The organism is Pararhodospirillum photometricum DSM 122 (genome assembly GCF_000284415.1).
GTDB lineage: Bacteria > Pseudomonadota > Alphaproteobacteria > Rhodospirillales > Rhodospirillaceae > Pararhodospirillum > Pararhodospirillum photometricum.
This window is the reverse complement of record NC_017059.1, coordinates 2,923,547-2,981,217: the sequence shown is the minus strand read 5'-3', so window position 1 is coordinate 2,981,217 and position 57,671 is coordinate 2,923,547. Positions and strand designations below refer to the sequence as shown.

45 protein-coding genes and 10 pseudogenes (1 of these 55 cut by a window edge) are annotated in these 57,671 nt (G+C 60.6%); 34 read left to right on the top strand and 21 right to left on the bottom strand.

Annotated elements, in window-relative coordinates; all coding sequences use genetic code 11:
* The first annotated feature begins 239 nt into the window (after positions 1-239).
* Together RSPPHO_RS20585 and RSPPHO_RS21760 are read left to right on the top strand one after the other, a co-directional pair.
* Positions 240-632 carry a helix-turn-helix domain-containing protein gene (locus tag RSPPHO_RS20585; RefSeq protein ID WP_069187532.1) on the top strand — a complete coding sequence of 131 codons (393 nt, stop codon included), beginning with the start codon at positions 240-242 and terminating at the stop codon, positions 630-632.
* A gap of 59 nt (positions 633-691) precedes the next feature.
* On the top strand, positions 692-820 hold the full coding sequence (locus RSPPHO_RS21760) for an ISL3 family transposase (protein ID WP_014415736.1): 129 nt from the start codon (positions 692-694) through the stop codon (positions 818-820).
* Positions 821-896: 76 nt separating this feature from the next.
* On the opposite strand, the gene RSPPHO_RS19310 is transcribed toward RSPPHO_RS21760, so the two are convergent.
* The 3 genes and pseudogenes from RSPPHO_RS19310 to RSPPHO_RS13320 form a co-directional block, all read right to left on the bottom strand.
* Entirely contained in the window at positions 897-2,783 is a 1,887-nt protein-coding gene (locus RSPPHO_RS19310) for a tetratricopeptide repeat protein (protein ID WP_081581783.1), read from the bottom strand.
* Positions 2,784-3,033: 250 nt separating this feature from the next.
* Positions 3,034-3,363, bottom strand: a pseudogene (locus RSPPHO_RS19305) (transposase); the annotation flags it as partial.
* Between the two features lie 285 nt (positions 3,364-3,648).
* Positions 3,649-4,188, bottom strand: a pseudogene (locus RSPPHO_RS13320) (transposase); the annotation flags it as partial.
* A 115-nt stretch (positions 4,189-4,303) separates the two neighbouring features.
* Between RSPPHO_RS13320 and RSPPHO_RS13315 the strand changes: the two are divergent.
* Positions 4,304-4,891 (top strand): recombinase family protein, encoded by a 588-nt coding sequence (locus RSPPHO_RS13315; protein ID WP_041795553.1) that lies wholly within the window; start codon positions 4,304-4,306, stop codon positions 4,889-4,891.
* Between the two features lie 40 nt (positions 4,892-4,931).
* Here RSPPHO_RS13315 and RSPPHO_RS19300 read toward each other — a convergent pair.
* Positions 4,932-5,306: pseudogene (locus RSPPHO_RS19300) on the bottom strand (transposase); the annotation flags it as partial.
* A 305-nt stretch (positions 5,307-5,611) separates the two neighbouring features.
* On the opposite strand from RSPPHO_RS19300, the gene parA reads away from it, so the two are divergent.
* The 5 genes and pseudogenes from parA to RSPPHO_RS13290 all read left to right on the top strand — a co-directional run.
* Positions 5,612-6,241 (top strand): ParA family partition ATPase, encoded by a 630-nt coding sequence (gene parA, locus RSPPHO_RS13310; RefSeq protein ID WP_014415733.1) that lies wholly within the window; start codon positions 5,612-5,614, stop codon positions 6,239-6,241.
* Positions 6,238-6,468 carry a hypothetical protein gene (locus RSPPHO_RS13305; RefSeq protein WP_014415732.1) on the top strand — a complete coding sequence of 77 codons (231 nt, stop codon included), beginning with the start codon at positions 6,238-6,240 and terminating at the stop codon, positions 6,466-6,468. The genes parA and RSPPHO_RS13305 overlap by 4 nt, the downstream gene beginning before the upstream one ends.
* Before the next feature lie 214 nt (positions 6,469-6,682).
* Positions 6,683-7,684: pseudogene (locus RSPPHO_RS13300) on the top strand (IS256 family transposase); the annotation flags it as partial.
* A gap of 72 nt (positions 7,685-7,756) precedes the next feature.
* The gene (locus tag RSPPHO_RS13295; RefSeq protein ID WP_041795552.1) at positions 7,757-8,836 is read left to right on the top strand and encodes an IS5 family transposase; all 1,080 of its coding nucleotides are present in this window, start codon (positions 7,757-7,759) and stop codon (positions 8,834-8,836) included.
* 131 nt (positions 8,837-8,967) lie between these two features.
* A pseudogene (locus RSPPHO_RS13290) lies at positions 8,968-9,177 on the top strand (transposase); the annotation flags it as partial.
* Positions 9,178-9,524: 347 nt separating this feature from the next.
* Here RSPPHO_RS13290 and RSPPHO_RS19295 read toward each other — a convergent pair.
* Together RSPPHO_RS19295 and RSPPHO_RS19290 are read right to left on the bottom strand one after the other, a co-directional pair.
* A complete protein-coding gene (locus RSPPHO_RS19295; protein WP_081581781.1) occupies positions 9,525-11,915 on the bottom strand; it encodes a glycosyltransferase in 2,391 nt (796 codons plus the stop codon).
* Positions 11,916-11,943: 28 nt separating this feature from the next.
* Positions 11,944-14,475 carry a glycosyltransferase family 2 protein gene (locus RSPPHO_RS19290; RefSeq protein ID WP_081581780.1) on the bottom strand — a complete coding sequence of 844 codons (2,532 nt, stop codon included), beginning with the start codon at positions 14,473-14,475 and terminating at the stop codon, positions 11,944-11,946.
* A 591-nt stretch (positions 14,476-15,066) separates the two neighbouring features.
* On the opposite strand from RSPPHO_RS19290, the pseudogene RSPPHO_RS21230 reads away from it, so the two are divergent.
* From RSPPHO_RS21230 to RSPPHO_RS13260, 3 genes and pseudogenes are all read left to right on the top strand, one after another.
* Positions 15,067-15,549 (top strand): annotated as a pseudogene (locus RSPPHO_RS21230) (transposase); the annotation flags it as partial.
* 67 nt (positions 15,550-15,616) lie between these two features.
* Positions 15,617-16,282 (top strand): DUF7146 domain-containing protein, encoded by a 666-nt coding sequence (locus RSPPHO_RS20185; protein ID WP_014415728.1) that lies wholly within the window; start codon positions 15,617-15,619, stop codon positions 16,280-16,282.
* Between the two features lie 315 nt (positions 16,283-16,597).
* Positions 16,598-17,557: a DUF2493 domain-containing protein gene (locus RSPPHO_RS13260; RefSeq protein ID WP_041795543.1), complete on the top strand. Its 960-nt coding sequence runs from the start codon at positions 16,598-16,600 to the stop codon at positions 17,555-17,557.
* A 224-nt stretch (positions 17,558-17,781) separates the two neighbouring features.
* On the opposite strand, the pseudogene RSPPHO_RS13255 reads toward RSPPHO_RS13260, so the two are convergent.
* Positions 17,782-18,859, bottom strand: a pseudogene (locus tag RSPPHO_RS13255) (IS5 family transposase).
* Between the two features lie 240 nt (positions 18,860-19,099).
* Positions 19,100-19,381, bottom strand: a pseudogene (locus RSPPHO_RS13250) (IS5/IS1182 family transposase); the annotation flags it as partial.
* A 99-nt stretch (positions 19,382-19,480) separates the two neighbouring features.
* On the opposite strand from RSPPHO_RS13250, the gene RSPPHO_RS13245 reads away from it, so the two are divergent.
* The 4 genes from RSPPHO_RS13245 (at position 19,481) to RSPPHO_RS20180 (ending at position 24,066) form a co-directional block, all read left to right on the top strand.
* A complete protein-coding gene (locus RSPPHO_RS13245) occupies positions 19,481-19,969 on the top strand; it encodes a hypothetical protein (RefSeq protein WP_051013879.1) in 489 nt (162 codons plus the stop codon).
* Positions 19,966-23,307, top strand: a complete 3,342-nt coding sequence (locus RSPPHO_RS13240) for a tetratricopeptide repeat protein (RefSeq protein WP_014415722.1) — start codon at positions 19,966-19,968, stop codon at positions 23,305-23,307. The genes RSPPHO_RS13245 and RSPPHO_RS13240 overlap by 4 nt, the downstream gene beginning before the upstream one ends.
* 92 nt (positions 23,308-23,399) lie before the next feature.
* Positions 23,400-23,903 carry a hypothetical protein gene (locus RSPPHO_RS13235; RefSeq protein WP_041795541.1) on the top strand — a complete coding sequence of 168 codons (504 nt, stop codon included), beginning with the start codon at positions 23,400-23,402 and terminating at the stop codon, positions 23,901-23,903.
* On the top strand, positions 23,893-24,066 hold the full coding sequence (locus RSPPHO_RS20180) for a hypothetical protein (protein ID WP_014415721.1): 174 nt from the start codon (positions 23,893-23,895) through the stop codon (positions 24,064-24,066). Before RSPPHO_RS13235 ends, RSPPHO_RS20180 begins: the two co-directional genes overlap by 11 nt.
* On the opposite strand, the gene RSPPHO_RS13230 is transcribed toward RSPPHO_RS20180, so the two are convergent.
* The 5 genes from RSPPHO_RS13230 to RSPPHO_RS13215 form a co-directional block, all read right to left on the bottom strand.
* Positions 24,041-24,334 carry a hypothetical protein gene (locus RSPPHO_RS13230; RefSeq protein ID WP_041795540.1) on the bottom strand — a complete coding sequence of 98 codons (294 nt, stop codon included), beginning with the start codon at positions 24,332-24,334 and terminating at the stop codon, positions 24,041-24,043. The genes RSPPHO_RS20180 and RSPPHO_RS13230 overlap by 26 nt on opposite strands.
* Before the next feature lie 39 nt (positions 24,335-24,373).
* Entirely contained in the window at positions 24,374-24,712 is a 339-nt protein-coding gene (locus tag RSPPHO_RS13225) for a CCDC90 family protein (protein ID WP_014415719.1), read from the bottom strand.
* Between the two features lie 22 nt (positions 24,713-24,734).
* A complete protein-coding gene (locus RSPPHO_RS22065) occupies positions 24,735-24,950 on the bottom strand; it encodes a restriction endonuclease (RefSeq protein ID WP_422610598.1) in 216 nt (71 codons plus the stop codon).
* 656 nt (positions 24,951-25,606) lie between these two features.
* A complete protein-coding gene (mfd, locus tag RSPPHO_RS13220) occupies positions 25,607-29,134 on the bottom strand; it encodes a transcription-repair coupling factor (protein WP_173391152.1) in 3,528 nt (1,175 codons plus the stop codon).
* A gap of 8 nt (positions 29,135-29,142) precedes the next feature.
* A complete protein-coding gene (locus tag RSPPHO_RS13215) occupies positions 29,143-29,412 on the bottom strand; it encodes an FAD assembly factor SdhE (protein WP_014415717.1) in 270 nt (89 codons plus the stop codon).
* 246 nt (positions 29,413-29,658) lie between these two features.
* On the opposite strand from RSPPHO_RS13215, the gene recG reads away from it, so the two are divergent.
* Entirely contained in the window at positions 29,659-31,740 is a 2,082-nt protein-coding gene (gene recG, locus RSPPHO_RS13210; RefSeq protein ID WP_041795538.1) for an ATP-dependent DNA helicase RecG, read from the top strand.
* A 58-nt stretch (positions 31,741-31,798) separates the two neighbouring features.
* On the opposite strand, the gene RSPPHO_RS13205 is transcribed toward recG, so the two are convergent.
* The gene (locus RSPPHO_RS13205) at positions 31,799-32,509 is read right to left on the bottom strand and encodes a DUF502 domain-containing protein (protein WP_014415715.1); all 711 of its coding nucleotides are present in this window, start codon (positions 32,507-32,509) and stop codon (positions 31,799-31,801) included.
* A gap of 106 nt (positions 32,510-32,615) precedes the next feature.
* On the opposite strand from RSPPHO_RS13205, the gene RSPPHO_RS13200 reads away from it, so the two are divergent.
* Entirely contained in the window at positions 32,616-33,137 is a 522-nt protein-coding gene (locus tag RSPPHO_RS13200) for a thermonuclease family protein (RefSeq protein WP_041795537.1), read from the top strand.
* A 325-nt stretch (positions 33,138-33,462) separates the two neighbouring features.
* Here RSPPHO_RS13200 and RSPPHO_RS13195 read toward each other — a convergent pair.
* A pseudogene (locus RSPPHO_RS13195) lies at positions 33,463-34,740 on the bottom strand (methyl-accepting chemotaxis protein); the annotation flags it as partial.
* A gap of 402 nt (positions 34,741-35,142) precedes the next feature.
* On the bottom strand, positions 35,143-35,286 hold the full coding sequence (locus RSPPHO_RS20175; RefSeq protein WP_157879243.1) for a hypothetical protein: 144 nt from the start codon (positions 35,284-35,286) through the stop codon (positions 35,143-35,145).
* A 151-nt stretch (positions 35,287-35,437) separates the two neighbouring features.
* On the opposite strand from RSPPHO_RS20175, the gene RSPPHO_RS13190 reads away from it, so the two are divergent.
* From RSPPHO_RS13190 to RSPPHO_RS13175, 4 genes and pseudogenes are all read left to right on the top strand, one after another.
* On the top strand, positions 35,438-36,412 hold the full coding sequence (locus tag RSPPHO_RS13190) for an aspartate carbamoyltransferase catalytic subunit (RefSeq protein ID WP_014415712.1): 975 nt from the start codon (positions 35,438-35,440) through the stop codon (positions 36,410-36,412).
* Positions 36,399-37,700: a dihydroorotase gene (pyrC, locus tag RSPPHO_RS13185; RefSeq protein ID WP_041795535.1), complete on the top strand. Its 1,302-nt coding sequence runs from the start codon at positions 36,399-36,401 to the stop codon at positions 37,698-37,700. Before RSPPHO_RS13190 ends, pyrC begins: the two co-directional genes overlap by 14 nt.
* Positions 37,693-38,304 (top strand): annotated as a pseudogene (gene plsY / locus RSPPHO_RS13180) (glycerol-3-phosphate 1-O-acyltransferase PlsY); the annotation flags it as partial. The gene pyrC and the pseudogene plsY, both read left to right, overlap by 8 nt.
* Positions 38,305-38,586: 282 nt before the next feature.
* Positions 38,587-38,925: a hypothetical protein gene (locus tag RSPPHO_RS13175; protein WP_014415709.1), complete on the top strand. Its 339-nt coding sequence runs from the start codon at positions 38,587-38,589 to the stop codon at positions 38,923-38,925.
* Here RSPPHO_RS13175 and RSPPHO_RS13170 read toward each other — a convergent pair whose 3' ends face one another.
* Positions 38,926-39,345 carry an RrF2 family transcriptional regulator gene (locus tag RSPPHO_RS13170; protein ID WP_041797432.1) on the bottom strand — a complete coding sequence of 140 codons (420 nt, stop codon included), beginning with the start codon at positions 39,343-39,345 and terminating at the stop codon, positions 38,926-38,928.
* 121 nt (positions 39,346-39,466) lie between these two features.
* On the opposite strand from RSPPHO_RS13170, the gene hcp reads away from it, so the two are divergent.
* From hcp to RSPPHO_RS13140, 6 genes are all read left to right on the top strand, one after another.
* Positions 39,467-41,116, top strand: a complete 1,650-nt coding sequence (hcp, locus tag RSPPHO_RS13165) for a hydroxylamine reductase (protein ID WP_014415707.1) — start codon at positions 39,467-39,469, stop codon at positions 41,114-41,116.
* Between the two features lie 449 nt (positions 41,117-41,565).
* Positions 41,566-42,540: a hypothetical protein gene (locus RSPPHO_RS13160; RefSeq protein ID WP_157879242.1), complete on the top strand. Its 975-nt coding sequence runs from the start codon at positions 41,566-41,568 to the stop codon at positions 42,538-42,540.
* Between the two features lie 122 nt (positions 42,541-42,662).
* Complete coding sequence (gene rfbC / locus RSPPHO_RS13155; protein ID WP_014415705.1) at positions 42,663-43,229, top strand: dTDP-4-dehydrorhamnose 3,5-epimerase; 567 nt, start codon at positions 42,663-42,665, stop codon at positions 43,227-43,229.
* Positions 43,230-43,397: 168 nt separating this feature from the next.
* A complete protein-coding gene (locus tag RSPPHO_RS13150) occupies positions 43,398-43,661 on the top strand; it encodes a FeoA family protein (protein ID WP_242390498.1) in 264 nt (87 codons plus the stop codon).
* Complete coding sequence (gene feoB, locus RSPPHO_RS13145; protein ID WP_014415702.1) at positions 43,649-45,940, top strand: Fe(2+) transporter permease subunit FeoB; 2,292 nt, start codon at positions 43,649-43,651, stop codon at positions 45,938-45,940. The genes RSPPHO_RS13150 and feoB overlap by 13 nt, the downstream gene beginning before the upstream one ends.
* 11 nt (positions 45,941-45,951) lie before the next feature.
* Positions 45,952-46,167 (top strand): FeoC-like transcriptional regulator, encoded by a 216-nt coding sequence (locus RSPPHO_RS13140; RefSeq protein WP_041795530.1) that lies wholly within the window; start codon positions 45,952-45,954, stop codon positions 46,165-46,167.
* A 66-nt stretch (positions 46,168-46,233) separates the two neighbouring features.
* Here the strand turns inward: RSPPHO_RS13140 and RSPPHO_RS13135 are convergent, their stop codons facing one another.
* The 3 genes from RSPPHO_RS13135 to RSPPHO_RS18030 all read right to left on the bottom strand — a co-directional run bounded on the left by RSPPHO_RS13135 (position 46,234) and on the right by RSPPHO_RS18030 (position 50,031).
* A complete protein-coding gene (locus tag RSPPHO_RS13135) occupies positions 46,234-46,521 on the bottom strand; it encodes a FeoA family protein (RefSeq protein ID WP_014415701.1) in 288 nt (95 codons plus the stop codon).
* Positions 46,518-47,858 carry a diguanylate cyclase domain-containing protein gene (locus RSPPHO_RS13130; RefSeq protein ID WP_014415700.1) on the bottom strand — a complete coding sequence of 447 codons (1,341 nt, stop codon included), beginning with the start codon at positions 47,856-47,858 and terminating at the stop codon, positions 46,518-46,520. The genes RSPPHO_RS13135 and RSPPHO_RS13130 overlap by 4 nt, the downstream gene beginning before the upstream one ends.
* A 148-nt stretch (positions 47,859-48,006) precedes the next feature.
* Positions 48,007-50,031, bottom strand: coding sequence for a sensor histidine kinase (locus tag RSPPHO_RS18030; RefSeq protein ID WP_014415699.1), 2,025 nt, complete (start codon positions 50,029-50,031; stop codon positions 48,007-48,009).
* Between the two features lie 493 nt (positions 50,032-50,524).
* Between RSPPHO_RS18030 and RSPPHO_RS13120 the strand changes: the two genes are divergently transcribed.
* From RSPPHO_RS13120 to RSPPHO_RS13115, 5 genes are all read left to right on the top strand, one after another.
* A complete protein-coding gene (locus tag RSPPHO_RS13120) occupies positions 50,525-51,403 on the top strand; it encodes a transporter substrate-binding domain-containing protein (protein ID WP_041795525.1) in 879 nt (292 codons plus the stop codon).
* A gap of 258 nt (positions 51,404-51,661) precedes the next feature.
* Positions 51,662-52,198, top strand: a complete 537-nt coding sequence (locus RSPPHO_RS19270) for a phage tail protein (protein WP_081581774.1) — start codon at positions 51,662-51,664, stop codon at positions 52,196-52,198.
* Positions 52,199-52,234: 36 nt separating this feature from the next.
* Positions 52,235-52,762 (top strand): phage tail protein, encoded by a 528-nt coding sequence (locus tag RSPPHO_RS19265; protein WP_081581773.1) that lies wholly within the window; start codon positions 52,235-52,237, stop codon positions 52,760-52,762.
* Between the two features lie 13 nt (positions 52,763-52,775).
* Positions 52,776-53,333, top strand: coding sequence for a phage tail protein (locus tag RSPPHO_RS19260; protein ID WP_081581772.1), 558 nt, complete (start codon positions 52,776-52,778; stop codon positions 53,331-53,333).
* Between the two features lie 86 nt (positions 53,334-53,419).
* On the top strand, positions 53,420-53,947 hold the full coding sequence (locus RSPPHO_RS13115) for a GNAT family N-acetyltransferase (RefSeq protein ID WP_014415698.1): 528 nt from the start codon (positions 53,420-53,422) through the stop codon (positions 53,945-53,947).
* A 56-nt stretch (positions 53,948-54,003) separates the two neighbouring features.
* Here the strand turns inward: RSPPHO_RS13115 and RSPPHO_RS13110 are convergent, their stop codons facing one another.
* Entirely contained in the window at positions 54,004-54,333 is a 330-nt protein-coding gene (locus tag RSPPHO_RS13110; RefSeq protein WP_041795523.1) for a DUF6916 family protein, read from the bottom strand.
* A gap of 364 nt (positions 54,334-54,697) precedes the next feature.
* Here RSPPHO_RS13110 and RSPPHO_RS13105 point away from each other — a divergent pair, with 364 nt between their 5' ends.
* Both RSPPHO_RS13105 and RSPPHO_RS21580 read left to right on the top strand, forming a co-directional pair.
* Complete coding sequence (locus RSPPHO_RS13105; RefSeq protein ID WP_197535611.1) at positions 54,698-55,582, top strand: sulfotransferase family protein; 885 nt, start codon at positions 54,698-54,700, stop codon at positions 55,580-55,582.
* 74 nt (positions 55,583-55,656) lie between these two features.
* Positions 55,657-57,671: the 5' portion of a tandem-95 repeat protein gene (locus RSPPHO_RS21580; protein ID WP_041795521.1), read on the top strand. It continues 8,164 nt past the right edge of the window; the window shows 2,015 of its 10,179 coding nt (coding positions 1-2,015); the start codon lies at positions 55,657-55,659; its stop codon lies off the right edge, out of view.

Genomic DNA, 57,671 nt, shown 5'->3' with positions numbered 1-57,671 from the left:
AGCAACTTGGATTTCATCAAGGCATCTTGAACCCGAAAACTGGGACAAAAAGCTGAATATTATTTTGCTGCACAGATAACTCCTGTTGGCAATTAATTTTTGACATGATAAACTAGAATATATTAGATATATTTTTCTGTCAAGTAGAATTTACACCACGTTTTTGTAAGGGAAACTCACAGAGGGTTTCCTGAAAGGGCGCTAATCTGATTCACTTGGCAAACGGAGGAAGATTTGCTATGGCGGTTGCAACTCGGCTCGAAGCCATGGGATTGCAGACTTTGCGGGACTGGGTTGGGCCATCAATGACCAAGGCCCCTTGCAATCCCTCCATCCTCAACGAAGCCCAACGCCAAGCCTTGGCCGAGAGGGTGGAAGCAGGTCCAGTCCCGGCCATCCATGGCATCGTCCGCTGGCGGTTGGTCGATTTGGCGCAAGGACTGTGTGAGGAATTCCGCGTGTCGATCAGCAAACAGACGCTCAGCCGGGAGCTGCGTGCCATGGGATTCCGCAAGTTATCAGCACGCCCTCGCCATCATGCCCAGGACGCCGAGGCACCGGAGACATTCAAAAAAACTTCCCCGCCCGCCTGGACAAGATCGCGGCCCATGAAGCGGCAGGCAAGCCCATAGAGATCTGGTGGCAGGACAAAGCCCGCATCGGGCAGAAAAACAAGATCACCCACCGCCGCATGGAGGCCCTCAACGGCATCTTCCAGGCAGCACGCGTAAGGGCGCGCGGCTACCGCAATATCCACACCTTCACCACCATGATCTACCTCATCGCCGCACCCCTCGGCGGCATCATCAAATCCACTTGAAACGTCGAGGAGCCAATAAGATTTGGTATTGCACCACGTCCTGGGACACGATCCAAGATGGTTCAAATCCTGAACTTTAACAGACCCTAAAAAAGGAAAGTTCTGAAACTAAGCGAGCAACCACATCACCCCAGTTCTCCCGGTTTTTCTGGCGGAATAGACGCATTGTCGGATACCAAGGACTATCCTCTCGTTCCAGAAGCCAACGCCAATCAGGAACTGAGGGCAAAAGCACCCACGTTGGGCGTCCTAAAGCCCCTGCCAAGTGAGCTACTGACGTGTCAACGCTAATAATTAAGTCAAGAGATTCAATAAATGCAGCTGTTTCAGAAAAATTTTTAAGATAAGGACTTAGATCAATGATGGGGAGATGAGCGAATGCATCTTTATCTATAGGTCTTATTTCCTTTTGAAGGCTGAAAAATTTTATTTTTGGAACATTTAGAAGTGAAAAGAGGTTCTCCAAAAGAATGGAGCGTTCACGATCATTGCGGTGCGCCGGATTTCCTGCCCACACCATACCCACCTTGACCCCCTCACCTAAACGGGCCCGGGCTTGGGAAACCCGATCAGAGGGGGCACGGAGATATGGCACCTGAGAAGGAATTGTTTCTATAGTTGTTTTAAAAGCGCGTGGGAGACTCATAAGAGAGCAATGCATATCGTAGGAAGGCTCGTTTTCGCCCTGGCGAATAACGGTCACATTAGCAAAGCTTTTCATTAATTCAAATAAAGGACTTTGGACTTCGAGAATAATCTGCCAGCCTCGCTTAATAACATAAGGTATATAACGACAAAACTGAATCGTATCTCCCAATCCTTGTTCGGCATATAATAAAATTGTACGCCCGCCTCCTGCTTCACCGCTCCATTGTGGCTGGTTTACAGTACGCCGGTCTCCTTCATAGTCTTTAGTTTTCCAGCGCCACTCATACCCCTCCCATCCAGACAAAAAATCCCCCTTGGAGAGCTGAAGCAGAGCTAGGTTCCAGTAGGCTTCGGGGACTGGAGCTCTTCTGGTGGCTTCGCCAAGGACCTGGGAAGCCTCTTCAAACTGTCCTAGGTCAGTGAGCGCTGCCCCTAGATTGACCCTAACCTCCATCGCTTCCGGCGCTTGGGACAAAGCTTCGCGATAGACCGCAACCGCTTCTTCATGGCGGCGCTGCGTCTGCAAAACAGTCCCAAAGTTTGTCAGAGCATCAATATGGGCTGGATGGCAGCGAGCTGCCGCTTTATAGGCATCTGCCGCTTCGTCGAGATGGCCGCGATCATGATACAGAATGCCCAAATTGTAATGAGCATCAGCCATATGCGGGGCAGTTTCCGTTAAATTACGATAGAGAGATATGGCTTCATCAATACGCCCTTGCCCTTGATAAATAGTTGCTAAATTATAAATCGCCAGATAAAATTCAGGAAAATGATGTATTGACTGAAGATAAGCACTCTCAGCATTATCTAATTTGTTCTGCCTCTGGTATAGAGTTCCTAGGTTAAACCAAGATAAATATTCATTTGGGTTATTATTAAGAATTTTATTGTAATTTTCCTGAGCCTCTTCTATCCGATCGGCTCGCAACAAAGCCGTTGCCAAATTACATAAGAGATCTAAATTTTCTGGATTATTAACAAGAGCACTTTGAAAAACTGTTATGGCCTCGTTGTATTGTCCCAGATCAAGTAAGGCTGCTCCCAGGGTCTGGGCAGCTTCCGAAAGGTCAGGGCGCAAAGCAAGTGCATGGCGACAGGCATCGACAGCGCTAGCCGGATCGCCAAGATCGCGTAAGATACGACCCAGATTGCATGATGCGGCAGCGAACTCCGGGTATAGATCGAGAGCCCGACGATACGCATCGCGCGCCTCAAGTCGGCGTCCCTCCATGGCAAAGCCATTCCCTAGGGCAAAAAAACCCTCAGCAAAAACAGGTTCGCCATCACACGATTTTTTTGAAAAAGAAGACATCTTTCGATAAGCGGTTGCTTTCCAAGTAAAGGACAGTTGAAAAAGACAATCCCCTCATATCATCCGAAATCGATCACATCTTTGCAAGCCGTTCTCCCGAAATCATTCCGAATGAAAAATATCTTGATGAATCGAAAAAATAGAGCGCACTCATGCAAAATTTTAGAGCGCGTCCCCGGACGTGGTGTAACACCGCAATCACTGTTTGATCTCCGGCAGGGATGGCTCGAGTGATCAGCGCCGCGACGGGCGGCAGGCTTGAGAGCGGATCATCGCCCAAGGGGGCGACGGATTCCAGAGGCATATACCGGGCGCGCTGGACGGCCCATTTGTCATTCTGTTCGAGGAGAATAGCGCCGATCAGACGAACGATGGCGTCCTCGTTGGGGAAAATGCCGACGACGTCGGTCAGACGCTTGATTTCACCGTTGAGACGTTCGATCGGATTTGTCGAGTGCAGCTTGGCGCGATGGGCTTGTGGGAAGTCCATGTAAGCCAAGGCATCCATTTCCGCGTCATCCATGAGGTCGGCCAGTTTGCGCGCCCTGGGGCGAAGTTGATCAGCAACCTGGCGCCATTGGGCAGGGGTATTATACCATATCCTGCTAAAGGAGACTCACGAAGGGGCTTCCCAAGAAAGCGCTGATCTGATTGACCATGTCAAACGGAGGGAGGTTTGCCATGGCGGCTGCGGTTCGGCTTCAGGAGGACTTCACGGCGCAGGACCTGCGCGCCTTGGCCCGCACATCCCGTTGTGCGGACCAGACCCGTCGTCTTTTGGCCCTGGCGGAAGTCTGATCGTGTCCCCGGACGTGGTGTAACAGCGCGATCACTGTTTGATCTCCGGCTGGTTTGGCCGGAGTGATCAGCCGGCCGCGACGAGCGGCAGGCTTGAGATGGGATCATCGCCCAAGGGGGCGACGGATTCTAGGGTCATATAGCGGGCGCGCTAGACGGCCCATTCGTCGTTCTGTTCGAGGAGAATGGCGCCGATCAGACGAACGATGGCGTCTTCGTTGGGGAAAATGCCGATAACGTCGGTCCGGCGCTTGATTTCACCGTTGAGACGTTCGATCGGATTTGTTGAGTGCAGCTTGGCGCGATGAGCTTGCGGGAAGTCCATGTAAGCCAAGACATCCATTTCCGCGTTATCCATGAGGTCGGCCAGTTTGCGCGCCCTGGGGCGAAGGTGATCAGCAACCTGGCGCCATTGGGCATGGGCAGCGGTGTTGGTTTCCTGGGCGAAAGCGGTGCCGATGAAGGCCGAGACGACGCGGCGGCCTTGTTTGCCGGCATGGGCCAGGACATTTCGCATGAAGTGGACGCGGCAGCGTTGCCAAGTGGCGTTCAGCACCTTGGCGATCGCCGCCTTCAGGCCCTCGTGGCCGTCGGAAACCACCTGTTTTCCGACAGGTTCACCCGCCTTGCCGCGGATTGGTTTTCAGGCCCCCTTTCCTGTATGAGAAACCCCGTCGGAATGATAGGCTACACGGAAATCGCTGCAGAGGGGTTTTCCGTATATGCTGGTCGGCTACACACGCGTTTCATCCGACAGCGATCGGCAGAGCACGGCCTTGCAGCGTGATGCTCTGATTGCCGCTGGCGTCGATGCCCGCCACCTGTTCGAGGACAAGGCGTCGGGCGCGCGCGACGACCGCCCCGGCCTCAAAGCCTGCCTGGGTTTCCTGAAACCTAGAGACACGCTGGTGGTGTGGAAGCTCGACCGCCTCGGCCGCTCATTGGCCCACCTGCTCGACATCATGACCGGTTTGCGCGACGGCGGCGTCGCGTTCCGGTCGTTGACGGAGGGCATGGACACGAACACCCCGCATGGGGAGCTTCTGTTCCATATCTTCGGAGCCCTAGCCCAATACGAAYGTGCCTTGACGCGCGAACGAATACAAGCAGGCCTAGTAGCCGCGCGGCGGCGCGGCCGGCATGGTGGTCGGCCCCTCGCCATTGGGCCTGAAAAACTGGAAGCGGTCATCACTGCCCTCGATGGTGGGGCAAGCAAAGCGGCGGTCTGCCGCACCTTCGGCATCGCTCGCAGCACGCTCATCGACACGCTGGCCCGCACTGGCTGGACCGGTCCAGGCTCGACTCGGTGATCGCCGAATGCCGGTCATCTTTCTGACGCCCGGGCAAGAACGCCACGCTGACGATGCGGCCGTCCTGGCGCACCTTTACATAGGTGCGCGTCGAGCCAGATAGGGCCAATGCCCTCAAGCGACCGCTCCAGGAAGGTGGCGATCTTGCCGTCGATCTCGCTGCAAAGGCGCGAAACTTAGCTCTTCTAGATCCCAGTCATCCCCCATCGCCTTGACCAAGCTCATCCACCGGACGGGTTGAGATGCCCTGCACATAGGCTTCCTAGATCACCGCGGTCAGCGCCTTTTCCGCCATTCGGCGTGGTTCCATGAAGCTCGGCAGGTACCTGCCTTTCTGCAGGCGAGGGATGCGCGCCTCCACCGTCCCGGTCCGCGTCTCCCAGTCCCTTTCGCGATACCCGTTGCGTTGAGCCAGCGCCGCTGGCCCGGATTGCTACACCGCTCCACGGGACACGATCGATCGAAATCTTGGCGGGCCTCACAATGACGCGTTGGCGACCTGGCCCAGAAAGTTTGCCGATCAGGAACGCGAGCGCCCGCAGATGCGTGCGCTGCCTCCCGGCGAAGTGGCCGGGTTGCGCAAGGACATGGCCGAGACCTCCGGCTGGAGGTGGAACGAATTGGCCCGGCGGAAAGCTGAAAAAGAGGAGTCTTGACCGCTTGCATGTTTTACGATTTTCTGTAAATCACCAATAACGCAAAATTAGAAAAGATGAAAACATGATCGTCGGACTTCTGAATCAGAAAGGCGGAGTCGGCAAAACAACCCTGAGCGTAAACCTAGCGGCAAGTTTGGCTCGCACCGGGGCGCGGGTGCTGCTGATCGACGCCGACCCCCAGGGTAGTGCCTTGGATTGGGCCGCTGCCCGGCAGAGCGACCCGCTGTTTTCCGTGGTCGGGTTGCCCCGGCCGACCGTTCATAAGGAAATCGGGCAGATTGGCCAAGGCTACGACCACATCATCATCGACGGCCCTCCGCGAGTCACCGACCTTACCCGCTCGGCCATCATGGCCGCTGACGTGGTGCTGATCCCTGTGCAGCCTTCGCCCTACGACATTTGGGCGGCCGACGAGGTCATGAAGCTAATCGACGAAGCCCATGTATATAAAGAAAAACTTAAAACTTCATTTGTGGTGAATCGTAAAATCGTAAATACGGTAATTGGTCGGGACGTGGGAGAGGCGCTGGCGGCCTACCCGGTGCCGACGCTGGCGGCCAGCGTCACGCAGCGCGTGGTGTTTGCGGAGGCGGCAGCCCAGGGGCTGGCCGTCCATGAGATTGACCTGGAAGGCCCGGCAGCGACCGAAATCGAAGCCGTAGCGGCCGAACTAATGGAGTTCGCACGATGAGCACGAAAAAAATTTCGATTGGAACCAAACCCTCGGCCAAGTCAGCGTCGGCGGCCGCCGATGCCTGGGTGGAGAGCCGCAGCACTGGCAACGTGCCGGAGCCGATGAAGCGACTCACCATTGACGTGCCGGAGAGTCTGCATCGCTCGATCAAAACGCAATGCGCCATGCGTGGCACCAAGATTGCCGACGAGGTGCGCGAGCTGCTTTTGCAGAAATACGTATAATCGTAAAATCGTGTTTCTGTGTTTTAGCTACTAAAGGTTCCCTATGCCACTCAAACGAGCCCGAATAGTGTCCCGAGGAGTGGTGTAGGCGTGCTACCAGGATAGCCTCTCCGGTCGGCTACGCCGCCCTATGGGGCTATCCTGGTAGGGGGGGATCGTGGATCTTCGGTAACGTTTGGTCACCACAACAAAACCCTAACCGAGGGTGACCACGATGACCGACGAGATGATGGCACTGCGCACGATGCTGGAAAAGGGGGCCGATGCCGATGTTCTGCGGGACATGATCGGCTTTGCCACGCACCGTCTGATGGAGTTGGAGGTGCAGGCCCGTACCGGGGCGGCTCTGGGGGAGCGCTCGCCGGACCGGCTGGCGCAGCGCAACGGGTACCGGGATCGCGATTGGGAAACCCGGGCCGGAACCGTGGAGTTGCGCATTCCCAAGTTACGCAAGGGAAGCTATTTCCCTGGGTTCCTGGAGCCCCGGCGTATGGCTGAGAAGGCTCTGACCGCCGTGATCCAGGAGGCCTACATCCAGGGTATTTCCACCCGTTCGGTCGATGATCTGGTGCAGGCTATGGGGATGTCGGGGGTGTCCAAAAGCCAAGTCAGCCGCCTGTGCGCCGATATCGACGACCGCGTGAAGGCTTTCCTGACCCGACCCCTCGAGGGAGAGTGGCCGTATCTCTGGATCGACGCCACATACGTGAAAGTCCGCCAGGACGATCGAACCATCTCTGTTGCCGTGACCATCGCCATTGCCGTTAATGCCGATGGGCGGCGCGAAGTCTTGGGCATGGATATCGGCCGGTCGGAAGCGGAACCCTTCTGGACAGATTTCCTGCGCAAACTGAACCGAAGGGGCCTGAAAGGCGTCAAACTCGTCATTTCAGACGCCCATGAAGGCATCAAATCCGCCGTTTCCAAGGTATTTTGCGCCACTTGGCAACGCTATCGCGTCCATTTCATGCGGACCATTCTTGCTTATGCCGGCAAAAACGCTCGGCGCGTCGTGGCCGCCTTTATCGGAACGGCTTTCGCCCAAAACGATGTCGCTTCGGCCCGGGCGCAGTGGCGTCAGGTGGCTGACCAACTGCGCCCCAAGGTCCCCAAGCTTGCCGCCTTGCTTGACGAGGCCGAAAGCGACGTCTTGGCGTACATGACCTTCCCCAAGGAGCATCGGGCCAAAATCCACAGCACCAATCCCATCGAACGGACACCTCGAAAAACCCTGGCTCTGAGCGGTGTCTGCTGATTCAATAAGCCCCAGGCCGTGTTGGAGGGAACGATGGGTCGGCAGCCTGGGTTCTTCGATCTTGAAGAGCGGTATGCGGAGTTGTCGAAGGCGGGCGACCCGCTGGAGAAGCTGCTGAGGGTGGTGAGCTTCGAGGCGTTCCGCTACCGGCTGGACAAGGCGTTGAACCGCAGCGACCGAGCCCGGGGCGGCCGTCCGCCCCATGACGCGGTTTTGATGTTTAAGATCCTGGTGCTTCAGGCGCTGTACAACCTGTCCGACGATCAGGCGGAGTTCATGATCAACGACCGCCTGACGTTCAAACGCTTTCTCGGCCTAGGGCTGGCGGACAAGGCGCCGGACGCCAAGACGATCTGGCTGTTCCGCGAGACGCTGACCGAGGCCAACGCGATCGAGAAGCTGTTCGCGGTGTTCGACGCCAAGCTGAAGGAAGGCGGCTATCTGGCGATGTCGGGGCAGATCATCGACGCCACCATTGTGGCGGCGCCGCGTCAGCGCAACGACGACGACGAGAAGCAGGCGATCCGCGAAGGGCGCATCCCTGACGGCTGGGAAGAGACCCCGCACAAGCTGGCCCAGAAGGACAGGGATGCTCGCTGGACCCTGAAAAGGGCCAGAGCGAAGACGCCGAAGGCGGAAGGCGCCAAGGGCGTCGAGATCGCCATCCCGATATTCGGTTACAAGAACCACATCTCGACCGACCGGCGCCACGGCTTCATCCGGCGCTGGGCGGTGTCCTCGGCCGCCGAGCACGACAGCCGCCGCTTCCGCGAGGTGCTCGACAGCGGCAACACTGGTGCCGACGTCTGGGCAGATACCGCCTATCGCTCGCGCAAGAACGAGGAGTTCATGGCGAAACGGGGCCTGCGCTCGAAGGTCCATTTTCGCCGGGCACCGGGCAAACCACTGTCACAGGCCCACGCTAAGGCCAACGCCGCCCGCTCCAAGGTGCGCTCGGCCGTCGAGCATGTCTTCGCGTGCCAGAAAGGGCCGATGGCCCTCTTCGTCCGCACCATCGGCATCGCCAGGGCCAAAACCAAGATCGGCATGGCCAATCTCGTCTACAACATGCGCCGCCTAGTCTGGTGGGACGGGAGAACTGCGCCCGCATGACGGCCGAAAGGCCGAAGAGGGGGCCGTAACGGCCCAAATACCACGGAATTCAGACCGAAATAGCCCCCAGTCTCAGCTCGGGCGCCCCGTTTTCCTATCCAAACCGTCCAAAAACTCGGTTCTTCGAGGTGTCCGAACGCCTCAACGGGGAGATCAAGCGCCGCACGGACGTCGTGGGGATCTTTCCCAACGAAGCCGCCATCACTCGTCTGATCGGGGCCATCTTGATGGAGCAAAATGACGAATGGGCCGTTCAACGTGCCCGCTATATGACACTGGAATCCGTCGCCCCCTTGGGCGATGATCCCCTCTCATGCTTGCCGTCCGTCACGGCGGCCTGATCACTCCGGCCAAACCTCCCGGAAAGAAAACGGCGACCACCCTATTACACCACGCAATGGGACACGACCGCCCCGTGAGCAGTTACCAGATCACAACCCGATCGAGCGGCCAGCGACATGCGGGCCGTTCAAGGCCGGTTTCCGGAGGTGTCCAGATCGCTTCAACCACGATCCGTACCATCAATTCCCGGGACCAAAGGAGATTTTGGATAACACCGCCTCTGATGTGTGGACCAACAGCGCCTACCGCTCCGAGGCCAACGAGACGTTCCTCGCCCAAGCCGGCAAGGTCAGCCGCATAAGCCAAAAGGCAAACCGATGCCGAAAGAACGCTCGACACACCCTTTTCATGCAAGAAGGCGCGTCAGAGCCGCTTCTGCCGAAATAGGCGACACGACAAAAACATTGGGGAAAAAACGCGCCCGTTCAGCTGGTGCCCCAATATCAAAAATCACGACCGGCCGTCCGAGCGCTATCACCTCATCAAAAACAAGGCTGTGTGTTTCTGGCCAGATCGATGGAATAAGAATTATATTACATTTTCGCTCTATCAGAAGACTTGATAAATTTTCTGGTGTGTAAGGTCCGTTGTCATGAAAGCATGATGCTGTAAATTGACGATCAATATTGCCAAAAAGCTCGAATGATAAAGGGAGGTTACGGGAAACAGTTAGGGAGACCATTTCATCTACAACATCGGAACCTTTGGCAATATTTATTCCTCCAACAATAGCTACCCGACGCGGAAGTGTGAGAGGCAGAGGAGAGGTTGAAATCACAGGTTCGGCGAGATGAGGCAGGATCAAGACCGTTTGGTCGCGTAGAGAAAAAATACGACGCATCAGGGCCGCAGACCCCCGTGAGAAGAAGATGTGGCGGTCCGCAGCCTCCATCAGGTCAGCCCAGGCTCTCCTATGGCTCATGATATCGGACGAAGTATCTACCCCACGGGCCTCTCGGTTCTGAGGGAGACAGATGGCACAGTGATCGGGGGAGGGTAGAGCACAAAAACGGCGGTTGCTCCCGATCAAGGTAAAAGAAGGGCAGAGCGGGAAAAAGTCGTGATGCATCACTTTGACAGTCATGCCGTGCTGGCGTTTGTCGGCAATCAAACGTAAGAGCTCTCCAAGCCCTTCAAAACCCACCAGAGAGTTGACCAGGATTTCACCTGAAGAAAGCGCTGAAAAGACAGCCGCGAGATCAGCAAGCCCTTGGCTTGGAACCTCAAGGGTACACAATGCAAGATGTACTGTGATGTCCACGGCCGCTTCCGGCATATCGGCGCGGGTCTCGGCACTCGGCTGAACCAAGACAACCAGACGCCCTTCGTCGATCAACCGTGCCATCTCCTTTTGGCGGACCCAAACGGCTCCGCCGCTGTCGCCATGATCGAAAACAACGACAGGGGAAATTCCACCCAAGCAGGTGGAAAGCCTCAAAAGGGCAGCTGCCCGAAGCGGGGCCGGAGGATCGGCCGCGATATAATCCTGAACTTCGGCGTCAAAGCTCGGATACCGCTGTCGAATAATCTCACTTGAATGCTCAATTGATACCGCCTTTTCCTCTACGGAAAAGCTACCACCATGTTTGTGACGGACGAAAACCGTGGGCACTAGAACATTCACAAAGCCATGGGAGAGGGCGCGACGACACCAGTCCACCTCTTCACCATAGCCTCGACCGAAAGCTTCGGTATCGAAAAAGCCTATCGTGTTTAGGACTTGGCGAGAAAATGCCATACAGAAACCGACCCCCGTCGGAATTTCCAGGGGGCCAACGGCAAATCCTCGCACCACGGCGTCGATGACGTCCACTGACCCGCCTAGGGGCATTGGGTTGTCCCCAGGCATCATGGGAAAACCACAGATGGTCCCAGCATTGGTCAAAGGAGTTGCGCTAGCAATCTTGGGGGACGCATCAAGCGGGGCGACGAGACGCTCAATCCAGTAGGGTGGCACTTCTGTGTCGGTGTTTAAGACGACGACATGCCCCTCTGGATTACGCTGTAAGGCGATGCGGACACCGGCCGATGTCGCGCCAACGTAGCCACTGTTATGTGCCATCTGCACGACGGTGATATGGTCGTGTGCCGCCCGCAGAGCGACAAGAAAGGCGCTAATGGTCTGATCCGTATTTCCGTCATCAACAAAAAATACAGGATGCCGATGATCTGTGTTTTCCAACAAACTGCGCATGAGTGGAGGGAGGAAAATTTTTCCTCCAAACACCGGAACCACGATCGATACCGGATGAATAGGGGGGGATGGTAAAGGTGTTGTTCCTACTTTTGCAAGAATTTGCCCAAGGCGTCCACCGCACACAAGTGAATTTGCAAAACCTAGCCCCCGATCTGTGAGGAAACGAAAGCTAAGTTCTCTCGCACCATCACTTGCGAGCAAACGCCAATCCCGATGACCAGAACCGTAACGCTCCAACAAAGGAAGGACCCCTTTGCCCCCCAGGCCTTCAAGCTGCAAAGACACACTCCTCGCAGCGACTGGTAAGCGACAGGCAAGACGAAATCCCGAGCGATCCGCTTGAGGATTCTCCAAGGCAATGGCTACGTCTCGACGCGATAAGCCGTTCCGAGAACGCCCCCCTGGAGCTGGTTGGCCATCAACCAAAATCTTTAAATCACAGGCGCCATATTTTTGATGAAAAGCCCATCCGCTCACCTCGATTTGACTACCAACAGAAATGCTATCTATACAAAAATTATAGCATGATCCCTCAGTCATTAAATTCACCTTGTCCCATTTCTATTTTTTAATCTGGAAGCGGGCGCAACAGCTGATAAGGCGTTGCATATGGCTCGAAATGAGGATTGTAAAATGGATCAGCATGCAGTCGCCCACCCCACCGTTCTCGGAAGCGCCGAGCTTCTCCAGCCAGACGTTCCTTTTTCTCCGGCGTATCATCGGCACCACGTGTCTGGGTTTCGTGGTGGATTAGACGAGCATGTGGGGTCCAGAGAACCCGCAGACCACGATGTTGAAGTTTTAAGCAATAGTCTACGTCGGCGTAAGCTACTGGAAAATTAACCATATCGAAGCCATCTACGGCGTCGAAGGCTTCCCGGGATGTCAACAGGCACGCGCCTGTAACCGCCGAAACGGTGCGGGGCAAAACTGCCTGTCCCAGAAGACCGGGCTCATCGGCACCTAGGCCAGCGAAAGCATGTTCCGCCACCCCATCAATACCAAGAATAACCCCAGCATGCTGGATTGTCTCATTAGGATATAGAAGCTTCGCTCCTACCGCTCCCACACCAGGACGAGCCAATAATGCCATCATCTCCGACAGCCATTCCGACTCGATGGCGACGATATCGTTGTTAAGAAAGCACAGTGCTGCTCCCCGACATGCCGAAACAGCTGCGTTGTTGATGGCAGCCCAGTTGAAATGACCTCGGTATTCGACCAGACGAACCCTCGAATCTCGAGTCATGCTCTCGAAAAAATGATGGGATTTTGGATCTATACTCTCGTGATCGACAAGAACAATCTCAAAATCCTGGTAATCTGTTTTAGAAAGAACACTAGAAATACATGAAAAAACAAGATCTGCTGCATCTTTTGTAGGTATAATAATAGAGACTTTAGGGACTGCGACAGGCAGCGGGTAGCGGACACGGGCACTGAAGAGCCCGCCAGTGCGAAGATATGCCTCCCGATCCGCGATAACGGCAGCGCGGGAGCCGGTTCGCTCGTGGTGCTCGTGCACCGCCCTCTCTATCTTTGCGAGGATAACGTCCGGATCCCCGCTTCCTGAAAGGGAGGTCGGATTAACCCGCCAGTGGTATAAAATTCGAGGAATATGCCGGATTCCAGCCGGGCCGACCCGCTCGTAAAGACGAAGCATCAGGTCGTGATCCTGTGCCCCCTCAAACCCTTCGCGCAACCCGCCGACATCAAGCACTAGCTGCCGCTCAACAACCAAAAGGTGACATACGTAGTTGATTGCGCTCAAAAGCTCAGGGTCGAAGTCAGGCTTGAAAGCCGGAGCCGTGTGCCGGCCGTCGGGGGCAATGCGGTCTTCGTCACTATAAATGACAGGACTCGGGACAGCAGCCAGAGATTCAGCAACACTGAGCAAAGCCTCTGGAGCGAGGCGATCATCGTGGTCAAAAAAAGCGACGTGACTCCCCATCGTGATCGCGAGAGCTCGGTTGGTGTTGTGACTGACTCCAACTCGTCTTTCCCCAAAAACCACACGAATCCGGGAATCGCGTTCAGCCTCACGCCGCAGAAGGAGACGAACTGCGTCGTCACATGAAGCATCGTCGGCTACACACAGTTCCCAGTGTTCGTATGCCTGAACCCGGACAGACTCAATTGCCTCAGCAAGCATCCATAGGGGAGGATCACAAACCGGCATCACCACCGAAAACAGAGGCCTTGAGGCCACCGCTGCCGCCCGCTCTTTCCACTCCCGCCGCCGCAACGCGGTTTCAGCGTAGTGATTATCATAGTAAAAAGCATAGTCTGAGAGTGAGTATGCAGAAAAGCGCCGCCTTCTAGGCCAGTCTTGTTGCAATTTATTAAGAATATCTCTCAACTCATCAAGGCGATCAGCCAATTTATCATTGTCATCAGATGAAGATTTATTGCTATTTATAGTAAATGGACCATAAATTACTTCCCCACTTATGCTATCGCAAATAAAAAGGTTGCCTTCAGAACGGTAAGGTATCGTTGTTTCAAATCCATGTGCTGCAGATGAAAAGTGCGTTAATAAATCACGCCGCTGACGATTAGCTACCGTTTTTGCCACAAGCTTATCATCAATAATCAAATCAATTTCAACTGACTCACCCTCATCAGCTGTATTAATGGCCCAACCGATTACCCTGGTTCCTTCAATTGCATCAACATTGGCTGCTAGCGAGCGTGCCACGACAGTTGAACAGCTGTCAGGGCACTCTAAAAGAAAGCCGTTTGCTGCGATACGAACACTTATTGACGTATATCTCGGATCCAGGCCAGGAAACAAAGCGGCCAGATCAATGTCAAAACCACATCGGATCGAACGACCTAGAAGTTGAGAAATAGCACCACTGTCGCGGTCAGGCCAGAAGGTGACCGCCCCAGTTCCGGCTGTCACAACTAAACCGACAGGACGATCCGGATCAACCGTTGATAAGACCCACCCGACCAATCGGGTCCCCTCAAATTTTTCCAACCGGCCATAAAAAGGTTCCGTTGCCGAACGACGTCCAAGATCGCCGGTCGTAACCCCAAGTGGGGAGGGGGACGGTGAAGACGGAGGTGCGGCGTGTGGTTGGGCTGACAAAAMCATGGCCCCTTTCTGTGAATGCGGTGTGCCCGCAAGTGAAAAGCCTATTTCCAGGGAGAAATGAAAACTATGCGAATTTAGGCACGTCCTTCAAGCCACTCCTTCCTGTATGAGATGCAGGCTTCGCTATCTCTTCCCCTTTGGGTCATCGTCAGAAAAAGATCAGGAACAAAAACAATCATCCATATAAACTAGACCGCCGAAAGAGGGCTATTTCGATCGTGTCCCGTGGAGTGGTACAGCAGGCAGTCCCGCGCGGGGTGGGCAGTCATTGTCGATCTTCGGTAGGGTTTGGTTGCGAACATCAACCGAACCAAGGATCAGAGCGATGACCGATAAGATAATGGGCCTTCGCGGCTTACTGGAAAAGAGCGCGGATGCCGACCTAGGGCGCGAGATGATCGGCTTTGCAGACTCTAGATGTTTGGTCCCGCGCGGGAAGATCGTGTCCCGAGGAGTGGTGTAGGAGCGCTGCCAGGATAGCCCCGTAGGGCGGCGTAGCCGTCCGAAGGGGCTATCCTGGCAGGGGCGGTCATCGTGGATCTTCGGTAAAGTTTGGTCACCACAACAAAACCCTAACCGAGGGTGACCACGATGACCGACGAGATGATGGCACTGCGCACGATGCTGGAAAAGGGGGCCGATGCCGATGTTCTGCGGGACATGATCGGCTTTGCCGCGCACCGTCTGATGGAGTTGGAGGTGCAGGCCCGTACCGGGGCGGCTCTGGGGGAGCGCTCGCCGGACCGGCTGGCGCAGCGCAACGGGTACCGGGATCGCGATTGGGAAACCCGGGCCGGGACCGTGGAGTTGCGCATTCCCAAGTTACGCAAGGGAAGCTATTTCCCTGGGTTCCTGGAGCCCCGGCGTATGGCTGAGAAGGCTCTGACCGCCGTGATCCAGGAGGCCTACATCCAGGGTATTTCCACCCGTTCGGTCGATGATCTGGTGCAGGCCATGGGGATGGTCGGGGGTGTCCAAAAGCCAAGTCAGCCGCCTGTGCGCCGATATCGACGACCGCGTGAAGGCTTTCCTGACCCGACCCTCGAGGGAGAGTGGCCGTATCTCTGGATCGACGCCACATACGTAGGATGGTCCGCGTTATCAGTCGGCAGCCTCGGGATCATCCGACGCCGCGCGGCAGTTGTTTCGCCAGGGGCAGCCGCTGCCCGGTACCCTGGCCGAGGCCTATCTGCGGGCACGCGGCATCACCGGTCCGCTCGATCTCCCCGCCCTGCGCTTTCACCCGGCGCTGTGGTACCGTCCCCATCCCGACGCCCCCCGCCAGAGCTGGCCGGCGCTGCTCGCCGCCGTCACCGATGGCGCCGGCCGGATCACCGGGTTGCAGCGGACCTGGCTCGACCGCGACCGGCCGGCCAAGGCCCCGCTTGCCACCCCGCGCCGAGCGCTCGGTCATCTGCTCGGTAACGCGGTCCGCTTCGGTCCCGTCAGCGACCTGCTGGCGGCGGGGGAGGGAATCGAAACCATGCTGGCGGTGCGCTCGGCTCTGCCCGCTTTGCCGGTCGCCGCCTGTCTGTCCGCCAACCACCTCGCTGCTTTCGATTTTCCACCCGGTTTGGTCCGCTTGTATGTCGCCCGTGACAACGATCCTGCCGGTCGCAATGCGGTGGAGCGGCTGATCGCACGCGGGGCCGCCCAGGGGATCGAGGTCCAGCCGCTGCTGCCATGGGGCGAGGATTTCAACGCCGATCTGCTGCGCTTCGGCCCCGATTGGCTCCGGGGACATCTGGTCGGGCAACTCGTCCCGGACGATGCGCGCCGGCTCCTCGGTCACCGGGAGTGGGGCTGATCGGGGAGCGTTTGTCCGGTCTTCGGGGTGAGCAAAACGGACAGGAAGGGCGCGGCGTGGGCTCCCCGATACGCCTGGAGCCGCGGCCCACGGCCTTCCCGTGCGGGGGATCTGCCAGGGCGCGGACCGGGCGCGCAAGGACCGCCCCGCTTGCTTTCTTCCCCGGCCTGCGGCCTCCTCGCGCGGCAAGAAAGCGCGGGCCACTCCTCCTCCGCCGTTGGCTTCGGCCCTCTCGGGTGCGCGCCCGGATCGGCCCCGGCAAGGGATCCCCGTGAAGGCCGCGATGGGCGCGGTCCCAGCGACGAGGAGCCCGCCATGATCCCCACCTCCCTCCCGTTTCTTGATCCAGATCCCGAGAGCGAACCGGAAGCTCACGTCCAATCCGCCACCGCCAGCCTGCTCAACGAATTGACCCTCTACGGCTATCGCCCCGGTCAGGACGAGCCCGATCCCCGCCCGCTGCCCGAGCCCGAGATGGTGCGGGGCGAACTCGCCGGCATCGTCGATGCCCTTGCCGCCCTGCTGGCCGACACCCGGCTCGAGGACGATCTCGCCGACCTGCTGTGGTCCTTCGCCGCGATCTTCCACCGCAAGATCGACCGGCTCGAACGCGATCTCGACGCCAACGAACAGGCGCAGAACCGCTCCCGACTGGAACAGAACGGCTCGGAGGTGCGCTCGGTCGAACTGGAGCGGCTGATCGAACAGGGCCTCGGTCTGATCGAGCGCCGCAACGCCTTCGAGTTCTTCCGCGACACCGCCGCCGAGCGCTACGAGGTGGTCACCGGCTCCGCTTGGCGGCCGCGCGTCGGCTCGATGGTCAACCATCGCGCCCTCACCGCCGCGGTGATCGACAGCCGGGACTTTATCGCCGCCCGCCACCGCGCCGATACCCAGGTGCTGTTGCCCCCGGGGGCCTGGATCGCCTTCACCGGCGGGGCCGAGTGCAACGACCATCGCCGCATCTGGGATGTGCTCGACCGCGTCCGGACCAAGCATCCCGACATGGTGCTGCTGCATGGCGGCAGTCCGAAAGGCGCCGAGCGGATCGCCGCCTGCTGGGCCGACTCGCGCAGGGTGGCGCAGGTGGTGTTCAAGCCGGACTGGACCCGCCACAAGAACGCCGCCCCCTTTAAGCGCAACGACCAGATGCTTGAGGTGCTGCCGATCGGCCTGATCGCCTTCCCCGGCTCCGGCATCAGCGAAAACCTCGTCGACAAGGCCCGCAAGCTCGGCATCCCGGTGTGGAGATTCGGCTCCGAGGGCGGCGCGTAAGCGCCGCTTTGGGCAGGAGCGGTCGCTTGCGTCGAGGTTCGGCTATGGCAAAATGGACACCTCCGGAAACCGGCCTTGAACGGCACCGCATGTCGCTGGCCGCTCGATCAGGTTGTGATCGGCGTTGCGATCACTGATTTTTCCGGGTCGGGTGGTATGAAGCGGGTGACGAGCTCCCAGGATCGGCGGCATCCCCCCTGGGAGGGCGCCCGGTCGGGCGCAGATCAGGCGAGTTCGGCCTGACGGTCGAGCCAGGACCAGCGCTTCATGTTGTAGGCCATGTTGGCGAGCGTGATCGCTGCCCTGGCGCGGGCGAGGCCGATGGTCCAGATGACCAGCCCCATCCGACCCTTCACCCTTCATCTCGGCGAAGACATGCTCGACCCGGGAACGGATCCTGGATTTCACCGCGTTGGCCCTGGCGGTCGCCCGAGGCATCGGCTTGCCCTTGGGCTTCTTGCGGTGGATGCGGCTGACCTTGCCGGCTTTGGCAAGGAACGCCTCGTTGGCCTCGGAGCGGTAAGCGCTGTCGGCCCACACGTCGGAGGCGGTCTTGGCCGGATCGATCAGCCCCTCGCGCAGTCGGGCGCCATCGGCTGCGGCCGCATCGGTGACGAGCGCGCGGCGGATGATCCCGTGCTTGCGGTCGATCGAGACGTGGTTCTTGTACCCGAAATGAGGGATGGCGATATCGCCTTGAGGTGTGCCGTCCTTTCTGACCTTTCCCTTGGAAAACTTCACCGTCCAGCGGGCATCGCGATCCTTCTGCCGCAGCTTGGCCGGCTTGTCTCGCCAGTCCTCCGGAACCTTGCCCTCCTTGATCGTCTGTTTCTTGGCCTCGGTATTGCGTTGGCGCGGCGCCGACACCAGCGTCGCGTCGACGATCTGCCCCGACATCGGCAGATAGCCCGCCTCGCTGATCGCCCGGTCGAGCCGCTGGAACAGATCGTCAAACGCACCGGCCGTGATCAGCGCTTCGCGGAAATCCCAAAGAGTGTTGGCATCCGGCACAGCATCGCCCGGCCCCAGGCCGCAGAACCGCATCCAACTCAGCCGGTCGCGCACCAGGTACGTCGTCCGACCCAGCGCCAGACCGTGCAGCGACTGCAAGACCAGCATTTTGAATTTCAAAACCGCGTCAAAGCCGGGCCGACCGCCCTTCGAGGTCGCACTCCGTCGCCGGACCGCACGCTCCAGAACCGGCCGGAACAGTTCGAAATCCACCGTCTTCGACAGCGTCTCCAGCGGATCGCCCTCCGCCGAAAGTTCCGCCAGACGACGCTCGACATCCCAGAACCCAATCTGAGGTGTCCAACTGCTGAACCTGACGCGACAGCCGGTCGAGGCGGCGGGTGAACGCGGCTTCCTGCAGTCAGCGCCGTTGGGCGACAGGAAGGAGGCGACGGCGGGACACCTCGAAGAACCGAGTTTTTGGACGGTTTGGATAGGAAAACGGGGCGCCCGAGCTGAGACTGGGGGCTATTTCGGTCTGAATTCCGTGGTATTTGGGCCGTTACGGCCCCCTCTTCGGCCTTTCGGCCGTCATGCGGGCGCAGTTCTCCCGTCCCACCAGACTAGGCGGCGCATGTTGTAGACGAGATTGGCCATGCCGATCTTGGTTTTGGCCCTGGCGATGCCGATGGTGCGGACGAAGAGGGCCATCGGCCCTTTCTGGCACGCGAAGACATGCTCGACGGCCGAGCGCACCTTGGAGCGGGCGGCGTTGGCCTTAGCGTGGGCCTGTGACAGTGGTTTGCCCGGTGCCCGGCGAAAATGGACCTTCGAGCGCASGSCCCGTTTCGCCATGAACTCCTCGTTCTTGCGCGGGGGCATCTGGATGGTGACGTTCGTCGATCTGGTTTTGCTGCTCTTTGGTTTTTTGTTTTGTTGTTTTCCATGTCGAGCCTGGAGACTGCGGGCCCCATGCCCGACGCATTGGCCGTCTTGCCAACGCGCGCCGACGCCCCGATCCGTCTTGAAAAGACTCCGGCCCGTGCCGACGCCAATATCGGCGCCCGGTCCCAGCCTCGGGCGGCGGCGACCGAGTACCTGACGGTGTTGCTGCGTGACGCCCTGGACCGCGTGCCGACCTTGCGCCCGCTCCGATTGGACAACGAGGGCGACGATGTCAGACTCTCGGTACCGCCCGCCCTGTGGAGCGGGGCCGCCCCGGGCCTTGGCGACCTTGCCGCCCTTCTCGACCGCCTGGATAACCGTGTCATGATCATCGCCCCCATTGTTAAGGGCGACAGCGTCGCCTGGAGCCGAGGCCTCACCGAGGCCGGGCGCGCCGCCGACGCCTTGCGGACCGCCGGCTTTTCCCGTGCTCTTGAAACCCGTGTGCGCCCGGCTGGGGCTGGCGCCCCGGCTGGTCTTCTTGTCCTGATTTCCGGGGAAAGGGAGGGATCATGACGCCCACGCGCCCCCGTCGCGTCCCGTCCGCCGCTGCCCTGGCTCTGCCCTTGTGTCTGGCTGCGTGGCCCTCGCAAGCCCAGGAGGTGCGTGCCGCTCCCCACGCCGATTTCGGTCGCTTGGTCTTCGATTGGCCCGCCGCCGTGACCTACAGCGCCAGCGTGGTGGGGGGCGCCCTGGTGGTGCAGTTCGATCGGCCGTTCTCCGGCTCCATCGCCAGCATTGCCCAGGTCTTGCCGGGCTATATGGGGCCGGGCAAGCTCAGTTCCGACCGCCGCACCTTGTCTTTCCCCTTGAAGGGTGAGTACAAGGTCCGCGATTACAAGAACGGCGGCACGGTCGTCATCGACCTGTTGGGAACCCCGGCCGGCGCCCCCGCCTCGACCACCCCGCCCTCGCCCAAGGCCGGCGTCGCAACGCCCCCGCCCGCCCCCACCACCGCCGCCGCCGTGCCGGTGCGCACGGGGGTGCACGACGACTTTACCCGGGTGGTGTTCGATTGGCCGCGCGGCGTCGATTACAACGTGGAGAGCCGCAACGGCCAGGCGGTCGTCACGTTCCGCCGTCCGGGCCGGGTGGACACCGGCCGCCTCAACCGCGACCTCCCCGAGGGCCTGGGAACCGCCCAGGCCACCGACAGCCCCTCTGGCCTCACCGTGACCTTGCCCTTGCCCCCGGGCGGCAGTGTGCGGCATTTCCGCAGCGGCAACAGCGTTGCCGTGGATCTGGTGGGCAAGGCCGCCCCGGCCAGCCCGGCGCGCGCCAGTGCCGGCGCGGTGGAGCCGCCGCCGCCCGCCCCCACCACCGCCGCGRCGCCGCCGGCAGCCGAGCCCTCGCGACGGGCCGCCGTGCCGGCGCCGGCGCCGGCCGCCTCGTCGGAACCACCGCCCCGCGATCCCCCGCCCTCGTTCGTCACCCGAGGTACCCCGGCCGGAGCGGTGCCCGGAGTTGAACAGCGGTTGAGCGAGCCGCAGCAAACGGCCGCCGCGCCCAGCGCCGGCGGCGAGTTGTATACCGTGTCCTTCTCCTGGGATCGCCCGGTCGCGGCCGCCGCCTTCCGGCGGGCCGGCTACATGTGGGTGGTGTTCGACCGCTACCAGCAAGCCGATATCCGGGCGCTGCGGGTGACCGGGGGGCAGGCGGTCAAGTTCGCCGAACAGGTGGATGTGGGGCCCGGGGCAACGGCGGTGCGCCTGATCGTGGATCCGGCGTTCAACCCCAGCTTCCGCCGCGAGGGTCTGCTGTGGATCATGGATCTCCAGCGCCAGTCCCTGCGGCCGCGCACGCCCATCCAGGTCACGCCGCAACCGCGCTCGCCGGTGGGCCCGCGGCTCTATCTGCCGGTCAGCGAGGGCGGCAACGTCGTTCAGGTCAAGGACCCGGAGGTCGGCGACACCATGATCGTGGTGCCGGTCATTCCGTTGGGCAACGGCGTCTACCCCGCCCAGGCTTACCCGGATGTGGTGCTGCCGGTGACGGCCCAGGGGGTTTTGGTCGAGCCGATCAGTGAAGGGGTTCAGGTCACGTCGAGCCGCCAGGGCGTCGAGGTGACGGCCGAGGGCGGCTTGCGCCTGTCGCGCGACCTGGAGCGGGTCGCCTTGGCCGCTCCGTCCGAGGGGCTCTCGGCGATTTTTGACATCCCACGCTGGCGAGGCAACCCCGACGAACCCTTCCACGAGCGGCGCGATGCCTTGATGGAGGCGGTGTCGATCGCTCCCGAAAGCCGGCGCAACGAAGCCCGGCTCGAACTGGCGCGCTTCATGTTTGCCAACGGCTACGCCGCCGAGGCCATGGGCATCCTGCGCACCATCGCCGCCGCCAGCGAGACCATGGAAAACCGGCCAGCCTTCCGCGCCCTGCGCGGGGCCACCGAATTCCTGATGGGGCGCTACCCGGAAGCGGTGGAAGATCTGGCCCACCCCAGCCTCGCCGACGTGGACGAGGCCGCCTTCTGGCGGGCCGCCGCCCAAAGCCGCCTGGGCAATCCCGAAATCCAGGCCTCGACCCTTGATGCCACCAGCGGCGTCATTGGGTCCTATCCCGACAGCCTCAAGGTACCGCTGGCCCTGGTCGCCGCCGAATCGGCGATTGCCGCCGCCAACGACCTCTCGGCCCATAATTTCCTGGAAGCGGCGACCAAGCCCACCAACACCGTGCACCAGCAGGCCCAGTTGGCCTACCTCGACGGCCTGTTCCAGGAAACGCGCGGTGCCTTCGATGCGGCGCTTGACGCCTACCACAAGGCCGAGGAACTGAATTCGCCCAAGTGGTCGCCCTTCTCCCAGCGCCGACGCCTGGAGTTGGAGCGGCAGTTGGGGCGCATTGGCATTCCCGAGCTGATCAAGGGGCTCGACCACCTGCGCTACTCCTGGCGCGGCGACGAGTTCGAGTTTTCGATCCTGCGCCGCCTCGCCGACCTTCATCGCGAAAACCGCGATCCGGGCGCGGCGCTGCGCGTGCTCAAGTTGGCCGCCACCTATTTCCCCAACCGACCCGAGACCGCCGAGGTCAGCGACGAGATGGCGCGGATCTTCGAGGACCTGTACCTCAAGGGCGGCGCCGACGCCTTGTCGCCCATCACGGCCATCGCGCTTTACGACGAGTTCCGCGAACTGACGCCGGCCGGCGACAAGGGCGACGAGATGATTCGCAAGCTGGCCGACCGTCTGGTCAAGGTCGATCTTCTGGAACAGGCAGCGGCGCTTCTGGACCGCCAAGTGCAAACCCGCCTGCCCCAGCCGGGCGAACAGCGAGCCAAGGTGGGCAGCCGCCTCGCCCTGGTGCGCCTCCTCAACAACCAGCCCGAGCAGGCCATCAACACCTTGCGCGCCACCGAGGGCGGGACCTTGCCCGAGGCGCTCAATGCCCAGCGCGTCCACCTGGAGGCACGCGCCCTCGCCGACCTCGGCAAACCCAACGATGCCATCGTCCGCCTGGAGGACGACAACACCCGCGATGCCCAGGTGCTACGCGCCGAAATCTACTGGAAGGCCCAGAACTGGCCGGAAGCGGCGCGCGCTATCAGCCGCCTTGTGCCGCCGCCGGAACGCGGCCAGACCCTGCGTGAGGCCGACGCCATGCGCACCTTGGACTGGGCCACCGCCTTGACCCTGGCCGGCGACGAACCTCAGGCGGCTTTGCTGCGCCGGCGCTACCTGGACGTTCTCAAGGGCACCTCGGTGCACGATGCCTTCGACCTGATCACCAGCCCGGGTGAACGCGGTTTGCCGGATTATCGGACCTTGAACGAGAAGGTGGCACAGGCGGACAATTTCCGCTCGTTCCTGGCTGGGTATCGGGAGCGGCTGCGTAGCGAAGGGCTGAGTTCACTGAATTAATATAGGGAAGGCTGGGGAGGCGGGCCTCCCAAGACCCCACTATAAACAAAAAAGCCCCGCGCTGGGCGGGGCTTGGGAAGAGGGTGGGTGTGATGAGCGATCAGGCGGAACAGGGGTCAGCGGAGATAGGCATCTCCAACCATGGCTCGGCGCTGGAAATTACCGAGGAAATGAGGGAAATTATGCGCAAAAACTCTGCGGCGCTGGAAGAGATGATGGGCGTTAAGGTGGTTAGCGAAGGTTCGCGTGTCCGGGTAATCCGGGGTGATGGCGTTGATATCACCGAGCGCCTGTGTGCACCTGAACTGCGGTGTGTGTTTTCTGTTGGGCCGACTCCCCCAAGACTTGAAGTGGGTGTCTTGATTTCCACCGAGTTTCACGCAGATGTCACGCGGGCGTTTGCTCTCGATCCAGAGACTATGGAACGCAAGGAAATTCGGCGGCTTGAATTCGTAGACGGGAAAGTCGTTGAATACCCCATCGTTTGGCTTAGAGACTTACCTACCGAAGACGCTGAGAAGGCGGCTGGCTTTATAAGGAGTGATTCCACACCGACAGTTGAAGACTTGGTAAGGGCGGTCGTTATTGCGCCGTGAAATTGAGCTTATGAAAGCGAGCGCCTCCAGCGCGTTGGAGGAATTTGTATCGGTCTTGCGCAACTGCACTGGGCGGGCCGCATGGGCCAAATTCAAATACGACGATGATGAATTTGATGATTTTCTGGCCGAATTATTTAATCCGGATCAAAAGCGCGGTTAACAACTTTTACGATTCTTGCAAGCGCATTACTTCGCGACTCCGCTTCCACATCGCTTACCCCTTCGCTGCTGATCCCGCTGGAAAGGGCTGAAAGAACCTCTTCTTTTGAGAGGATGCCCTTTTCAATGAGCGGCTTTATAATAATAATGGAGACTATGGAAAGGGCCTTTTGAAGACCAATAATAGTATCTTGGGCAACCTTAGTGTGCCCCTCAAAAAGGTTTGCCACTTCCTTGAGAATTTCTTCCTTGAGAACTTCATTCATCATAGTTATCCTTCATAAGGTTGAACAAAAACAAGCATTCCACTAATTACCCATCACCTTGACCAAAATCCCAACCATCAACGCGAGCTGGGCCATCGACAGGCCAACAACCCATCGGATCACATCGACGCGCACCGCCGCCATTTCGGCTTTCAGGTCGGCTTTGGTTTCTGCGAGCCCCGCCTTGGTCTCGGTCCTTGCCTCCGCGATGTCGGCCTTTAGCTCGTTCCTCACATCGGTGATCTTCGTCTCAAGCCGATGCGCCACGGCCTCCAGGTCCGCCTTGCTGGCGGCTTGGGTGTCCATGAACTCGGCCAGGGCTTCGACCTGCTCTTGGGTGAAGCCGGATCGCTGGAGCTTGAGGATTGCGGATGCGCTCATGGCTGGCCTCCTGCCTCGGTCGTTACCTAGTCACACGCTCTTCGCGGTGCCATCGGATCAACTCGTCCCCATCCACCAACACCACACGATCGGATTTTGCTGCCGAAGCCTGGGCTGGTGTAGAAAAATAGGACGTGGTGACAATGTATCCTTTAAGTGCCTCATTCTCTCCAGGCAATATAACGCTTCCAGACCCAATAATAACATGTTTTCCTAAAAAAACATGGGCAACCTTCACATTCAAATAATTGTGTGGAACAGTAGGATTTGTTAGTGATTTTCCTGAATAGTCATCTGAACTAGAATAAATTTTAACATCTTGTGATAGTCCAGAAAAATCTGATAAGGTTACACCCCCAGAACATCCGATATAACAGCCACTTCCTATGTGAATGTAGTTGCCAATCGAAATATATCCTGAATATGACGATATAACAACATTGCCGTCAATGCGAACATTGCTTCCTATTTCTATATTATTTAAACCAATAATCGTTGAATTCTTTGCTATCTTTACATTTTACCAATTTTTTAAAGCCAAAAGCCATCAAATCTTCTGATTCAAAGTATCCTTGATCAAAAGGATTCTGAAATTCATGGCGGCATGTCATAGAGCCCTCCTTTTCTTAATTAAAACAAAAACAAAATAAAAATATGTTTTAAAATAAGGCCTTAGCTTTAGAGCCACATAGACGTATAAAAATGAATTATACTTAAATTTAGAGGTTTGGAAAAATATTTTGCAACACAAGAGGAATTTGGCAAAATAACCACCGGATCGAGCCGCGGGAGCTGGGCACGAGCGATCCGATGGCTATCGGATTGAAGTTCTTCACCTTGCTTATGAAAGGAGGGGTCTGGGGAGGCCCCGCCTCCCCAGCCTTCCCTCTATCTCTACCCCTCCCGGGCAATCCCGGCCAGAGCCCGCATCAAACTGGTCAACCCATCCAGGCGGTGCTTGGGCCCCTCCCAGTCACGGCGCACCACCAAACGATGGTCGGGCCGGAGTTTAACGGTGGCCACATGCTGGCCAATAAAACGAACCAATCCAGCGGGATTGGGGAAGCTGTTATCACGAAAGGCGAGCACGGCCCCCTTGGGTCCGGCATCGACCTTTTCGACATTGGCCTGCCGGCACCACACTTTGATGGTCACCACCCGCAGCAGGTTTTCCACTTCCGGGGGCACGGGGCCGAAGCGGTCGGTCATCTCGGCAGCCAACTCGTCCACGTCGGCCTCGCTGCCCACGGTGGCAATGCGGCGATAGAAGCCCAGGCGCAAGCCCAGGTCGGGGACATAGGCCTCGGGGATGAGGATGGGGGTGCCCAACTGGATCTGGGGCGACCAGTCGCTTTCGTCGCTCTCGCCGGCCCCGTCGCGGGCCGCCGCCACCGCTTCTTCCAACATCTGCTGGTATAGCTCGATGCCGACTTCCTTGATGTGGCCCGACTGTTCGTCGCCCAACAGGTTGCCGGCGCCGCGAATGTCGAGATCGTGACTGGCCAGGGTAAAGCCGGCCCCCAGGCTGTCGAGCGTGCCCATGACCTCCAGGCGGCGCATGGCGGCCTTGGATAGGGTGCGGCCCGGCGGCAAGGTGAGATAGGCGTATCCGCGCGTGCGCCCGCGCCCGACACGGCCTCGTAACTGGTAGAGCTGGGCCAAGCCGAACATGTCGGCCCGGTGGATGATGATGGTATTCACCCGCGGCATGTCGAGACCGCTCTCGATGATGTTGGTGGCCAGCAAAACGTCGTATTGCCCCTCGGCGAAGGCCGTCATCACCTCCTCCAGCCGGCTGGCCGCCATCTGACCGTGGGCCACGGCGACGCGCAGATCGGGCACCAGGGCCTGCAACCGGACCATCACCTGATCAATGTCGGAGAGGCGCGGACACACGTAAAAGCACTGACCGCCCCGATAGCGCTCGCGTAAAATGGCTTCGCGCACCACCACCGGGTCATAGGGCAAGACAAAGGTGCGCACCGCCAGCCGATCAACGGGCGGGGTGGCGATCAGGCTCATTTCACGAACGCCGGTCAGGGCAAGTTGCAAGGTGCGGGGGATGGGGGTGGCGGTCAGGGTCAAAACATGCACATCGGTGCGCAACTGCTTGAGCCGTTCCTTGTGCGCCACCCCGAAATGCTGCTCCTCGTCGATGATGAGCAATCCCAGGTTTTTGAAGGCGATCCCCTTGGCCAGCAGGGCATGGGTGCCCACCACGATGTCGAGGGTGCCCCGGGTCAGTTCCTCCTTGACCAGTTTGGTATCGCGCGGCGTGACCAAGCGCGACAACTGGCTGACCCGCACCGGCAAGCCTTGAAAGCGATCGCGGAAGGTCAGGTAATGCTGGCGGGCCAGCAAGGTGGTGGGCACGACCACGGCGACCTGCCGCCCGCTCATCACCCCGGCGAAGGCGGCGCGCAGGGCCACTTCGGTTTTGCCAAAGCCGACATCACCACAGACCAAGCGGTCCATGGGACGGCCCGAGGCAAGGTCGTCCAGGGTCTCGGCGATGGCGCGCAACTGGTCGTCGGTTTCGCTGTAGGGAAAGCGGGCGGCGAACTCGTCGTAGAGCCCTTCCGGGGCGACCACCACCTCGCCGACCTTGAGCTGGCGGACGGCGGCAACCTTGATCAGTTGCTCGGCCATGTCGCGGATGCGCTGCTTGAGCTTGGCCTTGCGCGCCTGCCACGCCACCCCCCCCAGCTTGTCGAGGGCCACGCCGGCGACCTCTGAGCCATAGCGGGTTAAAACATCAATATTTTCAACGGGAACATAGAGCCGGTTGTTATCGACGTAGAGCACGCGCAAACAGTCGTGGGGAGCGCCGCCGGCGGTCAGGGTCTCCAGGCCTTCGTATTGACCAATGCCGTGCTCGGCATGGACCACGAGGTCGCCCTCGGTCAGGGCCGAAATGTCGGGGATAAAGCGATCGCCCAGGCGCTTTTTCCGCACGGGTCGCGTCAGGCGATCCCCCAGAATATCGGCTTCCGTAATGACCGCGAGGTCAGGGCTTTCAAAGCCGCGTTCAAGCGGCAGGGTCACCACGGTGACGGCCTGGGTTTTGCGGGCCTTGTCCAACGCCTCGGCCCAGGTCTCGGCCGGGGCGACGGGGGCCAGACCGTGCTCGCGCAGCACCCCGGCCAGACGGTCGCGGGCGCTCAACGAGGCAGCCGTGATCACCACCCGGTGGCCCTGGCCGCGCAGGCTTTCGGCGTGGGCGCGCACGGCATCGTAGACATTGGCCCCGGGCCGGGCCCGCACATCGCCAAAATCGTGGCCGGCCCGCCCCTTGAAGTCGAGAACCGGCCCGCCCGCTTCGACATCGACAGCGACAAACGGGCTGAACACACCACCCGGGCGAGGCTGGAGATGCCGGTTGAACTCGTCGAGGTCGAGGAACAGGCGGGGCGGGGGCAAGGGGTGATAGATCATCGCGCCATCGCTGCCCAATCCTTTGGTGTTTTCTGTGGACTGGGCGACCAGGGTGCGCGCCTCGAAATACTCCATCACCTGATCGAGACGGCCCTGAAGGGCCGCGTCCAGACCGGGATCAAGAGTCACCGGGCCCTCGGGCACGTAGGCAAACAGGCTGTCCATGCCCTCGTGGAACAGGGGCAGCCAGTGTTCCATGCCCAGGTGGGGCCGACCGGCAGACACGGAATCATAGAGGCTGTCGTTCGAGGCCGGCGTGCCGAACAGTTCGCGGTAGCCCGAGCGAAAGCGGCTGATCGAGGCCTTGTCGAGCACCACCTCGCTCATCGGCCGCAACACCAAGGCGTCGAGCGGACCGATGGTGCGCTGGGTTACGGGGTCGAAGCGGCGCAGGGACTCGACGTCGTCGCCAAACAGATCCACACGCACCGGCTCGGCGGTGCCCGGGGCAAACAGGTCGATCAGCCCCCCGCGCACGGCATACTCGCCGGGTTCCATGACCTGCTCGGCCCGGCCATAGCCGTGGCGCCCGAGATAGTCGAGCAAGGCCTCGGTCGCAACGCGAGCCCCGACCTTGAGGACAAAGGTCGCCGCGGCCAGGGTCTCGCGCGGCGGTACGCGTTGCAAGATGGCCGAGGCGGTGGTCAACACCAACCGGCCCGCCGCCGGAGGAACCGGAGCATCGGCCAGTCGGCACAAGGTGGTCAGGCGGGTGGCGACAATATCGCTGTTGGGCGAAACCCGGTCATAGGGCACGCAGTCCCAGGCGGGGAACTCCAGCACCTCGATCTCGGGATAAAAGAAGGCCACGGCCGCCGCGACCCGGGCCAGACGAACGTCGTCGCGGGCGACATGCAGCACGGCGGGGGCGCCACTGGCCACGAGACGACCTAGGATCAGGGCGTCCAGGCCCTCGGGCACGCCAGCCAAGGTGGCGCGCGCGGCGGGCAGGGTTTGAAGCAAAGTCTTCACCAGGGTCGATCCCATGCGTGCCGTCAAGGATGGAGGCGGAAGGCCTTGAGAAGGTCCATGACATCGCTGTGGTAGCGCTCGGGCGTGGGCGAGCGTTCCATGATCCAGTCCATGATGTCGAGGTCGTCTTCTTCGAGCAGGGCTTCAAGGCGGTCGAGTTGGTCCTCGGTCAAGGCGGGCACCCGCGCGCGGGCGAAAGCGCCGATGAACAGGTCCGCCTCCTTGGAGCCCCGATATTGGGCGCGATAAATGAGGCGTTTGCGGCGCAGCGACAGCGAGGCAGGATCGGTCATGCGAGGGACTCTTCAACGAAGGAAAGACGCGGCCGTGGCCTTGTTATATAGACGAGCGGGGGGCCCCTGTCAGCTTCGTGTTCCCGAGGGCCATCGGGTGATTGGGGCTTCTGGTCAGGAAAGACAAAAAGAGGCAGGCTGGGGAGGCGGGGCCTCCCTAGCCCCCTCCGATCCTAGGGCGCCTCCCCAGCCTGCCTTATCTTGCCTTGTTCACCTGATGGCCCAGAGTCTTCCCGGAAGCTATTGATGCGCCCCGAGTGTCTTAATTCCCTGTTTCGTCCCCTAGCCTCCCTAAAGGGAGCGGGCAAGACCACGGCCCCCCTCATGGCTAAGCTGGTGGGGGGCGAGAAGGCGGTGGACTTGTTGTGGCATCTGCCAAGTGGCGTGGTCGATCGCCGCTTCCGCCCCAAGGTGGCCGAGGCCCCGCCGGGCGCCCTGGTGACCTTGCAGGTGGTCGTGGAGGTGCATCAGGCCCCGGCCCCCAACGCCCCCTCCCCCTACCGGGTCTTGTGCCGCGACGAGACGGGCTTTGTCACCTTGGTCTGGTTCCGGGGCCGGGGCGACATGCGCGGCTTGCTGCCGGTGGGCGCCGAGCGGCTGGTGAGCGGCAAGGTCGAGTTTTTTGATGGGGTTCCGCAGATCGTGCACCCCACCGTGGTGCCTCTTGATCAGGCCGACACCTTATGTCGGGTGGAGCCGGTCTACCCCTTAAGCGCCGGCGTCACCAACAAGGCCCTGGGCCGGTTGATTACCCAGACTCTTGACACGGCTCCCGATTTGCCCGAGTGGCTGGATGCTCCCCTCAAGGCCCGCGAGGGATGGCCCGACTGGCGGGCAGCGGTGCGCGCGGTCCATGCCCCGGAGACCCTCCAGGACCTGGACCCAACCACCAGTGCCCGCCGGCGGCTGGCCTTCGACGAACTGCTGGCCGGGCAACTGGCCCTGATGCTGGTGCGCAACGCCGCGCGCGAACGCCCTGGACGGGTCCTGGCCCCCACCGGCCGGTTGCGCGCCCCAACCCTGGCGGCGGTGGGCTTCGCCTTGACTGGTGCCCAAACCCGGTCGCTGGCCGAAATCGACGCCGACCTGACCAATCCGTCGCGCATGCTGCGGCTGCTGCAAGGCGATGTCGGCAGTGGCAAAACCGTGGTGGCCCTGCTCGCCATGCTGGCGGCGGTCGAAAACGGGGCGCAAGCGGCCCTCATGGTCCCGACCGAGCTGCTGGCCCGCCAGCACCTGGAAACCCTGCGCGGCCCGTGCGCGGCGGCGGGCGTGTCGGTGGTGCTGCTCACCGGCCGTGACAAGGGGCGGGCACGCGAGGCCCTGCTGGCCCGGATTGCCGAGGGAAGCGCCCAGATCGTGCTGGGCACCCACGCGTTGTTCCAAGACGACGTGGTGTTTCACGATCTGGCCGTTGCGGTGATCGACGAACAACACCGCTTCGGCGTGCAGCAACGCTTGGCCCTGGCCGCCAAGGGGCGGGCCGTGGATGTGCTGGTGATGACCGCCACCCCGATCCCTCGCACCCTGACTTTGACTCAGTATGGCGACATGGATGTCTCGCGCTTGGACGAAAAACCGCCCGGGCGCCAACCGCCCGACACCCGGCTGGTGTCGCTGGAGCGGCTGGGCGAGTTGGTGGCCGCCGTGGGACGGGCGGTGGCTGGGGGGACCAAGGTGTATTGGGTCTGTCCGCTGGTCGCCGAGTCCGAGACCAGCGATCTGGCCGCCGTCGAGGCCCGCCATGCCGTCTTGAACGAGGCTCTGGGAGGACGGGTCGGCTTGATCCATGGCAAGCTCAAGGGCCCCGAACGCGATACGGTCATGGAGGCCTTTGCCGGCGACGGTCTGGACGTTTTGGTCGCCACCACCGTGATCGAGGTGGGGGTGAATGTGCCGGCAGCCACCGTGATGATCGTCGAGCACGCCGAACGCTTTGGCCTCGCCCAATTGCATCAGTTGCGCGGCCGCATCGGGCGCGGTGGCGGGCGGGCGACCTGCCTTTTGGCCTATGCCAGTCCTTTGGGCGAGGTCGCCCGCCAGCGTCTTGAGATCCTGCGCGCGACTGACGATGGCTTTTTGATTGCAGAGGAAGACCTTCGGCTCCGCGGCGGCGGCGAGGTTCTGGGCACCCGCCAAAGTGGCCTGCCCGGCTTTCGCCTCTCCGACCCCCTGCTGGTCGGCGACCTGTTGGCTACGGCCCGGGCCGATGCCCAACGCCTTGTGGCGATGGACCCGGGCTTGCAGGGCCCCCGCGGCAACGCCCTGCGCACCTTGCTCTACCTCTTCGAGCGCGACGCCGCCGTAAAAACCCTGCGCTCAGGATAAAGGAAAGGAGGGGTCTGGGGAGGCCACGCCTCCCCAGCCTTGCCTTCCTCCCAAAACCTCAGGCGTCGCTACGCGAGGTAAAAAACGGTTTTTCCCGTTCCTCAGGAGGCCGACGGTCCGGCGGGGTAAAGATCCCACCAGAAATCACCATTTTGATCCCATCCTCGACCGGCATGTCGAGCACCACCAAATCCCGGCGAGGCACAAATAACAAAAATCCAGACGTGGGATTAGGCGTGGTCGGCAGAAAGACGTTAATGACTTCATCCTCGGTCAAGTTTTGCACCTCTCCCTCGGTCACGCCGGTGATAAAAGCCAGCGCCCACAGGCCAGGGCGCGGGTACTCAACCAGGACCACCTGACGGAAAGCCGCCGACTGCTGCGCCAGAACAGTTTCGACAATCTGCTTGAGGGCCCCGTAGATGGAGCGAATCACGGGTACCTGACCAACAATTCCCTCTCCCGTGCGCACCAGGAGACGGCCCATGTATCCGGCAGTAAAGGCGCCGACAAACGTCAGTGCCGCCACTAGAACCACCAGCCCAATCCCCGGCAGCGGCAGCGAGAACTGGTAGGTGGTGGGCAACATGCCGATAATCCAGCGGTCGATGGCCTGCATGAGAGTCCAGGCCACGAACAACGTGATCGAAATGGGGGTGGTCACCAAAATACCGGCGATAAAATAGGCACGCAGGCGACCGGTCAGGGTCATGTGAACCCGCTGCCGTCCATCCCCAGGGCCATCGGCCCCTGTTCTTTCGTCGCTCATGCGGTTTTTCCTAAACTATGACTCGGCCTATGTCTTCGTGCCCCGGGACTGGGACACCGCCCCATGATACAAGTATAGAGGCGGTAACGAAATGGGAGACCCTCACATGATGTATGGCCTTTTTGTCCGACGGGCCTTGTTGGGCGGGCTGATGGCGTGGGCCATCGCCGGGGTTGCAACGGCCGCTGAGGAAATAAAGGGCCCTGCATGCGTCAGCGATGCCGGGCACCTCTCGATCAACGGCAAGCGGTCTTACGGCACCTGCCAGGGGGGCACGCCCGTGACTCTCTCGAACCTTGAGGCCCCTCCCCTGGCCCAGAGTTGCACCACCCCCACCGGCCAGGACTGGCCCTGTGGCCGCTGGGCCGCGTACTTCTTGCTGGAAATGGTCAAGAACAGAACCGTGACATGCCGTGTGCGCGGCGAAGACGCCCAAGGCAACAAGGTCGCCCTGTGTCTCGTGGAGCGCCTGGAGATCAATCAATCCCTGGTCAACCAGGGGTGGGCTCTGGCCGCCGGGACCGAGGGCCGCTACTACGATGCCCAAGATCAGGCCAAGACCCAAAAAGCCGGCCTGTGGCAAGGCACTTTCCTACGGCCCAGCGAGTGGTTGGCTCGAAATAAATAATACTAGAGCCCCACGGGAGCCCTGGACGGTCCTTATGAGGGCCCCTCTGCCGCCGCTGGCGGGGTTTGGGGCCGTGGCGTCGTGGATTTGACAGCCCTCGCCGCAGCGCTCCCCTGACGGCCCCTATTGTGCCAGCCCTCGGGCGGCTTTTTGGGTTTGACCCAGGGCATCCTCGGCTTGGCGGACCGCATTGACGATACGCCCCATGTTCTGTGTAATCCCCCCAACCGCATCGGCGGCCCGTTCGCATGTTGGCCGACGTATCGCGGGTGACGACGCTTTGCTCCTCGACCGCCGAGGCAGTACTGGACACAAGGTCCTGAACCACGCCGATAGACTTACCAACGCCCTCCAGGGCGCCGACCACATCCCCGGCAATCCCCTGAACGCTTTCGATTTCCCGGGTAATCTGCTCGGTGGCGCGGGCGGCCTGATTGGCGAGATTCTTGACCTCCTGGGCGACCACGGCAAAACCCTTGCCCGCCTCGCCGGCCCGGGCGGATTCGATGGTGGCGTTCAGGGCCAGAAGATTGATCTGCCCGGCGATATTCTGGATCAACCCGACGATGCCGCCCATGGCGACCGCGGCCTGGGACAAAGCCTCGGTCGATTGGCCGGCCTGCCCGACCTGATCAAAGGCCGCATTGGTCGCAGCCAGCGACTGGCTCATGTTGCGCGAGATTTCGGCGATGGAGGCGGCGAGTTCCTCCGAGCTAGCGGCCACGGTCTGCATGGTGGTGGTGGCCTCACCCGCGGCCCGGCTGGCGGCCTCGGCCTCATTGGTGGACTGATGCACTGCGTGGTCGATATCGGTCAAATTGACGTCGATCAAGGTCTTGAGATCGGCCAGCAATCGAACCTGAGCGGTGACGTCGGCCGCAAACTTGACCACCTTGATGGGGTGGCCCGCCAGATCGAACACCGGATTATAGGCCCCTTCGATCCAGACCTCACGCCCCCCTTTGCCCAGCCGCCGATAGCGGCCGGCCTTGAACTCGCCGCGGCGCAGGGCGTCCCAGAACTGCTGATATTCGCGGCTGTCCCGGAAGGCAGGCTCGACAAACAAGGAGTGGGAACGTCCCTTGATCTCGTCGAGGGTATACCCCATCGCCTTGAGGAAGATGTCGTTCGCAGTGAGAATCGTCCCGTGCAGGTCGAATTCGATCACGGCTTGGGATTTTTCAATGGCCATGACCTTGCCGCGTAGTTCGCTGAAGGTCTGACGTGACGCTGTGATGTCGTTGGCATACTCGATGATTTTGAGGATTTCGCCACGATCCGAGACAACGGGGCTATAGGAGGCTTCGACCCAATGTTCTCGCCCATCCTTGCCAAGACGACGCACCTGGGCGTGCTGGGGGTCACCGCGCCGCAGCGCCTCCCACAATGCCCGGCTCTCAGCCCCGTCACGCTCGCCAGAGGGCAGGAAAATTCCGTAGGGCTTGCCAACAAGTTCGGACAAAGCGTACCCAAAAAGCCGTAAAAAAGCCGGGTTGGCCTCGAGAATCACGCCATCGGCCGAAAACTCGATACACGCGAACGTTTTGTCGAGGGCCGCGAGAACGGCCTGGGCTTCACGCGCTTTACCGACACCGAAAAACATCGTGTGCTCTTCCTTCAAAGCCACAAGGAAGCGCCTCTCTTGTGGCGAGCGGGCCCGAATCTGAAACGCCCCTCTCGCTCCGCACTCCCGGAGCCACGCGGGGACAACAGCGACGCAAGAGGAATTATGCACCGGATAGCACAGCGCACCAACCCGAATTGAGGATATAAATGTATATTTTTGTCTCTAATAAAAAGGTGGGGCGATCAAAAAGGAGAGAGCCAGCCCCCTTATAAAGCCCCTTCCCTCTGAAAAAGAGACATTTTATTTCTAGAATAGCTTGGCGAACGCCAAAAATGACTTCGCCCCCTCTGATTTGAGCGAGGCGATGTCATTTCTGTTTCGAAACAAAAATCATCCCGAGCAGATCTTGCTCGGCACCCTTAGAAGGAAACATCCCCCTCACCAAGACAAGGTACCAGCCGCCGCGACTAAAGCCATTCCCAGTCCGCCCCCCAAAATCATAAGGGCTGCCGGCATCACCGCACGGGTGACAGGCCCTCCCAACCGATTGATCCCCAGATGATCCAGCCAGCGCGTTCTCATGGTGCGGTCCTCCCCGAAACGACTCTGATGTGGCCCCCCACAGGGCTTGAGTGTTTTTGTAGGGGAAACGCCGCCGCCAGACAGTGACGCTCCGCACAGGGGCCTTGCTTTTCGTTGCCGGCCCCGCCCGCCCGGCCTATAGTTTGCCATCATGAGCGCACCAACGATTCCCGACTATCGCCACCGCCATCTTTTGGGCATCGAGGGGCTGTTGCCCCACGAGATCACGGCCCTGCTTGACCACGCCGATCGCTACGTAGGCAATACCCGCTTGCCTGATCGCAGCCAAAGCGTGTTGTATGGCGGTACCGTCATCAACCTTTTTTTTGAAAACTCGACACGCACGCGCACGAGTTTCGAGGTCGCGGCCAAGCGCCTGGGCGCGGATGTGATCAATATGCAAGTGGCCTCCTCCAGCGTCTCCAAGGGGGAAACCCTGATCGACACGGCGGTCACGCTGAACGCCATGCACCCGGACATCTTGGTGATCCGGCACCCGGAATCCGGCGCGGCGGCCTTGCTGGCGCAAAAGGTCAATTGCGCGGTGATCAACGCGGGCGACGGCAGTCACGAGCATCCCACCCAGGCTCTCCTCGATGCCCTGACCATTCGGCGGCGCAAGGGACATTTGAGCGGTCTGGAAGTGGCGATCTGCGGCGATGTCCAACATTCCCGGGTCGCCCGCTCGAACATCCACCTGCTGACCACCATGGGAGCCAACGTGCGGGTTGTTGGTCCGCGCCCCCTGGTGCCCTCTGGCATGCGCCAGTTGGGGGTGAGTGTCCATTACGATTTGCGCGAAGGCCTGCGCGACGCCGACATCATCATGATGTTGCGACTGCAAAATGAACGCATGTCGGGCAATGTTTTGCCCAGCGTGCGCGAGTATTTCCGCTTTTTCGGCCTTGACCGCGACAAGCTGGCCCTGGCCAAGCCCGATGCCCTCATCATGCATCCGGGCCCGATGAATCGCGGGGTCGAGATTGACTCCGATGTTGCCGACGACTTCGCGCGAAGCGTAATCCGCGAACAGGTCGAGATGGGAGTGGTGGTCCGCATGGCGGTCCTGGATGTTCTGTGCGCCCAGTTGCGCCGTTCCGAGGGAGGGGCGCATGGCCCAGCGTGATCCTGGCCGCGTGGCCTATGTCAACGCCCGCCTGCTGGACCCGGCGACCGGAGTCGATGGGCCGGGTGGCGTGTTGACCGAGGGCGAGCACATTACCCAGGTTGGGCCCGAGGTCAGCGCGACCACGGTGCCGGCCGGAACCCTGGTGGTGGACTGCCTGGAGGCCTGCTTAGCCCCGGGCCTAATCGACATGCGCGTACAACTGCGCGAGCCCGGCCAGGAGCACATGGAAAGCATGCGCTCGGCGGGCCAGGCGGCGGTGGCCGGGGGCATCACGTCCTTGGTCTGCCTGCCCAACACCGATCCGCCCATGGACGACGAGGCCACCTTGGAGTTCGTGGCCCGGCGCGCCCGGCTGGCTGGTCTGGCCAAGGTGTATTGCTACGGGGCCTGCACCAAGGCCCTGAAGGGCGAGGCCCTGACCGAGATGGGCATCATGGCCGAATCCGGCGCGGTCGCGTTCACCGATGGCGTTAAGGCCATTGCCAGCGCCCAGGTCATGCGTCGGGTGCTGTCCTATGCTTCGACCTTTGACCTGCTGGTCATGCAGCACCCCGAGGAGCCGAGCTTGGCTGGGGGGGTGATGAACGCGGGCATGGTGGCCACTCGTATGGGGCTGGCCGGGATCCCGCGTGAGGCCGAGATCATCTTGCTTGAACGCGACATGCGTCTGGTGGCCATGACCGGAGGGCGCTACCACGCCGCCCACATCAGCACGGCCGAGAGCGTGGAGATCATTCGCCGAGCCAAGGCCCAGGGCCTGCGGGTGACCTGCGACACCGCACCCTTTTATTTCGCGCTCAACGAGCTGGCGGTGGGCGACTACAAGACTTTTGCCAAGCTCTCGCCCCCCTTGCGCGCGGAAGCGGACCGGGAAGCCATTGTCGCGGGCTTGCGCGATGGGGTGATCGACTGCATCGCCAGCGACCACTCTCCCCAGGACCAAGACGCCAAGCGCCAGACCTTCGCGGCGGCTGCCTTCGGCGCGGTCGGCCTGGAAACCTTGCTCCCGGTGTCCCTCGATCTGGTCCACACGGGCCAGATGTCCTTGCTGGATGTCTTGCGCTGTCTGACCGTGGCCCCGGCCCGGCTTTTAGGCCTGGACGCCGGACGGTTGCGCGCGGGTGCCAAGGCGGATCTGGTGATTTTTGACCTTGAGCGTCCCTGGCAGATCCTGGCCGGCGAATTCCGCTCCAAATCCAAGAATACCCCCTTTGACGGACGTCCGGTGCAAGGGCGTGTCCTGCGCACGGTTGTCGATGGCCGAACGGTGTTCTCTCATGTTTGATCCCTCCTGGAGTGTGCTTTTGCTGTGCGGCCTTGGCGGGTATCTGCTGGGGTCTGTTCCGTTCGGGCTGGTGCTGGTGCGCTTGGCCGGCCTTGGCGACATCCGTGCCATTGGATCGGGCAATATCGGCGCGACCAATGTCCTGCGGACCGGACGCAAGGATCTGGCGCTGGCGACGTTGGTGCTGGATTCCGCCAAGGGAGCCATTGCCGCCTTGATCGCCTTGGTCTTGGCCGGTCCCCTGCCCGCCCTGGTGGCTGGCGGTTTGGCGGTTCTGGGGCATAATTATCCGGTTTGGTTGCGCTTCAAGGGGGGCAAAGGGGTTGCCACCACCTTGGGAACCTTGCTGGCCACATCCTGGCCGGTCGGTCTTGCGGCCTGCCTGACCTGGGTCGCGGTGGCGGCGGCGTTTCGCTACAGCTCACTGGCGGCTCTGGTGTGCTTGGCCCTGGCGCCGGTGTATGCCCTGTTCCTCGCCACCCCGGCCCACGCGGTGGTTTTTGCCTTGCTGGCGGCCCTGGCTTGGGCGCGCCATCATGAAAACATCCGCCGCTTGCTGCGCGGCGAGGAAAGCCGGATCGGACCAAAAGAAAACGACCCCCCGAAAACCACCCCTTACCTAAAAAGGGACGGAGGGGTCGTGGGGAGGCAAGCCTCCCCAGCCTTTTTTATGAATTAACCCCGCTTTTTATATAAACTAAAGATTATGGCGCGGATCAGATTGCCCTTGCATCCGCAGACAAAGGTCTATAAACTTTTCCCCATGAGGAGAAGACTGGATCTTTCAGCGCCCCCCTTCAACGCAGCGCACCCCTCCCCTCTTCTCCCCCAAAAAACACCCTGACGACGGCACACACGTGACGCCTGGCCTGCGGAGGTTCGGATCATGGGAACGAAGTACTATTGGAATGCCGTGGGATCCTCGGAAGCCTTGGCGGCAGGATCCAGCATCGAGATCGGCGAGAGCTGCTGGGGATGGAAATTCCTGTTCCACGGCACGGGCGAGATCCGGTCCTGGCAGGAATGGAAAAAGCTCTTGCAGCGGGGCGGAATCATTTACGATCAATACAAAAGGGTCGTCTCCTCCCGGGAGCTGTGCGAGGTCGTCGAAACGGAACGGGGGCGGGACTACACCGAATTTTGCCTCACCCGCCTGCCGCGGCCGGTCAGCCGCCCCTGGCACGACGAGGATGGTTTCCTTTTTACCGAAGACAACATGCCCTGATCACCCCGGGATTTTCGGTCGCGGCGTCGCGCACTCGGCAAGGGTCATGCCATCCAGCTCCCGAAAAAAAGCCGCTTGCGCCGCCGCCAACCGCCCCTTGAGGCGGCAGCCCGGCATGAGGGTACAAGCCCCCCCATCGGCCTGAAAACACTCCACCAAGGGTTGATCCCCTTCCAGGGCCCGAGCCACGTCGCCGATGATGATGGTCTCGGGCGATCGGGCGAGGTGAAACCCGCCCCCTGCTCCCCGGCGCGTCTGCACAAACCCCGCCGCCGCCAAATCACTGACCACCTTGGTCAAGTGGTTGCGCGATACTTTTAAATCGCGGGAAATTTCTTCGGTTGTAAACAGGCGCTCCGGCTCCCCGGCCAAACGCATCAAGGTTCGCAAGCCGAGATCGGTGAATAAGGTCAGACGCATGGCCGAGCGCTCCAAATAGGTATTTACAATGCCAGTTTCCTGGGGTCTAATAGGTATAGGAAATGCGACTTAAGGCGTCCAGAGGCGGACGCCGACGCGCTGCCGACCCAAGGAGGCTTTCATGTATTGTTACCAGTGCGAGGAAACGGCGCTGCACAGCGGCTGCACCGTCAAAGGAGTGTGCGGGAAGCGGGAAAGCACCGCGGGGCTCCAGGATCTCCTGGTTTTTGTGGTCCGTGGAATGGCTTGGTATGGCGAAGCCCTGACCGGCCTTGGCCTTGGGGATCGTACCCACGACAGCTTCATCCGGCGCGCCTTGTTCTCGACAATCACCAACGTGGGTTGGGACGACACGCGCTTCGTGGCGCTGATCGAGGAAGCCCTGGAGCGGCGCAATGCCTTGCGACGCCGTTTCCTGGAGCGGACCGGGGCGTCGTGGGCGGAACCCTTGCCCGAGGCGGCGACGTGGCACGCACCGGCGTTGGCCTTTGCCGCCAAGGCGGCCGACGTGGGTGTTTTGGCCACCGAGAACCCAGACATCCGGTCCTTGCGCGAGCTGCTGGTTCTGGGGGTGAAGGGGATTGCCGCCTACGCCGAACACGCGGCCCATCTGGGGTACGAGAAGGCCGAGATCGGCCTGTTCATCGAGCGGGCGATGGCGGCAACCTTGCGCGACCTGCCCGCCGACACGCTGGTTGCCCTGGTCCTGGAAGCGGGCCACGTGGCGATCGCGGCCATGGCCCTGCTGGACGAAGCCAATACCACGACCTATGGCGCCCCCGAGATTTCCCAGGTGGCCCTTGGGGTGCGGACCCGGCCCGGGATCTTGGTCAGCGGCCATGATCTGCGTGATCTGGAAGAGCTGCTGCGTCAGACCGAGGGAACCGGTCTCGACGTTTACACTCATGGCGAAATGCTCCCAGCCCATGCTTATCCTGCCTTGAAGAAATACCCCCACCTTGCGGGAAACTACGGCGGGGCGTGGTGGCAGCAGACCCAGGATTTCGAGGCGTTCCAAGGCCCCATCCTTATGACTACCAACTGCCTTGTTCCACTGCGCCAAGACAATACGTATCTGGACCGTCTTTATACCACTGGCGTGGTGAGTTACGAGGGGGCCCACCACGTTGCCGATCGCCCCGAGGGCGGCGCCAAGGACTTTTCCGCCCTGATCGCCCGCGCTCGTCAGTGTCCGCCGCCCACGGCGCTGGAAGCCGGCCAGTTGACCATCGGCTTTGCCCACCAGCAGGTTCTGGCCTTGGCCGGTGCCGTGGTCGAGGCTGTCCAGCAAGGGGCCATCCGGCGCTTTGTCGTCATGGCGGGCTGTGATGGCCGGCACCGGGCGCGCACCTATTACACCGAGGTCGCGCAGACCCTGCCGCAAGACAGCGTCATCCTGACCGCCGGGTGCGCTAAATACCGTTACAACAAGCTTGATCTTGGGACCATCAACGGTATTCCGCGGGTTCTGGACGCTGGCCAGTGCAACGACTCCTACTCCCTGGCGCTGATCGCCCTGGCGCTCAAGGATGCCTTCGGCCTGGAAGATATCAACGAGCTGCCGGTCTCTTACGACATTGCTTGGTATGAACAAAAGGCGGTAGCGGTGTTGCTGGCTCTTCTCGCTCTGGGGGTGAAGGGGATCCGGCTGGGCCCCAGCTTGCCCGCGTTCCTGTCGCCAGCGGTTGCCCAGGTTCTGGTCGAGCGCTTCCATCTCCGGCCGATCGGGTCCGTGGATGAAGACGTGGCGGCCATGATGGCCGGCGCTTGAGAACGCCTCGTCCCAAGGACCAAAAGATATGAGGGGTTTGGGGAGGCTGCGCCTCCCCAACCTTTTTTATAGGCGCCTTCCTTATGAGGGAAGGCCGCGCAATAGGATAAATTGATATACAAAAAATTTAAAATTCACCTAAAATAGGGGATACCCACGCGGCTTGGGGCGACAAAAATGACCATTTTTCGGGGATATCGACACCGCCTCCCCCCTTCGGCAGGAGACCGGCGAGAGTACTTTCAGCCTGGAAGCGTTTTCTCTCCCACAAAGAGACAACTGACGCAATATACCCTGACTTTTCCCGATAGGCTCCGCGCCCGATTCCCGCCCTCCCCAAAAGGCCATCCCCCAAGAGGCCCGCGGCCCCGGCCTCCAGGAGGCCCACAAGAGGGAAAACCCATGGGAAACACGGTCGAACATCTTGGGGGTGGGGAGGAGGGCCGGTGGTGATGTCTGTTTTATCGTGTGATCAGATCCTGGAAGACCTGGAGTGCCAGGGGGCGACCGATGGGGCGCCCCTTGTCTTAAGCGATAAGCACAGGCTCATCGAGATCCTGAACCCTGCGGGCCAAGTAATCCGCGACACCGATGCTCCGACCCTCAAGGTCAGAAAGATGCTGGAGGATTACTCTTTCTGCCTTACCGAGACCGCGCGGGAATACCTGGAGAGTGTGCCGATTTTTGTGGTCAACTCGGGTCAATTTCATACCTATGCGGCCCGGAGGGACCAAGGTCCTTACGTGACCATTTTCTCGGGCGTGCTGGAAGCGGCCCTGTACCGCCTGTCCCTTTCCGTTCTGGGCACCAACCTGTGCCACATGCTGCGCCGCAAGGCTCCCGACCCCGAGGGCGCGCTGGCCACCCTCAAGCCGGTGATGACCGCCGCCCGCGATTTGTCCCTGGTTCATTTCAAGAACCTTAAAGCTCTGCCCTTGTTCAGTGATATTTTCATCGACACCCACAAGCAGCAAATTGTGGATGGCATGCATGGCTGCTTGACCTATGTTGCCATGCACGAAATTGGGCACATCGCCTTGACCCATGGCCTGGGGGCCTCCTCCTATAGCCGCGAGCAGGAAATTGCTGCTGATCGCTTTGCCCTTAAGAGCATTCTACCCCGCCATCATCGTTCCTTTATTACCAACATGCTGATTGCGTTTGATCTCTATTCGGAGCTGGAGCGCAAGCTGGCTCTGGCGGCGCGCGAACCCCGAACCGTCCCTCGGGTGGACAGTATCGCTGCAACGGTAAATAGCTACCATCACGATGAGTATCTGGCGCAAACCGTGTCCTCGGTGCTGACCACCCGCTCGCGCAAAGCCCAAGAGATGGGCGAGGCCAATGATGAAGATGGCCTGAAGGCCTTGGAACTGTTGATTTCGCTCTATGACCGGGTGGATTACCTCAGCCCTGTTCATTGACCTCCCCAACAAGAGAAAAAGCTCCGCAAAAGCGGGCGCCGTTTTTCGCGCCAACGGATGACAGAAGGGGGCTGCCGGCGTAGGATCGCCGCCGCGCCCATACCCAGAGAAAGGGATCCTTTATGTCTATCCTTGTCGAAAGCCTCGCCATTCCCGAGGTCAAGATTCTTCGCCCCAAGAAGCATGGCGATGCACGAGGCTTTTTTAGCGAAACCTACACCGAGCGCGATCTGGCCGCGGCGGGCCTGACCCTCACCTTCGTTCAGGATAACCACGCCTTTTCCGCCGAAAAGGGCACGGTGCGCGGCCTGCATTTCCAGACCCCTCCCTTTGCCCAGGACAAACTGATCCGGGTGGTGCGAGGCGCCATTTTAGACGTTGCCGTGGATGTGCGCACGGGCTCGGCTACCTATGGCCAGCATGTGTCGGCCGTTATCTCGGCCGAGGCCTGGAATCAGATCCTCGTGCCCATTGGCTTTGCCCACGGCTTGGTGACGCTGGAGCCCAACACCGAAGTCCTCTATAAAGTTACCAACTACTATTCCCCCGAGCATGACAAGGGTTTGTTGTGGAACGACCCTGACCTCGGCATCGACTGGCCCATCGGGGAGGCCGACGCCATCTTGTCCGAAAAGGACAAGCGTCAACCTCGCCTCGCCGAGTTGCCCGTCTGTTTCCCCTACGTGTGAGGATACGCCCCTTTTTAAGGGGGCCGGTTTGGTTTTTAGGAGGAGCCCCGGGGCGAGATGCTGTCCCCAGGGTTTCTCGGGTCATTGACAGCTTCCCCCGTAGGGCCTAGCCTCCCATATCGCGAATGACTCGCATAATTATAATCATGGGAGAGAGAGATGGGCCGCATGGAAGATCTGCGCCCGGGCGACCGGGCGCGGGTGGTGGGGCTCGACCGAGGGGATCTTGCCTACCGCCGCCGACTGCTGGCCATGGGCCTGACCCCCGGCGTGGTCTTTGAGTTGACGCGGATTGCCCCGCTTGGGGATCCCCTTGAAATCAGGGTCCGGGGCTTCACCTTGACGTTGCGTCGGCACGAGGCGGCGATTTTGCGCCTTGAGCCCGCGCCAGGCGAGGCCTTGGCGGAGGAGGAGCGCGCATGTCCCGCGTGATCGCCCTCGCGGGCAATCCCAACTGCGGCAAAACCACCGTATTCAACGCCCTGACGGGATCGCGTCAGAGCGTGGGCAACTGGCCCGGGGTCACCGTGGAAAAAAAGGAAGGTCGGGTCAGCCTGGGGGGAGAGGACATCCAGGGAGTGGACCTGCCGGGGGTCTACATGCTGGGCGGGCTTTCTGCCGGCTCCCCCGACGAGCGGGTTGCCCGGGACTTCCTGTTGTCGCGAGAAGCCTCGCTGATCATCAACATTGTTGATGCGGGTAACCTGGAGCGCAATCTTTATCTAACGAGCCAATTGCTCGAGATGGGCCTGCCCCTGGTGATCGGCCTGAACATGATGGACATGGCGGACCGCCAGGGGCTTGGCATCGACACGAAAGCCCTGGAGCAAGCCCTGGGCTGCCCGGTGGTACCCCTGGTGGCCAACCGGGGCAAAGGGATCAGGGAGTTGAAGGAGCGGCTGAGCCGAACCCCTCCCGCTTCATCGCAGCGCCCCTCCCTGCCCCCGGAGATTACCCAGGCGATCGCGGTCTTGCGCCCCCAAATTGCCCGCGCGGCTCCCCAGCTTGATGCGGGCTGGACGGCTCTCAAGCTCTTGGAGGGAGACGCTTTTGCCGCCGATCTCCTGCCGTCCTCCCTCCGGGCCGAGGTCGCTCCCCTGAGCGCACAGATCGAGGCTGAAGCGGGCGAGGAGGCGGATATTCTCATTGCCGACAGCCGGTTTGGGTTCATTGCCACGGTCATGGAGGCGGCAACCACACGACGGCGGCGCATGTCCAAAAGTGTTTCGGCGCGCATCGATCAGGTCGTTCTTAACCGGTTTCTTGGTGTGCCGGTCTTCCTGTTCATCCTTTATCTCATGTTCTTATTTACCATCAACGTTGGTGGCGTGTTCGTTGATTTTTTTGATCAAGTCTTCGCGGCCTTCCTCGTTGATGCCCTTCCTGCTCTGCTGTCTGAAGCAGGAGTGCCGGCTCTTGGCGTGGCCCTGGCGCAAGGAGTGGGCAGCGGCTTGCAGACCGTCGCAACGTTCGTGCCCATCATCGCCTGCCTGTTCTTGTTTTTGGCCTTTCTGGAAGATTCGGGATACATGGCGCGCGCGGCCTTTGTCATGGACCGTGCCATGCGGGCCATTGGGCTCCCCGGCAAGTCGTTTGTTCCGCTGATTGTCGGGTTTGGCTGCAACGTGCCATCAATCATGGCGACACGGACCCTTGAAAACCGACGCGACCGCCTTTTGACCATCATGATGACCCCGTTTGTCAGTTGCGGCGCGCGGCTACCGGTTTTTGTTCTGTTTGCCGCCGTGTTTTTTCCCGAAAACGGACAGAACATCGTTTTTGCGCTGTATCTCAGTGGCTTGGGGTTTGCCATCGCAACCGGCCTGTTGCTGAAGGCAACCTTGCTCCCGGGCGAGCCCACCCGCTTTGTCATGGAATTGCCGCCCTATCACCTCCCCACGGCGCGCGGCATCGGGATGCAGGCGTGGCAACGGCTGCGGGGGTTTTTATTCCGGGCTGGCAAAGTGATTGTGCCCATGGTGATGCTCCTGAGCGTGTTGAACACGTTGGGCACCGATGGAAGCCTGGGCAAGGAAGATACCGAAGAGTCGGTTCTGGCCGCCGCGAGCCGAGCGCTCACTCCCATCTTTCACCCCATGGGCCTGACCGACGACAACTGGCCAGCGGCGGTGGGGCTGTTTACCGGCATTTTTGCCAAAGAGGCCGTGGTCGGCACCCTGAACGCCCTCTACGCCCGGGTCGATACCGCCCCCGACGCCGAGGACGGCACCGAACCCTCTTTGTCCGAAAAATTGCAAGAGGCCCTGGCCACGATCCCCGAGGGATTTGCCGGCCTGGGAGCCAGCCTCACCGATCCCCTGGGCTTGGGGGCGGCTCGCCAGACGGACTTGGAGAGTGCTGCCGCCACTTTGGACGTGGATGAAAGTGTGTTCGGCGCCATGGCATCGCGCTTCGATGGCGCAGCCGGTGCTTTCGCCTACATGTTGTTGATCTTGCTCTATACCCCCTGCGTCGCCGCCTCTGGGGCGATCCGTCAGGAAGCGGGGGGAGCCTGGACGGCCTTCGCCGCTCTGTGGACCACCGTCTTGGGCTATAGCGCGGCGGTGGTGGTCTACCAAAGCGCCCAGATCACCCGAGATCCCTGGAGCGCCGGTGCTTGGATTGCCGGCATCCTTGGGTTCCTTGGCCTCATGGGGGCTGTGATGGCGGCCGTTGGACGCCACCCCCGTTCCCCCCTCCTCGTCCCATAAGGAGTCAGGGCATGCTGTGTATGCAAAGTGTTCGCGCCTACATGAACGGTGTGGGCCCGGTCAGCCCCCAGGAGATCGCCGTCCATTTTGATACCTCTCCCGAGGTGGCCCAGCAGGTGCTCGACAGGTGGCTGGCGAAAGGCAAGGTTCAAGTGCGCCCTGCTGGATCTTGTTCTGGCTGTGGAAACTGCCAGTGTGGCCGTCTTTATGAGTGGATGGGTGACTAAAAAAGGCTGGGGAGGCTTGCCTCCCCAGACCCCTCCTGTCCCTTGGGCAGGCGGCCCCTGATTCGATCACGCGCCGACCAGACGCACCCAAATGTCCCGTGCGACATTGCCGCCAATGGCCAGACGGCGCCCCTCAAAATCCACCAAAACCGCCCCCCCAGGCCCCATCCCCGCGACGCTGCAAACGCGCCCCGGCGTCAGGCCCGCCGCCAGCAGTTCCTCAACGGCGCGGCCGCCTCCCCGAAAGGTGATCACGCGCACCACATCGCCCTCGCGGGCCTCCCCCAAGGGCAAGGCCCGCACCGTAACCGGGGCGGTTTGGCCCTGGCTGGTCTGCGGGGACAGATGAGTCATGCTTCCTCCTTATCGTCCTTATTGGCCTCATAAAAGTGGAACCCGTGCTTGCCTGAGCGCTTGACCACGTACATGGCCTGGTCGGCCTGCTTGATCAGAGGGCCCCCCTCACAGGTCCCGTCGCCGATCGCGATGCCAATGCTGGCCGACACCCGAAGGCTGATATCCTCGTGGAGAACGGGCCGGGCGATCTGCTCCACGAGATGGCGCGCCACCCGTCGGGCGCCGTTCTCCGCATCGTCCCCCAGCGGAGCCAACAGCACGAGAAACTCGTCGCCGCCAAGGCGAGCGACCATGTCGCCAACCCGAAGGGTGGCAGCCATGCGGCGGGCCATCTCACAAAGCAAAACATCGCCGGCATCGTGGCCGTGGGTATCGTTGACCGCCTTGAACCCATCGAGATCAATGAGCAAGACCGCGACCCGATGGCCGCCGCGCCGTGCTTGGGCCAGGGCAATCTCCAGACCTTCTTCGACCATGCGGCGATTGGGCAAGCCGGTCAGAGCATCGTGGTTGGCCTCTTGCAAGATGCGTGCTTCATGACGCTTGCGCTCGGTGATATCGAAATAGAAACCAACCAGGAAGCCCCCCCCGGCTTCGGCGCTAACGCGGGTGATACTGAGCCAGACGGCGTAGGGGGTGCCGTCTTTGTGGCGGTTCCAGACTTCGCCGCACCACAAGCCATCGCGATCGAGCGTCTGGCGCAAGGCGGCATGAAAGGCTGCGTCGTGGTGGTCGGAGCGCAGTACACTCACGGGCTTGCCCACAATATCCTCGCTGGCAAAACCCGACAGGCGGGAAAAGGCGGGATTGACGATGATGATCATCCCCCCAAGATCGGCCACAACGATCGCCTGGGGCGACCACTCCACAACGGCGGCCGCGAGACGCCGACTTTCCTCGGCATGGCGTCGCTCGCGAATGTCGCGAAAGACAACAACGGTTCCTGTGACCTGCCGCGCTTCAATAATGGGCGCGGCTACGATCTCAAGGGGAATGATCTCGCCGTCACAACCACACAAAACGACCTCGAAACGTTCGCGAGGGATGGTATCAAGAGTGGGCAAGGCGGCCATGAAGGGGAAGACTTCCTCGCCTCGCCGCCCCAAGCTGTCACGCTCCCGGCACTGGCCCAAGGTTTGCGCGGCCCGATTAAGAAAGGTCACTCTTCCCTCGCGGTCGAGACTGACGATTCCATCGGCCACGGCATCAAAGACAGCTTTGTTGAGAGCGGCTACCAAGGCCCCACTATCACTGCTGCGTGGTGCGCGCCTTGCCTTCCAGCCTGCCAGAAACCCCTTGCGGTCCGGCGTTCCCTGCTCCATTCCTGCCCTCATGTCCCACCCTTGGGCGTCGTCACCCCGGTGGGGATCAACGTCACGCGAATGCGAGATACTCTCATTTACGCGGGTATTGTCAATCCCTCTTCCCGCTTAGGGACAATGGGAGGGGATAGGTGGGGGGGGATAGGTCGGGCGCAGGGGATCACCCCCCAAGAGGCAGACGCACGGTAAACACGGCCCCCTCCCCTTCCTCCCCGGCCACGGTGATTCTCCCGCCATGACGCGTGACAATATCGAGGCAGATGGCCAGCCCCTGCCCGGTGCCTTTGCCAACGGGCTTGGTCGTAAAGAACGGGTCGAATATGCGCTCGCGCAGGACCATCGGCACGCCAGGACCAGTGTCCGAGATCTCGATCACCACCCCGTCAAGATCGGCCCAGGTCGCAACATCAATGCGCCCGGGAAGTGGGCGTGAACCGGTTTCGATGGCCTGGACGGCATTCAAAATCAGGTTGAGCAGCACTTGGTTGATGGCTCCGGCATGGCAGGTCACCTGAGGAAGATCGGGATCCAGATGGCGGTCAATGGCCGCGACCCGCTTCCAGGAGTTCCTTGACACCGTCAAGGTGGTCTCAAGGGCTCGGTTGAGATCAACGGCGGCGCGGGCCGAGGGTCCCGGGTGCGAAAACTCCCGGATGGACAAAACAATGCGAGCGATCTGCTCCACTCCCTCGCGCGACTCCGCCACGGCTTGCGGGAGGTCAGTGATCAGGCGGCCGAGCAACCGGTTGTCTCCAGCCTCGCCGTCTCGGACCACGGCGCACAAAGTTTGGAGGCCTGCGTCAAGATAACTGAGATTATCGCCAATGTACTGGGCCGGGGTATTGATCTCATGGGCAATGCCTGCGGCGAGTTGGCCGATGCTGGCCAGACGCGCCGACTGCATGGCCTCGGCCTTGGCCTGTTTGAGGGAACTGATGTCGCGAAAGGACACGATGGCGGCGGCCCCGGTATCGCTATCCCGCATAAAGGCACACCCATAGGCCACACTGACCACGACGCCAGAGGCGGACAAGAAGGTCGCGTCATCATTGAGCCGGGTTGCACCATCCATAATCGTGGCCAGCCAAGGAGGCCTGCCCCCCCGATCGGCGAGCCGAAAGACCTGGCCCAGCGGTTGCCCGACGTAAGCCGGAGGATCGCCGGACAGGCTCAGGATTTTTAGAGCGGGTCGGTTGACGAACGCCACGCGCTCGTCGCGCCCGATCATCACGATTCCTTCGACCACGGAATCGGAGATGGTCATCAAACGCAGACGCGAGGAGCGCAAGGCCCGATCGGTGCGAGCCTGTCGCCGATGCAAAAGCGCCAAGTATACGACAGCCACCAAACCCAAGGGGGGAACCACGCTGGCAATGACAAGAAACGCAGCAGGACTGCGACTTTCGGCCAGGACCTCCTCGGAAACAACACTCACCAGGGACAAGGTGGTTCCGGGAACAGCAGCACGAACCACAAGGTGGGGCTGCTCTTGCACCAAGAGGATCCAGGCCGCCTTTCCCTCCTCGACCCGGGCCAGGGCGTCGAGATCAAGGCCCGGCGCGGCACCAACGGCCTGATCCCCGGACAGGAGAAAGCTCACTCGGCGCGGGACGTCCTGAGGGGCGGGCAAAAGAAACCGGGCCAAGCCTCCAAGATCGCTCCAAGCCACCACAAAGCCGGCGGCTCGCCCCCTGTGACGCACGGGAACGGTGATCAGAGTCCACGCGTGCGACGCGTCGATACGGATCGGGGGGGAATCCAGCAGGAGAGGCAAATCTGCCCGGGGGCGGGTGTCCACCAAGCGCCCCCCCCCCTCATCGATAAATACCAACCGGATGTAGAGGGGAATATCTCCAATGTGACGAGCCTTAAGGGTTTGAAAAAACTTGGCCTCAATCGCATCAAGACTGGTTTGCAGGCCATATTGCAGCGACATCCCCAAAGCGCGATTGACCAGAAAATTAGTAATCTCCGGTCCTTGCGTCAGTTCAGAAACAAAGCGCTGCTGCTCGCTCAAATAATCACCCAAGGTTGCGGCTTGCCGAGTAGCATCCTCGACAATGCGACTGACTTCTTTGGACTTGAGAGAGTCGTAAGCCTCAATGGTCTGGACAATCAAGGTATACGCATAAACGCCAAAGAGGATGGCAAGACCAAGCTGAATCTTAGTTGTCAAGGACCCCATGGCAGCACCTCCCCGTCAGCTGGGGCACAAAACCATCCTCTCGCCATCCTTGCCGGCGCAGCCCCGCCTTCCCAGATGCCTTCAACATGCGTCAAGCGGATGCCTTTCCCAGACCTTTGTGCGACACCCTCGGGCCCATCGCAGATGCCCCGCAGCAGACCTTCTTCCCCGAGAGCGAGACCCAAAGGGAGACCGTAGAAAGGTCAGGCTAAAAGAAAACTTACTCAAAAGGGCCTCATATCTCTCTGCGTTCCCAACGAAGTCAGTGTGGAAGTTGCCGGGGAAAAGCGGATCCCCCTTTGCAAAAAAAAACGAACGCGATCAAAGAGATTCAAAGTCTGTTAGATTGCCTGTAGCACAGGATGGATCCCAGGCTTGGCATCGCCCGACCGCATGCTGTTCCAAACCCATCCCTTGGAATAAATATAAGCCTTCCGGGTGTAGCCCGGCAACAGCCGCAAAGAAGCGTGCAGCGGAAAAAAGGAGAGGCATCATGAAAGCAGTCATCTTGACCCTCAGCCTTTGGGTCTGGGGTCTGGGCGGCGCGACAGCCTGGGCCGATGATCTGGACGATGTTTTGGCGCGGGGCGAGTTGCGCCACCTGGGGATATATTATGCAAATTTTGTAACCGGAGACGGCGACGGATTCGACGTGGACTTGGCTCGGGGCTTCGCCCAATCGCTGGGGGTACGGTATACTTTTGTTCAAACCGATTTTTATACGGTGATGCGTGATCTTTTGGGGCACGACAGTGTGCGCCGCGCAGAGGATGTGGTGCAGGAAGGAAGCTATCCCGTGCGCGGGGACATGATTGCAGCGGGGTTCACCATCCTGCCCTGGCGCGAAAAAGTTGTGCTGTACTCCGAGCCGACTTTTCCCTCGCAAGTTTGGCTGGTCGCCCGAGCCGACGCACCACAAAACCCTATCGTTGGTAGCGGCTCGCTGGCTCAGGATATCGAAGCGACCAAGGCTCTGATCGGAGGGCACAGCCTTCTGGTGATGGAGCGCACCTGCCTGGACCCGGCCAATTACGGCCTCAAGACCAAAGGCATCGATCTGCGAGCTTACACCAAGAGCACCAATCTCAATGAAATGGTACCGGCGCTGCTCAACGGTGAGGCCGACTTCACCTTGCTCGACGTTCCCAACGCCGTGCTCGACCTGCAAAAGTGGGCGGGAAAAATCAAGGTCCTCGGTCCTATTTCCGAGGAACAGGCGCTGGCGGCGGCTTTTCGCCCGTCGGGGGCGCGCTTGCGTGACGCGTTCAACGCGTATCTTAATGCCATAAAAGAAGAAGGCACCTATGACGGCCTCGTTCAAAAATACTATGCAAGTGCCCCAAGATATTTCCCCAAATTCTTTCCTAATTAACAATCGTTCTAATTTTTCTGAATTTGCTAGCCCTCGCCTCTCAGCGGGGGATTTTTTTATAAACTCTCTTCATATCGATAAAATTTTTCTCATAAAGAAATTTTTCATCCTTTTTATATTTCAAGAAGCCACATTCCCTCCAAAGACCTTTTGCGACCAAAGACACCACTTTAAGAGTGCACACCCCTCTTTTTTCGGGTAAAATTTTAATCATTTCCCTCTTAACGAGAGGAATGCACGAAAAAGGAGACCTCCCTCATGAGCGACTTTTTCATCGGTGAAATCAGACTATTTCCTTATACTTTTCCCCCGCGCTACTGGATGCTCTGCCAAGGGCAATCCCTTAATTTTAGCCAATTTCAAGCCCTTGGCAGTCTTCTGCAAAGCACCTTCTCCCCCTCCCCAAACAACACCACCTTCAACATCCCTGATTTGCAAGGGCGAGCGATTGTTGGGAGCGGCACTCTCCCCGGCAGCACGACCAGCTACGCCATAGGATATGCCCACAGAGGAGGGGTGGAACAGGTGACGCTGACCCCGGATCAGGTCCCTCCCCACACCCATGCGCTGAACGCTTCCAACACAGCGGCCTCCACCAATACGGCGAGCGGAAACCTTTTGGGGACAAACACAAACATCCCGATTTACGTCACGCCCTCCGACACTACACCCCTAACACCGTTATCTCCGGCCACGGTGGCCGTCGTCGGAGGAAACCCCCACAGCAACATGCAGCCCACTCTGGTTATGTCATACTGCATCGCAGTAAACGGCATCTACCCAACCAGAAGCTAAGGTTGAAACAACGTCAACGAAAAAGGAGACGTCGTCATGGATTGCTATTTGGGTGAAGTTCGCCTTGTTGCCTTTGACTATGCCCCGTTTGGCTGGGCTTTATGCCAGGGGCAGAAGATGCCTATTTCCCAAAACCAAGCTCTTTATTCTTTGATTGGCACAATCTATGGCGGAGATGTCACGAATTTTTGTCTACCAAAACTCATTGGCCGCGTTCCCATCAGCCAGGGCACGGGCGCCGGTCTAACCCAACGCACTGCCGGACAGACGCTAGGAAGCACCTCACTCTCTTTGCAGCAGACCCAAATGCCGGCACACACCCACGTGATGAATGCCGTCACTCAAGCAGGGGCGAGCAGCACCCCCGGGAGTGCCGCAACCGCACAAGCCTTGCTCTATTATACAGAGGGCAGTGTCTCACCAAATCCAGCCGATATCACCTTGGGAAGCGGCACTCTTTCAACACAGATTGGCGCCTTAAATCTAGACCACGACAACATTATGCCAACCCTTACATTAAACTACATCATTGCAATCCAAGGAATTTTTCCCTCAAAAAACTAAAGGACATGAAGACATGGACGCGTTTACTGGAGAAATTAGGGCCTTTGCCTTCAGCTTTGCCCCGGTAGACTGGGCATTTTGCCGGGGAGATATGATGAATGTTTCACAAAACCAAGTCTTGTTCATGCTCATCGGCAATAGGTATGGTGGAGATGGGCGGACAACCTTTGCCCTCCCCAATCTCGCGGGCCGCGTTGCAATCGGTTTCGGTAACGCCGCTGAACCGGGGAACTCCACCAGTTACAGCCTGGGTGAAGATCTCGGGAGCGAGACCGTTAGCTTAACCACGGCCCAAACCCCCGCGCATACCCATCCTGTCGTGGCTAAAAATACCACCGCCAACGTATCCATCCCGGGAAGCAATATTCGCCTCGCCAACGGCGCTTCAGGGCGCACAGGCATCACTAAAATATACGCCCCCCCAAGCACTCCGACCGCCATAATGAGTGGGGTTACGGTCGGCACGGCATGCGGCCCAAACAACACCGGAGCCGCTCATGAAAACCGCCAACCCTACCTCCCCATGAACTATTGCATTTCCCTCTATGGTATTTGGCCATCCCGCTCCTGAGATGGCGGTAAGCAATTTAGCCAAGCGGGCGCCGCTTTTTTTAAGGTGGCGCCCGACTGATTTGATGCCTGAAGGGAGTTTTTACCGTGACCTTGTCCGTGCCTTTTCGCAACGAGCGTATCGCTGGATGCCGGCTACGCCCAACAACCTCGGAAGACTTTTCCTGGCAGGTGACTCTGTTTTCCTCAACCCGGGAGATGGACCGAGAAAAAGCGCCCCTGCCCGACGACCAGTGGTGGCCCTTGATGGAGATGCAGGTCCTGGCGCAGGAAAGCTACTATCGCGAGCATTACCCGGGGTGCCGCCTGGACGTGATCGAACGAAATGGCGAGCGCATTGGCCGTTTGTACACGGGCTTTGTCGGGCCGGAACTGCGCGTCATGGACATCGCCCTGCTGCCCGCCTGCCGCAATCAGGGGCTGGGAACGGCGATCTTGACAGAGCTTATGGAGATTGCCACGTCCCTGGAGCGGCCGCTGTCCTTGCATGTCGAGCCCTTTAACCCGGCACACCGGCTCTACCAACGCCTGGGCTTTCAGGCCCTCGAAATGCGGGGCATTTACCAATACATGCGCTGGCTGCCCAAAGGCCATGAGGTGCCTTCCGTCGCCTGATCCCTCGGCGGGCCGCCCCTTTCCCCGCGGGAGGGAAAGGGGCGGCGGAGGCAAGGCTAGTTAAAGCACACCTGATAGCGGAAAACGTCGGGCTGCCCTAGCAACGGCCCGAGAGGCACGACAAACACCTCGACCGCCCCCAAGTCGTCTTGGCGCAGAACGTAGGTGCCCTGGGGCGGGTAGCGCATCTCCTGGGTATGGAACATCAACGAGAACGGCTTGCGCAGCGTCGGTGCCGGGGCATGGGCCTGTTCGGTCGCCGACTCCAGAATCAGGGGAATATCGAGCTGCGGTGTCACAAGGGTCCAGGGCTGCGCTACACCCGGCGCAAAATCAGCGGACGTCAGATCAGCGAGGGATTTGTCGAGGGGCTTTGGCTGGGACATCGACTCTCTCCAGGCGGGGGGGTTAGAAAGATTCATATCATTTAATCTTATAAATTAACCATTTGATTTTAATCAATCTAAAAGCACTTAGCCCTTCATTGTTAATGCGTGGCTTTTAAGCGGAAAAAGCATGTTTTAAAATTAAAAATACTGTTTTTTGAACAGATACCGTTAAAGCTGCACTAATTTTTATAGAGGTAGTCCACTCCTCAATTATTTTATGCAGAGTTGTTGACCGAATGTCTAGAAGACGGTATCGACATGAGAGAGCGATTTGATAGATTGAACCAAATAGGGGTCAATGGCCCGTTGATGATTGATTCTTGTCAAACGCTACACACAAGGTTGCAGCAAGAGGGGCAGGATGGGAATGACCTCTCCCATGCCATGGCGGATCCATTTCATCTCCGGCCTGCCGCGCTCGGGCAGCACCCTGCTGTCTGCGCTCCTGCGGCAAAATCCGCGTTTTCGCGCCGGGATTGTCAGCCCGCTGGGCCCCTTGTTTTTGGCAACCCTCAACGCGATGGGCGCGACCGAGGAAACCTCCTTGTATGTCTCGCAAGAGCAGCGGGTGCGCGTGCTGCGCGGACTGTTCACGTCTTATTACGGCGCCCACCCTGCGGACACGGTGATCTTCGACAGCTCGCGGTTGTGGGCGGCTCGACTGCCGGCTCTGCTCCGGCTTTTTCCCGAGGCACGCATGATCTGCTGCGTGCGCGATGTCGGCTGGGTGATGGACAGCCTGGAGCGTCTGACGCGGCAGCATCCTTTTTTGAACTCCCGCCTGTTCGACTCCGATATCGAGCGTAATACGGTTTATTCCCGTGTCGAAACCCTGGCCCAACGAAACCGCCTTGTCGGTTTTGCGTGGTGTGCCGTCAAGGAGGCGTTCTACGGCGAAGAAGCTGACCGTATGTTACTGGTTGACTACGATCTTCTGGTGGCAAGACCGGTCGAGGCTATAGCCTTGATTTACCAGTTTCTTGGGGAGTCGCCGTTTTCTCACGATTTTACCAGCGTCTCCCATGACGAACCCGAATTCGATGCCCGCCTGGGCCTGCCTGGCATGCATTGGGTCCAGGGGCCGGTGGCCCCGCGTCCACGGCCAAGCCTTCTGCCGCCCGATCTCTTTGCGCAGTACAGCGACATGAGCTTCTGGCGGGTGGGACCGCCGGGCCGGGCCGCCGTCATCGCGCCCAAACCGACGGCCGTCGCGCCGCCTGACCAGAGCGTGGCCGCGGGGCCCTGAGCCGCGACCACCGGAAAAAAAGAAGGGGAGCCGGCTCCACAGGAACCGGACAGAGCAAAAAGGCCGAGACCGTCATGAACAAGATCAGCAAAGCTTCTCGCCACGCCAAAAGCCGGACCCTTTCCTCAGTCTCCCCGGCGCTGGCCTATGCCCTGGAACCGCGCTTTATGTTTGATGCGGCCGGTGCAGCCTCGGGGGTTGAGGCAACCCGCGAGGCCACCGCCCACGCCGTTGCCAGCTCAACCTTTGCGAGCGACGGCGACGCAACGGACACCAGCGTGCAGCAGGCGGCGGCCCTCCACACCGTCCCCAGCGCCGCCCCCCCCAGCGACGTCACGACAGCGGAAAAAACCTCGACGGCGGACGACACCCGTCGCGAGATCGTGGTGATTGACGCCTCCCTGCCCGACTGGCGTGCCTTGGCGGCGAGCGTGTCCGCTGGTGCCGAAGTGATCGTGCTCGACAAAGGCGAGGATGGCTTGGCGCAACTTGCCGGTCTCTTGCAAAATGAGCACGACATTGATGCGCTTTACATCATCAGCCACGGCGACCAGAGCGGGGATCTGCGCCTGGGCACGACGTTTCTGACGAACGACACGCTGGACAGCCGGGCGGCCGAGTGGCAGAGCATCGGCCAAGCCTTGACGACCGATGGCGATATTTTGCTCTATGCTTGCGATGTTGGCCAGGGCAGCGCGGGCGCGGCTTTTGTCCAGTCCCTGGCCGATCTGACCGGCGCGGATGTCGCCGCTTCAGACGATCGCACCGGCTCCCAGGCCATTGGGGGCGACTGGGATCTGGAAGTCACCACCGGGATCATTGACACCTCGCGCATGCCCCTCACCGAGGCAGGCCGCGAGGCCTATGCCTACAGCTTGGCTACCGTGACGGTTTCCACCAACACCGACAGCGCCCTACGCACGGCCCTCAGCAGCGCCCAGGCGGGGGACACCATTACCTTCACCACCGGCATGACCATCACACTGACCGGCGGCGAGCTGTCCATTAACAAAAATCTGGTGATCGACGGCGATCTCAACGACGACAGCACACCCGATGTGACGATTGATGCCAACTACAAAAGCCGGGTGCTGAATGTCACGGCGGGGACCGTGACCCTGGACGGCCTGATCCTCACCCATGGCTTGGTCTCCGGTGCTGGCGGCACCGGGGGCAGCCTCAACAACCCGTCGGGCAACGGTGTGGATGGCACCGGTGCGCTGGGTGCAGGCTTGAATATTGCCTCTGGCGCCACCGTCACCTTGCTGAGTTCGACCGTGACGGCGAACTACGCGGCAGGCGGTGGCGGGGGCGGCGCTTATGGCGCGGCGGGTGGCGGCGCCGGCGCTCTGGGGGGCGGGACCGGGGGCAAGGGCGGCAATTCTTTTGTCGGGGGGGGCGTCAAGGGATCGGGTCTCGGCGCGACGGGCTCGACCAACGCCGGCGGTGGCGGGGGAGCCTCCGGCTATGATGGCAACGGGGTCACGGTGTCTGGGGATGCTGTGGGCGCCCGGGGTGGGTATCAGTTCGAGACGGGGACCGGTGCCGTTGTGGCCGGTGGTTACGGCGGGACGAGCAGCGCCGGGGGCGCCGGGGGCAAAGGGTATACGGGAGCCTCGGCGTCGGCCGGCAAGGACGGGAGCGCGGGCGGTTTTGCCGGGTCTATCGGTGGGGGCGGTGGCGGCGGCGGCTATGGCAACGGCAGCCAGACAGCCGGAAAGGGGGGCGCGGCGGTTGGTGGCATCTATAACGCCGGCACGCTGAAGCTCGCGGTGACCTCCCACATCACCAACAATCAAGGCGCGGGTGGTGGTGGCGGCGGCGGCACGTCCACCACCGCCAACGGGGCCGGCGGCCAGGGGGTTGGCGGCTTGTGGAGCGTTGGCACGCTGGCCATTGAGACCGGCACCACGGTTGCAGCCTACACGTCGGGCAACGCGGCGACCTCGGGCAGCGGCACCGGATCACCGACAACCCAGGCGCAGTACCTCGTCGGCACCACCACCACCTGGACTAACAACCAAGCGCCGGTCGCCGACCTGAACGGGGCGACGGCGGGCTCGGACACCACGGCCAGCTTCACGGAACA

Coding starts and splice junctions, on each gene's coding strand:
- RSPPHO_RS20585 (WP_069187532.1), top strand. CDS start 240: ATGGCGGTTGCAACTCGGCTCGAAGCCATGGGATTGCAGACTTTGCGG.
- RSPPHO_RS21760 (WP_014415736.1), top strand. CDS start 692: ATGGAGGCCCTCAACGGCATCTTCCAGGCAGCACGCGTAAGGGCGCGC.
- RSPPHO_RS19310 (WP_081581783.1), bottom strand. CDS start 2,783: ATGTCTTCTTTTTCAAAAAAATCGTGTGATGGCGAACCTGTTTTTGCT.
- parA (WP_014415733.1), top strand. CDS start 5,612: ATGATCGTCGGACTTCTGAATCAGAAAGGCGGAGTCGGCAAAACAACC.
- RSPPHO_RS13305 (WP_014415732.1), top strand. CDS start 6,238: ATGAGCACGAAAAAAATTTCGATTGGAACCAAACCCTCGGCCAAGTCA.
- RSPPHO_RS13295 (WP_041795552.1), top strand. CDS start 7,757: ATGGGTCGGCAGCCTGGGTTCTTCGATCTTGAAGAGCGGTATGCGGAG.
- RSPPHO_RS19295 (WP_081581781.1), bottom strand. CDS start 11,915: ATGACTGAGGGATCATGCTATAATTTTTGTATAGATAGCATTTCTGTT.
- RSPPHO_RS13260 (WP_041795543.1), top strand. CDS start 16,598: ATGATCCCCACCTCCCTCCCGTTTCTTGATCCAGATCCCGAGAGCGAA.
- RSPPHO_RS13245 (WP_051013879.1), top strand. CDS start 19,481: ATGCCCGACGCATTGGCCGTCTTGCCAACGCGCGCCGACGCCCCGATC.
- RSPPHO_RS13235 (WP_041795541.1), top strand. CDS start 23,400: ATGAGCGATCAGGCGGAACAGGGGTCAGCGGAGATAGGCATCTCCAAC.
- RSPPHO_RS13230 (WP_041795540.1), bottom strand. CDS start 24,334: ATGATGAATGAAGTTCTCAAGGAAGAAATTCTCAAGGAAGTGGCAAAC.
- RSPPHO_RS13225 (WP_014415719.1), bottom strand. CDS start 24,712: ATGAGCGCATCCGCAATCCTCAAGCTCCAGCGATCCGGCTTCACCCAA.
- mfd (WP_173391152.1), bottom strand. CDS start 29,134: ATGGGATCGACCCTGGTGAAGACTTTGCTTCAAACCCTGCCCGCCGCG.
- RSPPHO_RS13215 (WP_014415717.1), bottom strand. CDS start 29,412: ATGACCGATCCTGCCTCGCTGTCGCTGCGCCGCAAACGCCTCATTTAT.
- recG (WP_041795538.1), top strand. CDS start 29,659: ATGCGCCCCGAGTGTCTTAATTCCCTGTTTCGTCCCCTAGCCTCCCTA.
- RSPPHO_RS13205 (WP_014415715.1), bottom strand. CDS start 32,509: ATGAGCGACGAAAGAACAGGGGCCGATGGCCCTGGGGATGGACGGCAG.
- RSPPHO_RS13200 (WP_041795537.1), top strand. CDS start 32,616: ATGATGTATGGCCTTTTTGTCCGACGGGCCTTGTTGGGCGGGCTGATG.
- RSPPHO_RS20175 (WP_157879243.1), bottom strand. CDS start 35,286: ATGAGAACGCGCTGGCTGGATCATCTGGGGATCAATCGGTTGGGAGGG.
- RSPPHO_RS13190 (WP_014415712.1), top strand. CDS start 35,438: ATGAGCGCACCAACGATTCCCGACTATCGCCACCGCCATCTTTTGGGC.
- pyrC (WP_041795535.1), top strand. CDS start 36,399: ATGGCCCAGCGTGATCCTGGCCGCGTGGCCTATGTCAACGCCCGCCTG.
- RSPPHO_RS13175 (WP_014415709.1), top strand. CDS start 38,587: ATGGGAACGAAGTACTATTGGAATGCCGTGGGATCCTCGGAAGCCTTG.
- RSPPHO_RS13170 (WP_041797432.1), bottom strand. CDS start 39,345: ATGCGTCTGACCTTATTCACCGATCTCGGCTTGCGAACCTTGATGCGT.
- hcp (WP_014415707.1), top strand. CDS start 39,467: ATGTATTGTTACCAGTGCGAGGAAACGGCGCTGCACAGCGGCTGCACC.
- rfbC (WP_014415705.1), top strand. CDS start 42,663: ATGTCTATCCTTGTCGAAAGCCTCGCCATTCCCGAGGTCAAGATTCTT.
- RSPPHO_RS13150 (WP_242390498.1), top strand. CDS start 43,398: ATGGAAGATCTGCGCCCGGGCGACCGGGCGCGGGTGGTGGGGCTCGAC.
- feoB (WP_014415702.1), top strand. CDS start 43,649: ATGTCCCGCGTGATCGCCCTCGCGGGCAATCCCAACTGCGGCAAAACC.
- RSPPHO_RS13140 (WP_041795530.1), top strand. CDS start 45,952: ATGCTGTGTATGCAAAGTGTTCGCGCCTACATGAACGGTGTGGGCCCG.
- RSPPHO_RS13135 (WP_014415701.1), bottom strand. CDS start 46,521: ATGACTCATCTGTCCCCGCAGACCAGCCAGGGCCAAACCGCCCCGGTT.
- RSPPHO_RS13130 (WP_014415700.1), bottom strand. CDS start 47,858: ATGAGGGCAGGAATGGAGCAGGGAACGCCGGACCGCAAGGGGTTTCTG.
- RSPPHO_RS18030 (WP_014415699.1), bottom strand. CDS start 50,031: ATGGGGTCCTTGACAACTAAGATTCAGCTTGGTCTTGCCATCCTCTTT.
- RSPPHO_RS13120 (WP_041795525.1), top strand. CDS start 50,525: ATGAAAGCAGTCATCTTGACCCTCAGCCTTTGGGTCTGGGGTCTGGGC.
- RSPPHO_RS19270 (WP_081581774.1), top strand. CDS start 51,662: ATGAGCGACTTTTTCATCGGTGAAATCAGACTATTTCCTTATACTTTT.
- RSPPHO_RS19265 (WP_081581773.1), top strand. CDS start 52,235: ATGGATTGCTATTTGGGTGAAGTTCGCCTTGTTGCCTTTGACTATGCC.
- RSPPHO_RS19260 (WP_081581772.1), top strand. CDS start 52,776: ATGGACGCGTTTACTGGAGAAATTAGGGCCTTTGCCTTCAGCTTTGCC.
- RSPPHO_RS13110 (WP_041795523.1), bottom strand. CDS start 54,333: ATGTCCCAGCCAAAGCCCCTCGACAAATCCCTCGCTGATCTGACGTCC.
- RSPPHO_RS13105 (WP_197535611.1), top strand. CDS start 54,698: ATGGGAATGACCTCTCCCATGCCATGGCGGATCCATTTCATCTCCGGC.